This is a genomic window from Pseudomonas farris (genome assembly GCF_019145235.1).
In the GTDB taxonomy this organism is placed as follows: domain Bacteria; phylum Pseudomonadota; class Gammaproteobacteria; order Pseudomonadales; family Pseudomonadaceae; genus Aquipseudomonas; species Aquipseudomonas farris.
Map to the genome: position 1 here is coordinate 403701 of NZ_JAHSTV010000001.1, position 57340 is coordinate 461040.

Sequence of the window (57340 nt, forward strand, 5' to 3'; positions counted from 1 at the left end):
ACTCGATCCATAAAAATCATTCACCGGCCTTGGTCGCGTGGAGCTTGCGAGTCATAAAAACAATGAAAACACTGAAAACCCAAGTCGCAATCATCGGTGCCGGCCCCTCTGGTTTGCTACTCGGCCAATTGCTGCATAATGCCGGCATCGACACCCTGATCCTCGAGCGCCAGCCCCCGGATTATGTGCTCGGGCGCATCCGCGCCGGTGTCCTCGAACAAGGCATGGTAGAGCTGTTGCGTCAGGCCGGGGTGGGTCAGCGCATGGACGCCGAAGGGCTGGTCCATACAGGCTTCGAACTGGCCCTCGACGGGCGCCGGGTACACATCGATTTGCAGGCGCTGACGGGCGGCAAAACCGTAACGATCTATGGCCAGACCGAGGTCACCCGCGATCTGATGGCCGCTCGTCGGGACGCTGGTGCGCAGACGATCTACGAAGCCAGCAATGTCGTCCCCCACGGCATGAAAACCGCCGAACCCTTTGTCACCTTCGACAAGGACGGCGAAACATATCGACTCGATTGTGACTACATCGCCGGCTGCGATGGTTTCCATGGCGTGGCGCGGCAGTCGATTCCTGCGGACTGCCTGAAAGTGTTCGAGCGGGTTTATCCGTTCGGCTGGCTGGGGATTCTCGCCGACACGCCGCCGGTGCATGAAGAGTTGGTCTACGCGCGGCATGAACGGGGTTTTGCGCTGTGCAGCATGCGTTCGCCGACACGCACCCGTTATTACCTCCAGGTACCGGCCCAGGACAAAGTCGAGGACTGGTCCGATCAGCGCTTCTGGGATGAGCTCAAATCCCGTCTGCCGACCGCCCTCGCCGACGCGCTGGTGACCGGCCCGTCAATCGAAAAAAGTATCGCGCCGCTGCGCAGTTTCGTGGTCGAGCCGATGCAGTACGGGCGGATGTTCCTGGTCGGCGACGCCGCGCACATTGTCCCGCCCACCGGCGCCAAGGGCCTGAACCTGGCGGCCAGCGACGTCAGTACGTTGTTCAACATTCTGCTGAAGGTTTACCGTGAAGGCCGTGTGGATTTGCTGGAGAAGTATTCCGAAGTCTGCTTGCGGCGGGTGTGGAAAGCCGAGCGGTTTTCCTGGTGGATGACCTCGATGTTGCATCGCTTCGACGAGCACGACGCGTTCAGCCAGCGCATCAGCGAATCGGAGCTGGCCTATTTCGTGGACTCCGAGGCGGGTCGAAAAACCATTGCCGAAAATTACGTCGGGCTTCCATATGAGGCTATCGAATAGCCTCCTATCGACTTACACTGGCGAGCATCCCGCTCGCCTTGCCTGCTGCGGGTCCATCACTGCCCGCAGGTTTTACCCGTGACCAATCTCAACCAGCCTGAAACGCCCAAACCGGCCATTCGCAGCGTGTTGATCGCCCTGATGCTGGCGATCTTTCTGGGCGCGCTGGACCAGACCATCGTCGCCGTGTCGATGCCGGCCATTTCCGCGCAGTTCAAGGATGTCAGCCTGCTGGCCTGGGTGATTTCCGGGTACATGGTGGCGATGACCGTGGCGGTGCCGATCTACGGCAAACTCGGCGATCTCTATGGCCGCCGCAAGTTGATGCTGTTCGGCATGGGCTTGTTCACCCTCGCGTCGTTGTTCTGCGGCATGGCGCAAAGCATGGAGCAACTGGTGCTGGCGCGGATCCTTCAGGGCATCGGTGCCGGCGGGATGATTTCGGTGAGCCAGGCGATCATTGGCGACATCGTTCCGCCCCGCGAGCGCGGTCGCTATCAGGGTTACTTCAGCAGCATGTACGCGGTGGCCAGCGTGGCCGGCCCGGTTCTCGGTGGCTACATGACCGAATACCTGTCTTGGCGCTGGGTGTTCCTGATCAATCTTCCATTGGGCCTAGGTGCCTGGCTCGTGGCCCACCGCACGCTGGTGGGGTTGCCAGTGCCGCAGCGCAAGCCGATCATCGACTACTTCGGCACCGTGCTGATGATCATCGGCCTGACGGCGTTGTTGCTGGGCATCACTCAGGTCGGCCAAGGCCATTCGTGGCGCAGCACCGAAGTGTCGGGTTTGCTCGGTTGTGCGGTGGTGGTGCTGGCCGTGTTCGTCTGGCATGAACGGCGGGCGCGGGAACCGTTGCTGCCGATGCACTTGTTCACCAACCGCAGCGCGATTCTTTGCTGGTGCACGATTTTCTTCACCAGTTTCCAGGCGATTTCCTTGATCGTGCTGATGCCGCTGCGCTTCCAGAGCGTCACCGGCGCCGGGGCCGATAGCGCCGCGTTGCATCTGTTGCCGCTGGCCATGGGCTTGCCGATAGGCGCGTATTTCGCCGGACGCCAGACCTCGGTGACCGGTCGTTACAAACCGATGATCCTGACCGGCGCCTTGCTGATGCCGTTCTCAATACTAGGCATGGCGTTCAGTGCGCCTCAGGCGTTTGTGCTAAGCAGCCTGTTCATGTTGCTCAGCGGCATCGCCAGCGGTATGCAGTTTCCGACGTCGTTGGTGGGTACGCAAAACTCGGTGGAACAACGGGACATCGGCGTCGCCACCAGCACCACCAATCTGTTCCGTTCTCTGGGCGGTGCGGTGGGTGTGGCGTTAATGTCGGCGCTGCTGCTGGCGTTATTGCAGGATTCGAGTTTCGCTCACTTGGCCGGCTCATCGCTGATTGCCGAGGGTCATTCGGGGAATGTCTTGCTCGATGGTTTGAACGCCGCACCGGGGGATGCACAAAATGCCCTGCGCGCTGAGCTGCTGCTGACCTTCCGGCATTTGCTGATGGTCAGCGCGGCGGTGTCGCTGCTGGGGCTGGCGGCGGCGATTGCCATGCCGAACAGGGTGTTGCGGGGGCGGGAGGACAAGGTTCGATAGGCCAATCGAGTCGCCTGCATTCGCGAGCAAGCCCGCTCCCACATTCGACCGCATTTCATTTGGAAGAACTCGGTCCACTGTGGGAGCGGGCTTGCTCGCGAAAGCGGTCTGTCACTCACCGCCATTCAAGGGCTGTAATACCCCACCGCCACCAGAAAATGCCCGACCTTTTTCAGGTAGGCATGCTTGTCTTCCACTTTGCCAGTCACAGGGTTTTTCCAGCGGTATTCGTATTCGCCGTCATCCTGTTTGGCCATCAGCGCCAGAATCGGCTCGCCCACCGGTTTGCCTTCCGGGTCCTTGATCTTGCCGAAGTCGGTATTGATCAGTCGCAAATTGGTGCCGTGGGCGACATAACGCTGGGTATCCACGTCGACGACAAACACGTACAGGTCATCCTGCAAGTAACCGCCCTTGAGGGAGTTGATCGCTGTGAGCGTGCCCTTTTCGTTTTTGGCCAGATCGACCGCTGCTTTATCGAGCAACGCTTGCGCCTGTTGCGGCGAGGCCCGTGGCAGATAGTAACCGACCGCCAGAATCCGCTGGCCGATGCGCTGATAGAATACATGCTTACGTTCAACCTTACCGTCGGCCCAGTTCTGCCAGCGGTATTCGGCTTGCTGAATGCCGTTGCCCTCCGGCACTTTCAAGGCGTCCTTGAAGGCTTTTTGCACCTCCGGTCCGAGTACCTCGGACACATCACGACCGATCAACGCCGAAGATGGTCCGCCGCTGGCGAGCATCACGCCCTTGGTGTCGACCACGAAGACATAGCGATCCTTGTCGACAAACTCGCCCTGACGGCTGAACGCCGCGAAAGCCTTGTCACCCTGCTCGTGGTAATAGGCCAGGGCTTTTTCCAGCAAGGCTTTGGCGGCCTGGCTGTCATCCTTTTCCGTCGTGGCGGCGTGAATCGGCCCCAGGCACAGTAAAAGCAACCCGCCCAGCCAGGCAAACTTGTGAAGAACCCCCATCGCGTATTCCCCGTTCTTGTTAGTGTTTCAAGAGCGTAGACGGCTTGGGGCTATGTATGAATATTCAGGAAACGGTGGGGAGGTCTGTGCTTTGAAGAGGCTTTGTGTGGCCAGGGGACTCTCTTTAGGGAGGGGCTTTTTGTGGCGAGGGGGCTTGCCCCCGTTCGGCTGCGCAGCAGTCGTAAAACCTGAGCATGCGGTGCAGCTGGAAGAATGTAGGGGAGCGCTTCGCACTCCAACGGGGCGATGCGGCGTTCCGACAAGCCCCCTCGCCACAAAAAGCCCCTAGCCACAGCAAGCCCCTAACCACAAAACCCATTCTACAAAAGCTCCACTCCACAGGCCCCATCACTGCATCGGGCTATTGAGACCGGGTGCGCAGTTGTTGCTGCAGATTCTGAATCTGCGCCTGCAGGGTGTTGATGTTGCGGGTGACTTGGCCACGGAAGGCGTCGAACTCGGCGGTGTTGGTGCCACCTGCTGCGGCGGCCGGGCGATTGTCTTGTTGGCTTTTGAGCACGATCATGTCTTGCTCCAGGCGCTCGATGGCGGCGCTTGGATTGCCTTGTTTCTTCAACGCGACGATGTCAGCGCCCAGGCTTTTGAATTGGGCGTCGAACTTATCGTCCGACGCGTTCTTCAACGCGGCCAGTTCACCGCTCAAGGCTTTGACCTGAGCCTGCAACTGAGCATTGGCGGTTTGTTGTTCGGTGGCTTGCGCGGTCATTTGCGCCAGGCGCTTGTCCAGATCGGAGGTCTGGCCGAGTACGCCTTGCTGCTGCTTGCTCTGATCCTGAAGCTTGCTTTCCAGCTGTTTGCTCTGGTCCTGTAGTTTGCTTTCGAGCTGTTTGATTTGCAGCTTCAACGCTTCACTGCCAGTGCTGACGTTGGACTGGCTGGCCACGACCTTGCCGGAAATGTCCTGCAAGCGCCCCGCCGCTTCCTCACTGATGCGCGCAAAACTTTCCTGGGTCGCCACCAGTTGCTGTTCCATCAGCGAGATCTGCTGAAAACTCCACCAGGCAAGGCCGGCGAAGGCAAAGAACAACGCGCCGACCAATGCCCACAGAGGGCCGGTGCTCGGGCCTTTGACCTTGACCACCGGTGTGGTGCGCGAATGCACGGCAGTGCGAGCGGTGGTCGGAAAATCATCGTCATCGAGGCTGTCGGCGCGCAGGCTCGGGACATCGTCGAAGTCGTCGTTGGCATCGTTACGCATGGGCATTAGGGTCAACCTTTGTGGAACGCGGTGATGGCTTGATGCGGCGAAGTATAACCCCCGCTGCCGCACCGGTTGACCCTGAACCCCGAACTCGGTTCAGTAAGGGGTCACCCTTGTGTGTCAGCGAATGTCCTGAGCCTTCCACCAGCCGCAGAATTCATCGAGGGCGGTCCAGAGGCTGACTTTCGGATCGTAGTCCAGATAATGCCGTGCGCGACTGATGTCCAGGGTGAAGTTTTTGTTCATGACCTGCATGCCCAGCCGCGATAGCGTCGGCTCGGGACGACCTGGCCACAGCTTGCACACACCCTCGTTGAGCGCGGCAAGGCTGTAGGCCAAACCGTAGGAACGGTAGCGGGTAACCTGTGGGACATCCATTTGGCGCATCACGTAATTGACCACATCCCACAATGGAACCGGTGCTCCGTTGCTGATGTTGTAGGCCTTGCCCAGAGCCGAACCGCTGGCCTGCAAGCTGCTGAGCAACGCTTCATTGAGGTTTTGCACGCTGGTGAAATCGACCTTGTTCAGGCCGTTGCCGATAATTGCCAAGCGCCCTTTGCGCTGCATCTTCAGCAGTCTGGGGAAAATGCTCATGTCGCCGGCACCCGTCACGAAGCGCGGGCGCAGGGCCAGGGTTTCGAGGCCGAATTCCTGCGCACCGAAAACTTTTTGCTCAGCCAGGTATTTGGTCGCGGCATAGGGATGTTTGAAGCGCTTGGGCACCTGCTCTTCAGTCAACCCCAGATGATCGCGGCCATCGAAGTAGATCGACGGCGACGACAAGTGCACCAGACGCCGGACCCGCTGTTTCAGACAGGCCTCGACCACGTTCTCGGTGACTTCGACGTTGCCTTGATGAAAGTCCTGATACCGCCCCCACAAACCGACAGCGCCGGCGCAATGCACCACGGCTTCAACGTCTGAACACAGGTCGCGTGCCAGTTGCGGGTCGCTCAAGTCGCCCTGAATGAACTCGGCGCCACGGCGCACCAGATGCTCGACGCTTTCGGCCCGGCGACCGTTGACCCGCACGTCCAGGCCCTGCTCCAGGGCGAAACGCGCAAAGCGTCCGCCAATGAAGCCGCTTGCGCCGGTGACCAGAATCTTCATGAATTGCTCCGAATATTTCGTTTTGCGTTTTGCGCTTTGCATATTGCGTAGGGCGTAGGGCGTGAGGTCTTGACGCTGCCCGTCAGTCCAACGGCACCAGCCATTGCTTCGACGAGCGCACCAATTGATCGGTGAGTAACCCCAAAAGCTGACCGCCATTGCGCCAATGATGCCAGTACAGCGGCACATCGATCGGCTTATCTGGCAAAAGCTCCTGCAATTGGCCGCGTTCCAGTTGCTCGCGCACCTGCAATTCAGGCACCAGGCCCCAGCCAAGCCCTGCTTCGGTGAGACGAAGAAAGCCTTCGGACGATGGGCATAAATGGTGTTCGAAACCGCCATCCACACCGAGGGATGCGAGGTAGCGATGCTGTAGGAAATCATCCGGGCCAAACACCAGGGCCGGGGTTTTGGCTAACTGATCGGCGCGCACACCATCGGGAAAATGCCGGGCAATGAACGCCGGGCTCGCCATCGCACGGTAGCGCATCGCCCCCAACAGAACGCTGCGCGCACCGGCCACTGGCCGTTCACTGGCGCAGACACACCCCGCCACTTCGCCTGCGCGCATGCGTTTGAGGCCGACGGTCTGGTCTTCTACCACCAAGTCGAGCAACAGATGTTGTTCCGCGCAAAAGTCCCCCACCGCCTCGGCCCACCAAGTGGCAAGGCTGTCGGCATTCAGAGCGATACGCAGGCGTTCTGGCAGGCCTTCTTCGTCCAGCGCCGGGACCAACGTTTGTAGATCGCGCTCAAGTAATCGCACCTGCTGCACATGGTTAAGCAATCGCCGGCCAATCTCCGTCGGCGCCGGGGGTGTGACCCGCACCAGCACCGGTTGGCCGACCCGTGCCTCCAGCAGTTTGATCCGTTGGGAGATGGCCGATTGGGACAAACCCAACACCTGCGCGGCGCGTTCGAATCCGGCCTGTTCGATCACGGCGGCGAGCGCGGAAAGTAATTTGTAGTCGAACATCAGTTTTCCTAATGGGCGATCAGGACTATTGGTTTTTCTTATACAGCCTTCAACCGGAGAATGGCCAGCAAGAACTCTTGAACAAGGATCACCGACATGGCTGGCGAAACGTCATTGGCAACCCTGCTGCGCAGCATGAGCCCGCAACTCAATGACGGCGAATACGTGTTCTGCACGTTGCGCAACGGCAAGTTGCCCACCGGCCTTGAGATTGTCGGCAGTTTTCGTGAACGGGAAGGCCTGACGGTGATTCTGGAACGTTCCCACGCTGAGAAGGCCGGTTTCAGCTTCGATTACGTCGCCGCCTGGATCACCTTGAACGTGCACTCAGCCCTCGAAGCCGTCGGCCTGACCGCCGCGTTCGCCACGGCACTGGGCAAGGCCGGCATCAGTTGCAACGTGATCGCCGGGTATTACCACGACCATTTGTTCGTCGGCCAGGCCGATGCCGAACGCGCCCTGCAGGTACTGCGGGATCTGGCGTCCAACGCGGAGTAATACATATGTGGCAAAGCTATGTGAACGGCCTGTTGGTGGCCGCGGGGCTGATTATGGCAATCGGCACCCAGAATGCATTTGTGTTGGCGCAGAGCCTTCGGCGTGAACATCACCTGCCGGTGGCGGCGCTTTGCGTGACCTGCGATGCGTTGCTGGTGGCCGCCGGAGTGTTCGGGCTGGCGACAGTGCTGGCGCAAAACCCGACCCTGCTGGCCATCGCCCGTTGGGGTGGCGCGGCATTTTTGCTGTGGTACGGCAGCCTGGCGCTGCGTCGGGCCTGCTCGAAACAAAGCCTGCAACAGGGTGAAAATCAGACAGTACGATCGCTGCGGGCGGTGCTGCTCAGTGCTTTGGCAGTGACACTGCTCAACCCGCATGTGTATCTGGACACCGTGTTGCTGATCGGCTCCCTCGGCGCTCAACAAACCGAGCCCGGCGCTTATGTGGTGGGCGCGGCCAGTGCGTCATTGCTGTGGTTTTTCACTTTAGCCCTTGGCGCGGCATGGCTGGCGCCGTGGCTGGCACGGCCGAGCACCTGGCGAATTCTCGACCTGTTGGTCGCCGTGATGATGTTCACCGTAGCGTTCCAGTTAATCAGCGCCGGGTGATTTATTCCAAAAGGCTCTGGAACCTCTATTCCACACAGTTGTTGCGTGGTTATGCCGCACCCCCGGTGCTATGATCCGATCCCTGCGCCGCAAAGAGTACAAACTCCCCGGCGCATGTCTGGCCGCCCGTGATCGGCCTTGCGCTCACCGCAACTGACCTGATTAGGAGAATCATCATGGCTTTCGAATTGCCGCCGCTGCCTTACGCACACGATGCCCTGCAGCCGCACATTTCAGAGGAAACTCTGCAATACCACCACGACAAGCACCACAACACCTATGTCGTGAACCTGAACAACCTGGTGCCAGGCACCGAGTTCGAAGGCAAGACCCTGGAAGAAATCGTCAAGACTTCCTCGGGCGGTATCTTCAACAACGCCGCTCAGGTCTGGAACCACACTTTCTACTGGAACTGCCTGGCCCCAAACGCCGGCGGTCAACCAACCGGCGCGCTGGCTGATGCCATCAACGCAGCGTTCGGTTCGTTCGACAAGTTCAAGGAAGAGTTCAGCAAAACCTCCATCGGTACCTTCGGTTCCGGTTGGGGCTGGCTGGTGAAAAAGGCTGACGGTTCCCTGGCCCTGGCCAGCACCATCGGCGCCGGCAACCCGCTGACCAGCGGCGACACCCCGCTGCTGACCTGCGACGTCTGGGAACACGCTTACTACATCGACTACCGCAACCTTCGTCCGAAGTACGTCGAAGCGTTCTGGAACCTGGTCAACTGGAAATTCGTCGCTGAGCAGTTCGAAGGCAAAACCTTCACCGCTTAAGCTTCGCGCCAGTCAAAAAACCCGGCTTTTGCCGGGTTTTTTTATGGGCTGGGGAAATGGGTACATTCCTATAGCCGCCTTCGCGGTCAAGTCTCGCGCCTACAGTTGGAGGGAACATTCCCACAACGCGAGTGGCATTTGCCCTCTTGCCCCCACATCACAGCCGTCTAACATCAACCACAAGGAAAAATTGTCCCGTTCCCCTCAAGTTGAGGGCCCCAACAACCGACACAGTGCTAATAGGGCAAATACTCCAAACAACAGCATATCCGCCAAGCTACCGGCAAAATCCCCTGGGTTGGATTGTCCCTTTGACTGACATCACGGGATTGCCAATACTCATGGCAACTTGACGCTACCCGCACGGAACAAGGAATAACCCTTTGAAGCTGGAACTCAAGAACAGCTTGTCGGTGAAGTTGCTCCGGGTCGTGCTCCTGTCGGCATTGATCGTCGGCGTGGTCTTGAGCTGCGCGCAGATCGTTTTCGATGCCTATAAAACACGCCAGGCCGTGGCCAACGATGCTCAGCGCATCCTCGATATGTTCCGTGACCCCTCGACCCAGGCCGTCTACAGCCTGGACCGGGAAATGGGTATGCAGGTGATCGAAGGCCTGTTTCAGGACGACGCTGTGCGCATGGCCTCCATCGGCCACCCTAACGAAGCCATGCTTGCGCAAAAAACCCGTGAACTGCAGCACTCCAACAGCCGCTGGCTGACTGACCTGATCCTCGGCAACGAACGCACCTTCACCACCCAACTGGTGGGCCGCGGGCCCTACAGCGAGTACTACGGCGACCTGAGCATTACCCTCGACACGGCCACCTACGGCAAGGGCTTCATTGTCAGCTCGGTGATCATCTTCATCTCTGGCGTATTGCGCGCCCTGGCCATGGCTCTGGTGCTGTATCTGGTCTATCACTGGCTGCTGACCAAACCGCTGTCGCGGATTATCGAACACCTGACCGAAATCAACCCGGACCGACCCAGCGCCCACAAGATTCCGCAGCTCAAGGGGCATGAGAGAAACGAGTTGGGTGTCTGGATCAATACCGCCAACCAGTTGCTCGAATCCATCGAGCGCAATACTCACCTGCGCCACGAAGCAGAAAACAGCCTGCTGCGCATGGCCCAGTACGACTTCCTCACCGGTTTGCCGAACCGCCAGCAATTGCAGCAACAACTGGACAAAATCCTCGTCGACGCCGGAAAATTGCAGCGCCGGGTAGCGGTGCTGTGTGTCGGGCTCGATGATTTCAAAGGCATCAACGAACAGTTCAGCTATCAGACTGGCGACCAATTGCTGCTGGCCCTGGCCGATCGCCTGCGGGCTCACAGCGGTCGCCTCGGCGCCCTCGCCCGTTTGGGTGGCGACCAGTTCGCACTGGTCCAGGCCGACATCGAACAACCCTATGAAGCGGCCGAACTGGCCCAAAGCATTCTTGATGACCTGGAAGCGGCATTCGCCCTCGATCATCAGGAAATTCGCCTGCGCGCCACCATCGGCATCACCTTGTTCCCCGAGGACGGTGACAGCACCGAGAAGTTGCTGCAAAAAGCCGAGCAGACCATGACCCTGGCCAAGACTCGCTCGCGCAACCGCTATCAGTTCTATATCGCCAGCGTCGACACGGAAATGCGTCGGCGCCGCGAGCTGGAAAAAGACCTGCGCGATGCCTTGATCCGCGACCAGTTCTACCTCGTCTATCAACCGCAGATCAGTTACCGCGATCATCGCGTGGTGGGCGTCGAGGCGTTGATTCGCTGGCAGCATCCCGAACACGGGCTGGTGCCGCCGGACCTGTTTATCCCGCTGGCCGAGCAGAACGGCACCATCATCGCCATCGGCGAATGGGTGCTGGATCAGGCCTGCAAACAATTGCGCGAATGGCACGATCAGGGTTTCGACCTGCGCATGGCGGTGAACCTGTCCACCGTGCAATTGCACCACGCCGAATTGCCGCGGGTGGTCAATAACCTGCTGCAGATGTATCGCCTGCCCCCGCGCAGCCTGGAGCTGGAAGTCACCGAAACCGGCCTTATGGAAGACATCAGCACCGCCGCCCAGCATCTGCTGAGCCTGCGTCGCTCCGGCGCGCTGATCGCCATCGACGACTTCGGCACCGGTTATTCATCACTGAGCTATTTGAAAAGCCTGCCGCTGGACAAGATCAAGATCGACAAGAGCTTCGTTCAGGACCTGCTCGATGACGACGACGATGCGACCATCGTTCGCGCCATCATCCAGCTGGGCAAGAGCCTGGGCATGCAGGTGATTGCCGAAGGCGTGGAAACCGCCGAGCAAGAGGCCTACATCATCTCCGAAGGCTGCCACGAAGGTCAGGGTTATCACTACAGCAAACCACTGCCGGCGCGGGAATTGAGCGCCTACCTCAAGCAAGCCCAACGCAGTAACGCGGCTATTTTGTAGAAGATCAAAAGATCGCAGCCTCGTTTCACTCGACAGCGCCTACATGAACCGCGTGCTTGTGTAGGAGCTACGAGGTTGCGATCTCTTGATCTACGACACAACTCCCGCGCGAATAAGAAATATTTACAAGCACAACCCTTTACACATAATGCGAAAGATTTGCATTATGTCGCAGTTTTACGCGCCCCCCGCGCGTCCATCAATCACCGAAGCAGGATGTTCGCCATGATTCGTATGCCTCTGGCCACCGCCAGTCTGCTGGCCATCGCTATTTCCCTCGCCGGTTGCGGCGAAGGCAAAGACAAGGCTGCCGCCCCACAAGCGCCGACCCCGGCCGCCAGCACCGCTGCCCCGGCTGCGCCTGCTGCTACCGGTAAAGTCGATGAGGCCACCGCCAAGGCTGTGGTTGCGCACTACGCCGACATCGTCTTCGCCGTTTACAGCGATGCCGAATCCACCGCGAAAACCCTGCAAACCGCCGTCGACGCATTCCTCGCCAAGCCGAACGCCGACACCCTGAAAGCCGCCAAGGCTGCCTGGGTCGCGGCCCGCGTGCCTTACCTGCAGAGCGAAGTGTTCCGCTTCGGCAACACCATCATCGACGACTGGGAAGGTCAGGTGAACGCCTGGCCACTGGACGAAGGCCTGATCGACTACGTCGACAAATCCTACGAACACGCATTGGGTAACCCGGGTGCCACCGCCAACATCATCGCCAACACTCAGGTTCAGGTCGGCGAAGACAAGGTCGACGTGAAAGACATCACCCCGGAAAAACTCGCCAGCCTGAACGAGCTGGGCGGTTCCGAGGCCAACGTCGCCACCGGCTACCACGCCATCGAATTCCTGCTCTGGGGCCAGGACCTGAACGGCACCGGCCCTGGCGCCGGCAACCGTCCTGCTTCCGACTTCCTGGAAGGCAAAGGCGCCACCGGCGGTCACAACGATCGTCGTCGCGCTTACCTGAAATCCGTGACCCAATTGCTGGTCAACGATCTGCAAGAAATGGTCGGTAACTGGAAGCCGAACGTGGCCGACAACTACCGCGCCACCCTGGAAGCGGAACCGGCTGAAACCGGCCTGCGCAAAATGCTGTTCGGCATGGGCAGCCTGTCCTTGGGCGAACTGGCGGGCGAGCGCATGAAGGTTTCCCTGGAAGCCAACTCCCCGGAAGACGAACAGGATTGCTTCAGCGACAACACCCACAACTCGCACTTCTACGATGCCAAAGGCGTGCGTAACGTGTACCTGGGCGAATACACCCGCGTCGATGGCACCAAAATGACCGGCGCCAGCCTGTCGTCGCTGGTCGCCAAAGCCGACCCGGCAGCCGACACCGCGCTGAAAGCCGACCTGGCTACCACCGAAGCCAAGCTTCAGGTCATGGTCGATCACGCCAACAAGGGTGAGCACTACGACCAACTGATCGCTGCGGGCAACACTGCTGGCAACCAGATCGTGCGCGACGCCATCGCCTCGCTGGTCAAGCAGACCGGTTCGATCGAAGCTGCCGCCGGCAAACTGGGCATCAGCGACCTGAACCCGGACAACGCTGATCACGAGTTCTGATCAACGCTGGCTGAATGAACAGAAAGGCGACCTTCGGGTCGCCTTTCTGTTAGCCCGAACGCAGATCAAAATGTGGGAGCGGGCTTGCTCGCGAAGGCGGACTGTCAGCCAACATCGATGTTGAATGTAAATCCGCTTTCGCGAGCAAGCCCGCTCCCACAGGGTCTTGCACTGAACCTGTGGGAGCGTGGCTTGCCCGCGATGGCCGCGACTCGGTCTCAAGTCAAATCCTGCCTCAGATCAACCAAACGATAATTCCTCTTATTCAAACTCCCCTGCCCTGTTAGACTTTGCGCCCTTGTTTTGCTCGTCTTGCAGGATGTCTGATGCCCTCGCTGCCTCTTCGCTTGTCTGCACTGTTGCTGGCCCTGGGTCTGAGTGCCTGCGATGACGCCCCCCGCTTTACCCAGGCCGAACCCGGTGAAGCCCGCTCCGGCGGCAGCGCAACGGTGCGCAAGACCGATCAGAACTCATTCTCCCTGCCCTCCGCCAATCTGCCGCCGTCACGGCGCGTTGATTTCAGCGTCGGCAACAGTTTCTTTCGCAGCCCTTGGGTGATTGCCCCATCGACCACCACCGCCCGCGATGGCCTCGGCCCGTTGTTCAATACCAACGCCTGCCAGAACTGCCACATCAAGGACGGGCGCGGTCACCCGCCCGCGCCCGATGCACCGAATGCGGTGTCGATGCTGGTGCGCCTGTCGATCCCTGATGCGCCGGCCTACGCCGAAGTCATCGAACAACTGGGTGTGGTTCCGGAGCCGGTCTACGGCGGGCAGTTCCAGGACATGTCGGTACCCGGCGTCGTCCCGGAAGGCAAGGTGCGCGTCGATTACACCCCGGTCCCGGTGCGTTTCAAGGATGGCAGCGAAATCGAGTTGCGTAAGCCGACCCTGCAGATCACCCAACTCGGCTACGGCCCGATGCACCCCGACACGCGTTTCTCGGCGCGCATCGCACCACCGATGATTGGCCTGGGCTTGCTTGAAGCGATCCCCGACGAGGCCATTCTGGCCAACGCTGAGGCTCAGGCGCGAGAGAAGAACGGCATCGCCGGACGACCGAACCGGGTCTGGGACGACGCACAACAGAAAACCGTCCTCGGGCGATTTGGCTGGAAGGCCGGGCAACCGAACCTCAATCAACAAAACGTTCACGCGTTCTCTGGTGATATGGGCCTCACGACCAGCCTGAGAACCGTTGATGACTGCACCGACGCGCAAACCGCTTGCAAGCATGCACCCAACGGCAATGGCCCGGATGGTGAGCCGGAAGTCAGCGATAACATCCTGCGTCTGGTGCTGTTCTACAGCCGTAACCTCGCGGTACCGGCCCGGCGCGATGTCGGCACGCCGCAAGTGCTGGCCGGCAAGAATCTGTTTTTCCAGGCGGGATGCCAGTCCTGCCACACCCCGAAATACACCACCGCCGCCAACGCCGCGGAACCTGAATTGGCCAATCAAGTGATTCGCCCTTACAGCGACCTGCTGCTGCATGACATGGGCGACGGACTGGCCGACAACCGCACCGAGTTCCAGGCCGGCGGCCGCGACTGGCGTACGCCGCCGTTGTGGGGCATCGGCTTGACGCAGGCAGTCAGCGGCCACACCCAGTTTTTGCATGACGGCCGCGCCCGTAACCTGCTCGAGGCCGTGCTCTGGCATGGCGGCGAGGCAAAGGCGGCGCAGCAACAGGTTTTGTCTTTCAATGCCGAGCAGCGCGCGGCATTGCTGGCGTTTTTGAATTCCCTTTAATACGTTTTCCTTCAGCGGGAGCCCGACATGTTCCGTCCCAAATTGTTGTTCACCAGCCTTGCCGCCCTCGCCCTGGGCGCCTGTTCGCCTCAGGATCCGCAAGCGGTCACGTCGGCGGCCATCGCCAAGCAAGTAATCCTGCCGACCTACAGCCGCTGGGTCGAGGCCGACCGTCAATTGGCGGTCAGCGCCCTGGCGTTCTGCCAAGGCAAGGAAACCCTGGACACCGCCCGCGCCGACTTCCTGCACGCGCAGAAAGCCTGGGCCGAGTTGCAACCGCTGCTGATCGGGCCATTGGCCGAGGGCAACCGTTCGTGGCAGGTGCAGTTCTGGCCGGACAAGAAAAACCTCGTGGGCCGTCAGGTCGAGCAATTGGTGACCGCGCAACCGCAGATCGATGCCGCCGCCCTGACCAAGTCCAGCGTTGTGGTTCAGGGGCTCTCGGCCTATGAATACATCCTGTTCGACAGCAAGATCGACATGGCCGACAGCGCGCAGAAAGCCAAATACTGCCCACTGCTGACCGCCATTGGCGAACGCCAGAAGCAACTGGCCGAAGAGATCCTGTCAGGCTGGAATACCAACGATGGCATGCTCGCGCAGATGAGCAAGTTCCCCAACCAGCGCTACGCCGACTCCCACGAAGCGATCGCCGATCTGCTGCGCGTGCAAGTGACGGCGCTGGACACCCTGAAGAAAAAACTCGGCACGCCGATGGGCCGTCAGAGCAAGGGTACTCCACAGCCGTTCCAGGCCGATGCGTGGCGCAGCCAATCGTCGCTGCAAGGCCTGCAAGCGAGCCTGAGCGCGGCGCAAACCGTTTGGGTCGGTGTCGACAACAAAGGCTTGCGCGGTCTCTTGCCGAGCGAGCAGAAACCCTTGGCCGACAAGATCGACGCGGCCTATGCAACGTCCCTGAAATTGTTCGCCAGCAACCAGCGCTCGCTGACCGACATGCTCACCGACGATGCCGGGCGCCAGCAGCTCAACGCGATCTACGACAGCCTCAACGTTGTCCATCGCCTGCACGAAGGCGAACTGGCCAAGGCGCTGGGCATCCAACTGGGCTTCAACGCCAACGACGGTGACTGATGAGGGCAAGTGCCATGCTGCGACGCCAGGCTCTGACGTTAGGGAGTTTGCTGCTGGGTGCGGTGACACTGGGCGGCTGGACGCTGTTCAAGCAAAAGGACAAAAGCCCGCTGCTGCTCTCGGCGCGGGACGATGGTGACGGCAAGCATTACGCCGTCGGTTATCGGCTGGACGGTACCCGGGTGTTTGCCACCCAGGTCGGCCAGCGTTGCCACGACATCATCAACCACCCGACGCTGCCGATAGCGCTGTTCGTCGCTCGACGTCCCGGCACCGAGAGTTACCTGATCGATCTGCGCGACGGCACGTTGCTGCAAACCGTGGTGTCGCAGCCGAACCGGCACTTCTACGGTCACGCGGTGATTCATCAGAGCGGCGACTGGTTGTACGCCACCGAAAACGACACCTCCGATCCGGGCCGTGGCCTGCTCGGTGTGTATAAGTTCGAAGGTGAGCGACTGGTGCACAGCGGCGAGCTTTCCACCCACGGTGTCGGCCCGCATCAGGTGTCGTGGATGCCCGATGGCGAGACGCTGATTGTGGCCAACGGTGGCATTCGCACCGAGGCCGAAAGCCGGGTCGAGATGAACCTCAACGCGATGGAGCCGAGCCTGGTGTTGATGCAGCGCGATGGCACATTGTTGAGCAAGGAAACACTGGCCCAGCAGATGAACAGCGTGCGGCACTTGGGCGTCGCCAGCGATGGCACCATCGTCGCCGGCCAGCAGTTCATGGGCGCTGCCCACGAGTCATCGGAGCTGCTGGCGATCAAGCGGCCCGGCCAACCGTTCGTGGCGTTCCCGGTGCCCGAGCATCAGTTGCAGGCCATGGGGCATTACACCGCCAGCGTCGCCATACACAGTGAACTGCGTCTGGTCGCCCTGACCGCGCCGCGGGGCAACCGCTTTTTTATCTGGGACCTGGATAGCGGTGAAGTACGCCTGGATGCGCCACTTCCCGATTGCGCAGGTGTCGGGGCCGTGGCCGATGGTTTTGTCGTGACCTCCGGTCAAGGACGATGCCGGTACTACGATTGCCGCCAGACAACTCTTGTCGCAAAACCTCTGGAGTTGCCTGCCGGGCTCTGGGACAACCATCTTCATCTGATGGTTTAAAAGATCGCCGCCTGTGGCAGCTCCTACAGGGGAATGCGTACCTGCAGGAGCTGCCGCAGGCGGCGATCTTTTTCGTAAGATCACGCAAAAAACATCCATTGGAATCCCCCTCACACTCGGAGTAATGTTCCCGCCTGTCTCACCTGATTTTCTCCAAGGAACTGGAAATATGCTGCGTCGCCGCATGCTGATCATGTTGGGTGTTGTTCTGCTAATCGTGCTGGTCCTGGCCGGTTACAAAGCCTTCTCCATCTATACGATGATGCAGGGCTTCTCCGCGCCGAAACCGCCGATAAGCGTCGCCGTGGCCACCGCCACCGAACGTCCGTGGCAAAGCCGTTTGCCAACGGTCGGCACCCTCACGGCGCTGCAAGGGGTCGACCTGAGCCTGGAGATCGCCGGTACCGTCAAGGAGGTACAGTTCGAGTCGGGGCAGAAGGTCAAGGCCGGTCAGCCAATCCTGCAACTCGATACCGCCGTTGAAACTGCCCTGCTGGCAACCGCTCAAGCCGACCTGGGACTGGCGCAATTGGATTACGGACGCGGCAGCCAATTGGTGGGCAGCCAGGCTATTTCCAAAGGCGAGTTCGACCGACTCTCGGCGGTGTTGCAAAAGAGCCGGGCCACGGTCAATCAACTCAAGGCGGCACTGGAAAGAAAACGCATCCTCGCTCCGTTCAGCGGGACCATCGGCATTCGTCAGGTAGACGTCGGCGACTACGTGGCCAGCGGCACGATGATCGCCACCCTGCAAGACCTCAGCAGCCTCTACGTCGACTTCTTTGTACCCGAACAGGCCGTGCCGAAAATCGCCCTTGGCCAACCGGTACAGGTCATTGTCTCAGCCTACCCGACAGAGCACTTCCCCGGCACCATCAGCGCGATCAACCCGAAAGTCGAGAACAGCACCCGCAACGTGATGGTACGCGCCACCCTGGCCAACCCCGATGGCAAGTTGCTGCCGGGAATGTTCGCCAGCCTGCAGGTGCTGTTGCCCGATCCGCAACCACGCATCGTCGTGCCGGAAAGCGCGATCACCTACACCCTTTATGGCAACTCGCTGTACGTCGTTGCGCAGAAAAAGGCCGAAGACGGCAGCCTCGAAAAAGACGACAAGGGTGAGCCGATTCTGATCGCCGAGCGGCGCTTCATCGAAACCGGTGAGCGCCGCGACGCAATGGTCATGATCACCAAAGGCGTGCAGAACGGCGAAAAAGTGGTCACGGGGGGCCAGATCAAACTGGACCACGGCGCGCACATTGCCATCAGCGACGACAAGACCCTAGCCGAGAAGAGCAGTCAGCCGCGCGCTGACTGATCAAGGAATCCCCATGGCTTTTACCGACCCGTTCATCCGCCGCCCGGTGCTCGCCACCGTGGTCAGCCTGTTGATTGTGCTGCTGGGCTTCCAGGCCTGGAGCAAATTGCCGCTGCGCCAATACCCGCAAATGGAAAACGCCCTGATCACGGTGACCACCGCTTACCCCGGGGCCAACGCCGAAACCATCCAGGGTTACATCACCCAACCGATGCAGCAGAGCCTGGCCAGTGCCGAAGGCATCGACTACATGACCTCGGTCAGTCGCCAGAACTTCTCGGTGATCTCGATCTACGCGCGCATCGGCTCCAACAGCGACCGCTTGTTCACCGAACTGCTGGCCAAGGCCAACGAGGTCAAGAACCAGCTGCCCCAAGACGCCGAAGACCCGGTGCTGAGCAAGGAAGCTGCCGACGCTTCAGCGCTGATGTACATCAGTTTCTTCAGCGACGAGCTGAGCAATCCGCAGATCACCGATTACCTGTCACGGGTCATCCAGCCGAAACTGGCGACCCTGCCGGGCATGGCCGAAGCCGAGATTCTCGGCAACCAGGTGTTCGCCATGCGCCTGTGGCTGGACCCGGTGAAACTCGCCGGTTTCGGCCTGAGCGCCAGCGACGTGACCAATGCCGTGCGCCAGTACAACTTCCTCTCCGCCGCCGGCGAAGTGAAAGGCGAGTATGTGGTCACCAGTATCAACGCCAACACCGAACTCAAATCCGCCGAGGCCTTTGGCGCGATCCCGCTCAAGGTAGAGGGCGACAGTCGCGTACTGCTGCGGGACGTGGCGCGGGTCGAGATGGGCGCGGAGAACTACAACACCATCAGTTCCTTCGGCGGCACGCCCTCGGTGTACATCGGCATCAAGGCTACCCCAGGCGCCAACCCGCTGGACGTGATCAGGGAAGTGCGCAAGATCATGCCAGAGCTGGAAGCCCAGCTGCCGCCGAACCTGAAAGGTGAAATCGCCTACGACGCCACGCTGTTTATCCAGGCCTCCATCGACGAAGTGGTGAAAACCCTGTTCGAAGCGGTGCTGATCGTGATCGTGGTGGTGTTCCTGTTCCTCGGCGCCCTGCGCTCGGTGGTGATCCCGGTGGTCACCATTCCGCTGTCGATGATCGGCGTGATGTTCTTCATGCAGATGATGGGCTACTCGATCAATCTGCTGACCTTGCTGGCGATGGTATTGGCCATCGGGCTGGTGGTGGACGACGCCATCGTGGTGGTGGAAAACATCCATCGGCACATTGAAGAAGGCAAGACACCGCTGGATGCCGCGCTTGAAGGCGCTGCCGAAATCGCCATGCCGGTGGTGTCGATGACCATTACCCTGGCGGCGGTCTATGCGCCGATCGGCTTCCTGACCGGCCTGACGGGGGCGCTATTCAAGGAGTTCGCCCTGACCCTGGCCGGGGCGGTGGTGATTTCCGGCGTCGTAGCCCTGACGCTGTCGCCGATGATGTGCGCCCTGCTGTTGCGCCACGATGAAAACCCTACCGGCCTTGCCCATCGCCTGGACGTGATCTTCGAAGGCCTCAAGCGCCGTTACCAGAGTGTGCTTCATGGCACCCTCAACACCCGGCCGGTGGTGCTGGTGTTCGCGGTGATCGTGCTCTGCCTGATTCCGGTGCTGCTCAAATTCACCCAGTCGGAACTGGCGCCGGACGAGGACCAGGGCGTCATCTTCATGATGGCCAGTGCCCCGCAACCGGCCAACCTCGACTACCTGAACACCTACACCGACGAGTTCCTCGCGATTTTCAAGGAGTTCCCCGAGTATTACTCCTCGTTCCAGATCAATGGTTTCAACGGCGTGCAATCGGGGATCGGCGGCTTCCTGCTCAAACCCTGGAACGAACGCGACCGGACACAGATGCAGATCCTGCCCGAGGTCCAAAGCAAGCTGGAGAACATTCCCGGATTGCAAATCTTCGGCTTCAATCTGCCTTCCCTGCCGGGCACCGGCGAAGGTTTGCCATTTCAATTCGTGATCAACTCGGCCAACACTTATGAGTCATTGTTGGAAGTGATGGATCGGGTGAAAAAAAGAGCGATGGAATCCGGCAAGTTTGCCTTTGTCGACGTCGACCTGGCCTTCGACAAGCCTGAAGTCGTGGTGGATATCGATCGCGCCAAGGCTGCACAGATGGGTGTATCAATGCAGGACCTGGGCGGCACCCTCGCAACGTTGCTGGGTGAAGCGGAGATCAACCGTTTCACCATCGAAGGCCGCAGCTACAAAGTCATTGCGCAGGTGGAACGGCCCTTCCGGGATAACCCCGACTGGCTGAACCATTACTACGTCAAGAACACCAAGGGCGAATTGCTGCCCCTATCGACCCTGATCACCGTGACCGACCGGGCGCGACCGCGTCAGTTGAACCAGTTCCAGCAACTCAACGCGGCAATTCTTTCGGGGGTCCCGCTGGTCAGCATGGGTGAAGCCATCGACACCGTGCGCCAGATCGCCCGGGAAGAAGCGCCAGCGGGTTATGCCGTCGACTATGCCGGTGCATCACGGCAGTACGTTCAGGAAGGCAGCGCGCTGTGGGTCACCTTTGCCCTGGCGCTGGCGATCATCTTCCTGGTGCTGGCGGCCCAGTTCGAAAGCTTCCGCGACCCACTGGTGATTCTGGTGACCGTGCCGCTGTCGATCTGCGGCGCATTGATCCCGCTGTTCCTTGGCTGGTCGAGCATGAACATCTATACCCAGGTGGGATTGGTGACGTTGATCGGGCTGATCAGCAAGCACGGGATTCTGATCGTTCAGTTCGCCAACCAGTTACGCAACGAGAAGGGGCTGTCGCCTCGCGAAGCGGTGGAGGAAGCGGCGGCCATTCGCCTGCGTCCGGTGTTGATGACCACGGCGGCGATGGTGTTCGGCATGGTGCCGTTGATCATCGCCACGGGCGCGGGGGCGGTCAGCCGGTTCGACATCGGCACGGTGATCGCGACGGGGATGTCGATCGGGACGCTGTTCACTTTGTTCGTGTTGCCGTGCATCTACACGTTGCTGGCCAAGCCTGATAAGCCCTGAAGAACACAACATATCCCTGTGGGAGCGCAAGACTTGAGCCATCGGACACAAAAAAGGCCTCGCATCTGCGAGGCCTTTTATTTGGGCTTTAATCTGTTCAACTCTGTGGCCTCAGTCCCTGAGAAAGTCCGAACATGAACAGCAACAAGTCATGATCGGGTTGAGTCCCCACGGGTGCTTTGGCAACCCGGGGCAATGGACAATGCGCGTCACCGTGCACGGAGCTCAGGACTTGAGTGCGGGGCTGCTCCCAGGCCGCCACCGCCAATGAAGCAACTGCCAAGGCTCCGGCTAAAAACAAACCTCGTGCAATTTCGAGTTTCATTGTTATAAGCCTTTGATAGCGCTGCCAAACGCCGTCTCATAAAAATAGACGAGTTTTTTCCAGTCTGTATCGCTGAACGACGAGTGGCGACGCAGTTGTTTAAGGTCATGGGCCGCCGCTTGACGAGCGGTCAAACGCTGCCGACATTTCTCCAGATCAATCAAGGCAGTTTCGACCTTGGCTGACTCGCCCTCGCTGGCGACCCGCACGAATACGTGCTTGATGTAGAGGCAGCTGTGCTGCCAACGGCCTTTGTGCATGCGGGCCAGGTTGTCGGCCAGATCCTTCAATACGCGATCATGCACCGCCTCACCGTAACGCTCGCGACCGCCAGCCGCGTACCAGTGTTCGATTTCCTCGAAGCCATCCAGGGACTTGGTCACCAGCAATGCGCGCCATTTATGCACGGGATCGCGCTGTGCCCCGCAAAAAACGATTTCCGGAACACGAACGTCGAGCAGGCGCAGGCCAATGAGCGCATCGCGCTCGCGCAACACTGTCGGCCGGCCGAACGGGTGTAACGCGCTGCGATAGATATGCCCGGTTTGACGCTTGGTGTAGAGCAGCTGTCCATCACTGCCCATGACGCGCTGCACGCCACTTTCGCCACCACGACGGACGTTGGGTTCTTCTACCCATTCACCGCGCAGGTTCCAGAAGTAGTCGAAGCGGTCCTGAGAAGCAACTTCCGTTTGTGCTGCATACTGCACTGCCATCTTGTTACCTCTTGCGTAATACGTAGACCCGCCACATGGCGTAGAGCGGTAAAAAATCCAGTTGTTCCTGGATCCGAAAACCCGCCTGATCGAATTCTTTTTCAACCGTGGCAGCCGGTAACACAAATCGATTTTGGTAACCCTTATGCCCACGCTTTTTCTCGGTGCGCTTGCGTTTCCAGGCCTTGAAATTTCCGTCTACCCACAACGAAATAATCACGCTGTCACGGGTGACGCGCTCGAATTCGCGCAGGATGGCCAGTCGATGCTCGGCTTCACCGATGTGATGGAGCAAACGCATACAGAAAATGCTATCGACGGCATTATCGGGCAAGGCAATGTCGAATGCAGAAGTGTGCAAGGGTTGTACCCGTTTTACCACGTCGGCGGGTTGCGCCTGCATGGCAGTCTTCAACATGGACTCCGAGTTGTCGGCCCCGATGATGACACGGTTGTGTTTTTCCGCCAGCAGCGGCCAGAAACGCCCCGCGCCGCACGGCAAATCGAGGACCAATCCTGGCTCACCGGCCAGCGTCAGCGCTTTTCGTGCCAATTGTTCGTCACGCCAGTGGGACAGTCGGCGGCCGAGTCCCTCCTGATGCTTGCGCAAATATTTCTGGGCGTGTTGATCGTCGTACTTTTCGGAAAAATCGAGTTTGATCGGACCAGCCATCACTGCAGTCTCCTGAACCTCTGATGACCACCACCTTAGGTAGCGCAGTGTCAGCGTCAGGTCATGCGTTTGTGAAAAAACTGTCATGTAAAACCCGGAATTATTACGAGGTTTTACAAGGCCGAATGCGGTCTTTTCGGCCCCCGATCAGATTCGGGACGGACTCAGCTCCACCTGAAAACGGCAGCCATTGGGTTCCATGTTGGTCAAGCTGACGTTCCAGCCCTGGTTCTCGCAAATCCGCTGCACCAGCGACAGTCCCAGCCCCAGGCCCTCGCCGCGTTTTTCGTTGCCGCGCACGAAAGGCTCGAACATCGCCTCGCGTTTTTCCTCGGGAATGCCGACACCACTGTCCTCGACCACGAACCCTGTATCCGTCAGGGCGAGGCGAATGTAACCGTGCTCGGTGTAATGCAGCGCATTACGCAACAGGTTGCCCATCACCGCATGCAAAAGGGTCGCGTTATAGCGGGTGTCCGGCGGATTGCCCGGCTCAAAGTTCAGCGTCAGACCCTTGGCTTCGATCGGCTCGCGCCATTGAGAGAGCAGCCCGTCAGCTACCTGGCTCAGGGTCTGCTGGGGGGCCATGCTGGCGTCTTCATGTTGAGCACGAGCCAGCATGAGGAAGGTTTGCACCAGCTCGCGCATCTCAGCGCACGCACGAGCGATTCGCTCGACCTGAGCACGGCCGCGCTGATCGATACCGGGGTTTTCCAGCAACAGCTCACAGGAACTGGCCAACACCATCAACGGTGTGCGCAGTTCGTGGCTGACATCACTGGTGAACAATCGCTCACGGGTCAACGCCTGACGCAAGCGCCCCAGGGTAGCGTCGAAGGCCACGGCCAGTTCGCCCACTTCATCGGCGGCATAATCCGGCGCCAGCGGCGGCGCCAGGCCCAGCAACTGATCGCGATGACGCACCTGACGGGCCAGTCGCACCACCGGCGCCATGACCTTGCGCGCCAACACCCAGCCAAGAAATACCGCCAATGCCAGGCTCAGGACGAAACCCACCAGCACCACGGCAAACAGCACCCGCTCGCGCTCTTCGAAATCGCTCTGGTCCTGCAACAGCACGTAACGCCGACCGTCGACGATTTCGACCATTGCGTGATACGACAGCTGCTCGCGAAAGACCTCATGAAAGCCTGAGTCCAGGTGTCGCAAATCCTTGGGCAATTCAAAGTCGCCCGGCCCACCGCTGAAATAGAACAGCTGGTCCGGCTCGGGACGGTGGCTCCAGTCCGACACGCTGTCCATCAGCAACAGGCGTTGCAAATCGCCGCCCAGACCTGCCGAAATAAGCTTTTCTTCCACCAGGTGCACGGTCGCCACAATACCCATGGCGAAGGCTCCCGCCACCAGTGCACTCATCAACGCAAAGGCGATGATGATCCGTTGAGCAAGGCTCTGTTTAAACTCCATCACGGCCCTCGGCCAAGCGATAACCGACGCCATGCACCGTGTGCAACAAGGGCTTGTCGAAAGGCTTGTCGATCACCTGACGCAGTTGATGGACGTGGCTACGCAGGCTGTCGCTGTCCGGGCAATCATCGCCCCACAGGGCCTCTTCGAGAACCTCGCGGCGTAACACATGAGGGCTTTTCTGCATCAACACGGCCAGCAACTTCAGGCCCACCGGATTGAGTTTCAGCAGACGGCCTTCGCGCGTCACTTCCAGGGTATCGAGGTCGTAGCTCAGATCACCGACTTGCAAGGCTCGGCGACCGCCCCCTTGGGCACGGCGCATGACCGCCTCTATCCGCGCGGCCAGTTCAGACAGGGCAAAGGGTTTGATCAGGTAATCGTCGGCACCAGACTTGAAGCCTTGCAAACGGTCATCCAGTTGATCGCGCGCAGTAAGCATGATCACTGGCGTGTCACGGCGAGCGTCTTCGCGCAGGCGTTTGCACAGGGTGTAGCCGTCGATGCCGGGCAGCATGATGTCGAGCACGATCAAATCGTAATGCTCGGTGGCGGCCAGGTGCAGGCCCGACAAACCGTCCTGCGCACAATCCACGGTGTAACCCTTGAGCCCAAGATAATCGGCCAGATTGGCCAGGATATCGCGGTTGTCTTCAACCAATAGAATTCGCATCGGCACCTCCTCCGTACACAGTAACGGCTGTCTTGGCGCGCAGCTTAAGGCCAAGTGTGGCTCAGGGATAGGGTGGCGTGCAGGGGTAAATCCGACAAAAAAAACCTGAAACGGCCTTAACAACTTTTTCACCATCGATTCACAGGCTGACGACAGAGGCGTGTTCAGACTCCCGCGGTTGTGCTCTTCAGAACATTTCACTCACCAAGGATTTGCCATGGCTTCGACCGCTGCCCGCCCCGATTCCAGGCCACTGAATGCCTGGCTATGCCTGGGAGTGCCCGCCATTGCGGCGATCACCCTGCTGTTGCTCGAACTGACCTCCCTGGACATGGACCTTGCCAAGCGGTTCTATGACCCGGTGGCAGGCGAGTTCATCGGACGGCACAGTTACTTCCTGGAAAACATCCTGCATGACCGGGCCAAGCAAGTGGTCATCGCCTTTTCGGTATTCGCCATCCTGGGCTTCATCGGCTCCTTTTTCATGGAAAGGCTCAAACCGTTCAAGCGTGAACTGGGTTGCCTGGTGTTGTCTCTGGCACTGGCAACCTCGTTTGTCACCCCAGTCAAAGCGGTGACGGCGGTGCAATGTCCATGGAGCCTGGAGCAATTCGGCGGGCACGAAACCTACAGCGAACTGCTCAGCCCTCGCCCGCACACCGACAAGCCGGGCCGCTGCTGGCCGGGTGGTCATGCGGCGACTGGCTTCACGTTATTTGCGCTGTTTTTCGTATTACGCGACCGTCGTCCGCGACTGGCACGCAAGGCGTTTGTCCTGGCCTTCACGTTGGGCTCAGTGTTTTCCCTCAGCCGGATGATGCAGGGGGCGCACTTCTTTTCGCACAACGTATGGACGGCGATTTTCTGCTGGCTGATTTGTCTGGGGGCGTATTACTGCATCCTTTATCGACCGGCTTCCAAAGCTGAGCTAGTCACCAAGGCACAACCAGTCAGTACCTGAAACACAAATCCAATGTGGGAGCGGGCTTGCTCGCGAAGGCGGCTTAACATTCACCGAAGATGTTGAATGTCGGACCGCTTTCGCGAGCAAGCCCGCTCCCACAGGAGACCGATGAAGATCCCACGATTGGGACAAACTCCGGGCAATAAAAAACCCCGCCGGCTCAACGCAGGCGGGGTTTTTATGTACGGGGTAAGGCTGGCTTACATCATGCCGCCCATGCCGCCCATACCGCCCATGTCTGGCATGCCGCCGCCAGCTGGACCGTCTTCCTTGATCTCGGCGATCATGGCTTCGGTGGTGATCATCAGGCTGGCAATCGACGAAGCCGCTTGCAGAGCCGAACGAGTCACTTTAGCCGGGTCCAGGATACCCATTTCGATCATGTCGCCGTATTCGCCGGTAGCAGCGTTGTAACCGTAGTTACCCGAACCCTGCTTGACCTTGTCGACTACTACGCTTGGCTCGTCGCCGGAGTTGGCAACGATCTGACGCAGTGGCGCTTCAACGGCGCGACGCAGTAACTGGATGCCAACGTTCTGGTCATCGTTGTCGCCTTTCAGCTCGGAGATAGCCTGCAGAGCGCGAACCAGTGCCACGCCGCCGCCAGGTACCACGCCTTCTTCAACGGCTGCACGGGTAGCGTGCAGGGCGTCTTCAACGCGGGCTTTCTTCTCTTTCATTTCAACTTCGGAACCAGCGCCAACCTTGATCACTGCAACGCCGCCGGACAGTTTGGCCAGACGCTCTTGCAGTTTTTCACGGTCGTAGTCGGACGAAGTATCAGCCACTTGCTGACGGATCTGCAGAACGCGAGCCTGGATGTCAGCCTCAACGCCGGCACCGTCGATCACGGTGGTGTTTTCTTTGGACAGGATCACGCGCTTGGCATTACCCAGGTGTTCCAGGGTAGTGCTTTCCAGGCTCAGACCGATCTCTTCGGAGATAACGGTACCGCCAGTCAGAACAGCGATGTCCTGCAGCATGGCCTTGCGACGGTCGCCGAAGCCTGGAGCCTTGACGGCTGCGACTTTAACGATGCCACGCATGTTGTTCACAACCAGAGTCGCCAGGGCTTCGCCTTCAACGTCTTCGGCAACGATCAGCAGTGGACGGCCGGCTTTGGCAACGGCTTCCAGTACTGGCAGCATTTCGCGGATGTTCGAGATCTTTTTGTCGACCAGCAGGATCAGCGGACCGTCCAGCTCGGCAGTCATGGTCTCTGGCTTGTTGACGAAGTACGGGGACAGGTAGCCACGGTCGAACTGCATGCCTTCAACAACCGACAGTTCGTTTTCCAGGCCCGAGCCTTCTTCAACGGTGATCACGCCTTCTTTACCGACTTTTTCCATGGCTTCGGCAATGATGTCGCCGATGGAGCTGTCGGAGTTGGCCGAGATGGTGCCGACCTGAGCGATGGCCTTGGTGTCAGCGCAAGGCTTGGACAGGGCTTTCAGCTCTTTGACGATCGCGATGGTCGCTTTGTCGATACCGCGCTTCAGGTCCATCGGGTTCATGCCGGCAGCGACGGCTTTCAGGCCTTCGTTGACGATCGATTGAGCCAGAACGGTAGCGGTGGTGGTGCCGTCGCCTGCGTCATCGTTGGCACGGGAGGCAACGTCTTTGACCAGCTGCGCGCCCATGTTTTCGAAGCGATCTTTCAGCTCGATTTCTTTGGCAACGGAAACGCCGTCCTTGGTGATGGTCGGAGCGCCGAAGCTCTTCTCGATGATCACGTTACGGCCTTTAGGGCCCAGGGTCGCTTTTACTGCGTCAGCCAGGACGTTGACACCGGCGAGCATTTTCTTGCGGGCGGAATCGCCGAATTTAACTTCTTTAGCAGCCATGATCGATATTCCTTAAATACTTTGTAGTAACGGGAAAATGAGCGGGGAATCAGCCTTCGACAACAGCGAGGATTTCGCTCTCGCCGATGACCAGCAGGTCTTCGCCGTCAACTTTCACAGTGTTGCTGCCGGAGTAAGGGCCGAACACAACCTTGTCACCCACTTTCACGGCCAGCGCACGCACTTCGCCGTTGTCCAGCACTTTGCCTGGGCCTACAGCGAGGACTTCACCCTGGTTTGGCTTTTCAGCAGCCGAACCTGGCAGGACGATACCGCCAGCGGTTTTCTTTTCTTCTTCGCTGCGACGGACGACGACGCGGTCATGCAGAGGACGAAGCTTCATTGTCGATCTCTCCTAATTGTGGTTTTCATCGGCCGGTGTAGTCCCGGCGGGTTTAACAAATCCGGCGGAGCCGGGTGCGGTTCGTCAAGCGAACCGCGGAAGTCTGTCTGGCGCAATTGCCAGAAACCTTGCGGTGACCGTTACATAAGGGCGCACAAGCTTATTTCAAGGGCGTGGAGCGAAAAATTTTTACCTCAATGCCCTGAAAACGAACACGGCACCCGAGGGTGCCGTGTCGATGGAAGTGTTACTTGGAATCGCGGTGTTCGAACTCGCCTTCAATCACATTGGGCTCACGGCCCAATGGCTGCTGCGGAGCAGGACCGCCCCGTGGCTGAAGGTCATCGGCGAACGCACGCTGACGTATCGCTTGTTCCTCGGCGCGCAGACGCATTTTGTTGGCCAGCAGTCGACGAGAGATCGGCAGCAACATGATCAGACCCAGCACGTCGGTGACGAAGCCCGGCAGAATCAACAGACCGCCAGCCAGAGCCAGCATCAGGCCTTCGAGCATGGTCTGAGCCGGCAGTTCGCCGCGATTCAGGCTTTCACGGGCGCGCAGCGCAGTAGCCAGACCGGCGATACGCAGCACGAACACGCCGAGCATCGAGCCGAGAATGATCAGCAGCAGGGCCGGGAAAAACCCGATCGCCCCGCTAACCTTGACGAATACGAACAGCTCCAACACCGGGAACAGTACAAAGAGCAATAAAAAAGGGCGCATCAAATGGTTCCTCAACGCAAGAATACCTTGCCAGTTTTCCTTAGATGACGTCGCCGTTTCGTGAATTCAAGCGTCGGCCACTTCATTTTTCGGCCAATGCTCGGCGTGAGCCAGGGAAACCAAGGCTTCCCGGACTTGTGTCGGCGTATTACAGGGCGTTTGAAACGGCAGCCAGTAGAGTCCCTGACCGATGCGCAAGTGCATGCCTTCGGTGTCGATGCCGGCCAATTGCGCCGGAGCGGTTTTCGGCAGCCCCGCCAGCTCGACGTAGTGCGCAATGGCTTTAGCGTGATCGGCATTCATGTGCTCGACCATGCTCACTTCGGCCTTGCCGGAGAACGGGTTGGCGAGGGTCAACTGATCGATCCAGTGGATCGCGCCGAAGCCACCGATGTAGCGGTGACGTACCTCGTTGAGCACCCAGAAATCGAAATCATGGGCCTTGTGATAGTTCTGCGAATCGGGGAAATAGCGGTAGTAACGCTCGGCGGCCGCTTCGATAGCAGCGGGGTCTTGAAGCTTTTCTGCCTCGGCGAGGTAAGTCAGGCGACCAACGGCTTGTACGTCTTCGGCTTCACGCTCACCCACCAGCAGCGAACATTTCGGATCTTTCTGCAGGTTGTGAGTGTGCTGAGCGATGCGGCTGATAAGGATCAGCGGTCGGCCCTGCTCGTCCAGACAGTAAGGAACCACGGAGCCAAACGGAAAACCGGGCATCGATTTGGAGTGCGTCGAGAGCACTCCTCGGTATTCCTTGAGAAGCAATTCTCGGGCATGCTTAGCCACTACAACGCTCAATTTATGACTCCTTATATAGAATCCGTCAAAAAAACGGACAGGCATCTGGGTAAAGTTCCAGCACGCCACAGGGGCAGTTCTCATGTGCAGCCAAGCCACATCAGGCTCAGATCGAGAGGCCCTCTAGGAAGGAAAACCACTCCGATCTGCTACGGGGCTATGCGAATGCAACTCACTGACAAAGTAATCATTATCACCGGCGGTTGCCAGGGTTTAGGTCGCTCCATGGCCGAGTATCTCGCAGGCAAAGGCGCGAAGCTGGCGCTGGTGGACCTGAATCAGGAAAAACTCGACGCCACCGTCGCGGCGTGCAAAGCCAAGGGTGTCGAGGCCCGCGCCTACCTGTGCAACGTCGCTGATGAAGAGCAAGTGACTCACATGGCCGCTCAGGTGTCCGACGATTTCGGTGCGATCCATGGCCTGATCAACAACGCCGGCATTCTGCGCGACGGTCTGTTGCTGAAGGTCAAGGATGGCGAAATGACCAAGATGAGCCTGGCCCAATGGCAGGCAGTGATCGACGTCAATCTGACCGGCGTGTTCCTGTGCACCCGTGAAGTTGCGGCGAAAATGGTCGAGCTGAACAACAGCGGCGCGATCATCAATATCTCGTCGATTTCGCGCGCCGGCAACGTTGGCCAGACCAACTACTCCGCCGCCAAGGCCGGTGTCGCTGCGGCGACCGTGACCTGGGCCAAGGAACTGGCACGTTACGGCATTCGCGTGGCGGGCATTGCGCCGGGTTTCATCGAGACAGAGATGACCCTGAGCATGAAGCCGGAAGCGCTGGAGAAAATGACCTCCGGGATTCCGCTCAAGCGCATGGGTAAACCTGAAGAAATCGCCCAGTCGGCGGCCTACATTTTCGAGAACGACTACTACACCGGTCGGATTCTGGAATTGGATGGCGGGTTGCGGATCTAGGGTCAACACAAACCAAATGTGGGAGTGGGCTTGCTCGCGAAGGCGGTAGATCAGTCAACTTATCTGTTGAATGACACACCGCATTCGCGAGCAAGCCCGCTCCCACATTGGATCGCATTTCTTCAGCGAATCAGTCGTCGCTGACAGTGATGTTCGGCATCGCCGGCGTTACCGCTTCCTGCAACACAATCCGCGCGCCGACATGGCGGGCCAGTTCCTGGTAAACCATCGCAATCTGACTGTCCGGCTCGGCGATCACCGTTGGCTTGCCGCCATCGGCCTGTTCGCGGATCAGCATCGATAGTGGCAACGAAGCCAACAGTTCGACACCGTACTGGTTGGCCAGCTTCACACCGCCCCCCTCACCGAACAGATGCTCGGCATGCCCGCAGTTGGAGCAGATGTGCACGGCCATGTTTTCCACCACGCCCAGCACAGGAATGTTGACCTTGCGGAACATCTCCACGCCCTTGCGCGCGTCCAGCAATGCCAGATCCTGTGGGGTGGTCACGATTACCGCACCGGCCACCGGGACTTTCTGCGCCAGGGTCAACTGGATATCGCCGGTGCCCGGCGGCATGTCGATAACCAGATAATCCAGGTCGCCCCAGGCCGTTTGCGTGACCAGTTGCAACAGGGCGCCGGAAACCATCGGCCCACGCCAGACCATCGGCGTGTTGTCGTCGGTCAGGAAGGCCATGGACATCACTTCAACGCCATGGGATTCAATCGGAATGAACCACTTCTGATCCTTGACCTTTGGTCGGGTGCCTTCAGGGATGCCAAACATGATGCCCTGGCTCGGGCCGTAGATATCCGCGTCGAGAATCCCGACTTTGGCGCCTTCACGGGCCAGCGCGAGGGCCAGGTTGGCAGCGGTGGTGGATTTGCCCACGCCCCCCTTGCCGGACGCCACGGCCACGACGTTCTTGACGTTGGCCAGCCCCGGAATCTGTGCCTGGGCCTTGTGCGCGGCGATCACACTGGTGATCTCGACGCGCGCGGTGACGACGCCGTCCAGGCCTTCGATGGCCAGTTGCAGCAACTGCGCCCAGCCGCTCTTGAACAGACCGGCGGCGTAACCCAGCTCCAGTTGGACGCTGACGCAATCACCCTGGATGTCGATGCTGCGCACGCACCCGGCGCTGACCGGGTCCTGGTTCAGGTAAGGGTCGGTGTATTGGCGAAGGACGGCTTCCACCGCTGCGCGATTGACGGCGCTCATGGGCAACTCCGATAGCAAGACTGGAAAATCAGGCGGGTATCCTAACCGTTCTACATCATAGACGGCATGCCCACGATGATTTGTGGCAAACACATCCCTGTGCCTAGAGAGCATCCCTGTGGCGAGGGGGCTTGCCCCCGTTGGGTCGCGCAGCGGCCCCCTGCAATCTGTCAGACCGAGCGAGTTGTCTGGATTCACGACTGCTTCGCAGCCGAACGGGGCGATGCGGCGTTCCGACAAGCCCCCTCGCCACAGGGGTGAAAAATATGCGCCGGCGCTTTATAGTGGCCGACCTCCGTTTCATCAAGTAGCCGAGCCCCATGTCCGAGCCACGCAAGATCCTCGTCACCAGCGCCCTGCCCTATGCCAATGGTTCGATCCACCTCGGCCATATGCTGGAGTACATCCAGACCGATATGTGGGTGCGCTTCCAGAAGCATCGCGGTAATCAATGCATTTATGTCTGCGCCGACGACGCCCACGGTTCGGCCATCATGCTGCGCGCGGAAAAGGAAGGCATCACCCCGGAACAACTGATCGCCAATGTCCAGGCTGAACACAGCGCCGACTTTGCCGAGTTCCTGGTGGACTTCGACAACTTTCACTCCACTCACTCTGAAGAAAACCGTGAGCTGTCGAGCCAGATCTACCTGAAGCTGCGCGACGCAGGGCACATCGCCACGCGCTCGATCACTCAGTACTTCGACCCGGAAAAGAAAATGTTCCTGGCCGACCGCTTCATCAAGGGCACCTGCCCGAAATGCGGCACCGAAGACCAGTACGGCGACAACTGCGAAAAATGCGGTGCGACCTACGCGCCGACCGACCTCAAAGATCCGAAGTCGGCAATCTCCGGCGCCACGCCGGTGCTCAAGGATTCCCAGCACTTCTTCTTCAAGCTGCCGGACTTCCAGGAAATGCTGCAAGCCTGGACCCGCAGCGGCACGTTGCAAGAAGCCGTGGCCAACAAGATCGCCGAATGGCTGGATGCCGGCCTGCAACAGTGGGACATTTCCCGCGATGCGCCGTACTTCGGCTTCGAGATTCCCGACGAGCCGGGCAAGTATTTCTACGTGTGGCTGGATGCGCCGATCGGCTACATGGCCAGCTTCAAGAACCTCTGCGCCCGCCGTCCGGACCTGGACTTCGACGCGTTCTGGGGCAAGGATTCCACTGCCGAGCTGTACCATTTCATCGGCAAGGACATCGTCAACTTCCACGCCCTGTTCTGGCCAGCCATGCTCGAAGGCGCCGGGTTCCGTAAACCGACCGGCATCAACGTACACGGCTACCTGACCGTCAACGGCCAGAAGATGTCCAAGTCCCGCGGCACGTTCGTCAAGGCGCGGACTTACCTGGATCACCTGTCGCCGGAATACCTGCGCTACTACTACGCCGCCAAGCTGAGCCGTGGCGTCGACGACCTGGACCTGAACCTCGAAGACTTCGTGCAGAAGGTCAACTCCGACCTGGTCGGCAAAGTCGTCAACATCGCCAGCCGTTGCGCCGGTTTCATCCATAAAGGCAATGCCGGTGTACTGGTGGCCGGAAACGCCGCGCCAGAACTGACCGATGCCTTCCTGGCCGCAGCGCCAAGCATTGCCGAAGCCTATGAAGCTCGCGACTTCGCACGTGCCATGCGCGAAATCATGGGCCTGGCCGACCGCGCCAACGCCTGGATCGCCGACAAGGCGCCGTGGTCGCTGAACAAACAGGAAGGCAAGCAGGATGAAGTCCAGGCCATTTGCGCCTTGGGCATCAACCTGTTCCGCCAGCTGGTGATTTTCCTCAAACCGGTACTGCCGCTGCTGGCCGCCGATGCCGAGGCGTTCCTGAATGTCGCCCCGCTGACCTGGAACGACCACGCCACCTTGCTCAGCAACCATCAGCTGAACGAGTTCAAACCGTTGATGACTCGCATCGACCCGGTAAAAGTACAAGCCATGACCGACGCCTCGAAAGAAGACCTGACCGCCAGCGCAACCGACACCGGCGAAGCTGCACCCGCCGGCAACGGTGAACTGGCCAAGGATCCGCTGTCGCCAGAGATCGAGTTCGACGCCTTTGCCGCTGTAGACCTGCGCGTTGCACTGATCGTCAAGGCCGAAGCCGTGGAAGGCGCCGACAAGCTGCTGCGCCTGACCCTGGACATCGGTGACGAGCAACGCAACGTGTTCTCCGGCATCAAGAGCGCTTACCCGGACCCGTCCAAGCTCAATGGTCGCCTGACCATGATGATCGCCAACCTCAAGCCCCGCAAAATGAAATTCGGGATCTCCGAAGGCATGGTGATGGCGGCCGGCCCTGGCGGTGAAGAAATCTACCTGCTGAGCCCCGACAGCGGCGCCAAGCCGGGTCAGCGCATCAAGTAAAGCCCTGCGGTAAACCGATCCCACAGTCGTGCCCGGCGCGACTGTGGGATTTTCATGTCTGGCCCACCCTCCTTCCTTGCCGGATAATGCCTAACCTTGTTAGACAGGCCTCCTTTTGCCGGCACGATCATGACCGAACTGCTTCTTACGCTTATCAGCGCTGCCCTGATCAACAACCTCGTGTTGCACTGGCCGCTGGGCGTCGATTCGGTGCTGGGCAGCGAGCGGCCGCAGGTCCACGCGCTGGGCATCGCGACAACGTGTCTGATGCTGATTGTCGGCATACTCGGCTATGCGCTCTATCACTGGCTACTGGTGCCGTTGGGGCTGACGTCGCTGCGTCTGTTCGTGTTCCTGCCGTTGAGCGTTCTGCTGATCGGCCCTCTGCTGAAACTGCTTTCCCGGTTATTGGCGAAGCTTTCATTCGATGGCCTCTGGCCCCTGCTGCTGGGGAATGCCGGGGTGCTTGGGCTGACGTTGCTCAATGCTCAAGACGACAAGGGCATTTTCCACGCCATAGCCCTGAGCCTTGGTGCCGGGCTGGGTTTCTGGCTGGTGCTGAGTCTGTTCAGCGACTTGCGCCAGCGCACACTCGATAACGATATCCCCCTGCCCTTTCGCGGCCTGCCGATCGAGTTGATCGGCGCCGGATTGATCGCGGTGGTTTTTCTCGGATTCAGCGGGCTGATCAAAACATGAGTCTGATTCAACGCATCGACGCCCTCTTGCCGCAGACCCAATGCGGCAAGTGTGGCCACCCCGGATGCAAACCCTACGCCGAAGGCATCGCCAGCGGCGAGCCGATCAACAAGTGCCCACCGGGCGGCAGCGAAACCATCACGGCCCTGGCCGACCTGTTGAAAGTGCCGGTGCTGGAACTGGACGTCAGTCACGGTTCGGCACCCGCGCAGATCGCTTACATCCGCGAAGCCGAATGCATCGGCTGCACCAAGTGCATCCAGGCCTGCCCGGTCGACGCCATTGTCGGCGCGGCGAAATTCATGCACACGGTCATCGTCGACGAATGCACCGGTTGCGACCTCTGCGTGGCGCCCTGCCCAGTGGACTGCATCGAGATGCATCCGTTACCGCTGGCCACGGTGCTGCCGATTGTTGGCGGGCTGGCGCTCAGTCTGGAGGAACAACAGGCTCGGGCCGCCAAGCGCAATCATGCGCGACGCCGTTTCGAACAGCGCAATGCCCGTTTGCATCGCGAAGAAGAACAGAAGCTCGCCGAACGCCAGGCCCGTGCTCAACGCGCCGTGCAGCACAGCGAAGTGACGCTCGACCCGGTTCAGGCTGCACTCGAGCGTGTCCGCGCACAGAAAGCCGACAATGCCGATGCGGCACTGAAAAAGGCCAAGGTCGATCTGGCGATGAGTCGGGCGCAGCTGAACAAATCGCTCAAGGCTTTCGGGCATCCGCCAACCTTCGAACAGCAATCGCAACTGATCGTGCTGCAACAGCAGTTCGAAGCCGCCGAACAGGCACTGGCGCAACTGGAAAGCAGCGCACCGCCAGTCTCTGCGCCACCTGCCCCGGCAAAAGATGCCGAGTTGAAACGAGCGAAGATCCAGCTGGCCATGCGCCGGGCCGAACTCAAGAAAGCTCAAACAAGCGAGGCGCCGGCCGAACAGATCGAAGCGTTGCAACATGCGCTCAGCGAAGCCGAGCGTCAGGTGGATGCCTATGTCACCCCTTGAATCAGTGGACGAACGCCTTCAGCAAGCCATGAAGCTGGTATTGCTGGCCACCGTGCCGGGGATGCTGATGTTGTTCTGGCTGTACGGTTGGGGGGTGTTGATCAACCTGATTCTGGCGGCTGCCACCGCGTTGGCCGTTGAGGCGGCGGTGTTGCAGCTGCGCAAGCAACCGGTAAAACCGACATTGAGCGATGGCAGTGCGCTGGTCAGTGCGACGCTGTTGGCGCTGGCCTTGCCGCCTTATTGCCCGTGGTGGCTGACAGTCAGTGCTGCGGCGTTCGGACTGTTTTTCGGCAAGCACTTGTATGGCGGTGTCGGCAAGAATCCGTTCAATCCGGCGATGCTCGGTTTCGCGCTGGTCCTGGTGATGTTTCCCCAGCAAATGACCCATTGGCCGGCGTCCCACGGCATGGATTTGTTCGGTGGGTTGCAACAGGTGTTCGGCTTCAGCTCCGGTCAGGCGCCCGATGCGTGGGCCCAGGCCACGGCGCTGGACAGTCTGCGAATCAACAAAAGCCTGACCATGGAAGAACTGTTCGCCGACAATCCGGCGTTCGGCCGTTTTGGCGGCCGCGGCGTGGAATGGGTCAACCTGGCGTTTCTGGCCGGCGGTGTGTTTCTGCTGCAACGGCGGGTATTCAGCTGGCATGCGCCGGTCGGCATGCTCGCCAGCCTGTTCATCATCAGCCTGTTGTGCTGGAACGGTACGGGCTCCGACTCAAATGGCTCGCCACTGTTTCATCTGCTCACCGGCGCGAGCATGCTCGGTGCCTTCTTCATCGTGACGGAACCAATATCCGGCGCAAAAAGCCCCACTGCCCGATTACTGTTCGGCGCAGGCGTGGGGTTACTGACTTACCTGATTCGGACGTGGGGCGGTTATCCGGACGGCGTGGCCTTTGCGGTTTTGCTAATGAACCTCTGTGTACCGGCGTTGGAACGGTTTGCCGCGTCCAGACAGGAACAGGTTGCCCCATGAACCGAGCGACGAGCGTTGTGAGCCTGGTAGTGCTGGCAAGCCTGGGGATGGGCGCGACTTACCTCGTGCAGCACACCAGCGCCGCGCGCATTGCCGCCGAACAACGCCTGATCGACAGCCGCCAGTTACTGGATCTGCTACCGCCCGACAGCTACGACAATCAGCCGCTGGAACACCCCCTCAGCCTCGAAAGCACTCGCCTGGCCAACAGCACACTGTTGGGGGGCTACCTGGCGTCCAAGGCCGGCCAACCGAGCGCTGTGTTGCTGCGCATTCAGACTCTGGGCTACGCCGGTGCCATCGACTTGCTGATCGCCATCGACCCCCAAGGCAAGTTAGTGGGGGTCAAAACCCTCAAGCAATCGGAAACTCCGGGGCTGGGTGGCAAGCTTGCCGAATGGCCCAATACCTGGCTTCAGGTGTTTACCGGCAAGTCGCTAACCGAACCCGGTGACAATGGCTGGGCCTTGAAAAAGGACCAAGGGCAATTTGATCAGATCGCGGGCGCGACCATCACCTCAAGAGCGGTGATCAATGCCACCCATGACGCGCTGCGCTACTTCGATGAACACCGGCAACCGCTGATCGGGAGCAGCGCTCATGAATAAGTCATCGACCCTGCAGAACTCGCTGATGCTTACGCCGTTGATCGGCGTCACTGATTCATTGGTAACGGCCCTGGGCCTGTGGCTGATGTTTGCGCTGGTACTCAGTGCTTACGGTGTGAGCATGGGCGTCTTGCGCTCGCGACTGATTCCGGCAACACATTTGCTTGCCTGCCTGTTGCTGGCCGCCACGCTGACCAGTTGCGCAGAACTCGCCACGCAAGCCTGGTCGCTCCAATGGCACCAGCATCTGGGTTTCTATGCAGGATTGATCGCCCTGCAATGCGTTGTGCTGGAACATAACGGTTTTTTCCAGAGCCCACGGCGTGATCGACTGCGTCTGTGTGGCCTGTTCGGCGCCTTGATGGTGGGCCTGGGGCTGCTGCGGGAGCTCATCGGCAACGGGACACTCGCTAGCCATTTGTCCTGGATGGCCGGCGCCACGCAACCGGACTGGCAAGGCTGGACGCTGATCGCCGACGGTGGCCTGCATCTGGCCACGCTGGCCCCTGGCGGGTTTATTCTGCTGGGACTGTTGATCGCCGCACATCAAGCCTGGACCCGCCGCCCGGCGGCCCCACATTGACCGCCTTCGAGGAAACGCATCGCCCATGAATGCCGCAAAACGTCTTGAAATTTTCCGCAGGTTTCACGAAGACAATCCTGAACCGAAGACCGAACTGGCCTACTCCTCACCGTTCGAATTGCTGATCGCCGTGATTCTCTCCGCGCAGTCGACCGATGTCGGCGTGAACAAGGCCACCGCCAAACTGTTCCCGGTGGCCAACACGCCAGCGGCGATCCATGCCTTGGGCGTCGAAGGGCTGTCGGAGTACATCAAGACCATCGGCCTGTTCAACAGCAAAGCGAAAAACGTGATCGAAACCTGTCGCATGCTGGTGGAGCTCCATGGCGGTGAAGTACCGCAGACCCGCGAGGCACTGGAAGCATTACCCGGCGTCGGTCGCAAGACCGCCAACGTGGTGCTCAATACCGCCTTTCGTCAGCTGACCATGGCCGTGGACACTCACATTTTCCGGGTCAGTAACCGTACCGGCATTGCTCCGGGCAAGAACGTGGTCGAGGTGGAGCAAAAACTGATGAAATTCGTGCCGAAGGAATATCTGCTCGACGCTCATCACTGGCTGATTCTTCATGGGCGCTACGTTTGCCTGGCCCGCAAGCCCCGTTGTGGCAGTTGCCGGATCGAGGATTTGTGCGAATACAAGCAAAAGACCTCGGACGATTGAGGCGCTATTAGTTTTTTTGATTGATCGATTGAAAAAATCTTTTTTACCCGCCGGGAAATTGTCGATATAAGGAGCGCCAAAGGGCAGCCTTAGCCTGGAGTTAACCTTATGAGCACTGGCAAAGAGCAATTGGACGTAGAGGACGACTTCACCCCCGTTGAGGCCGATGACGCAGAGCCGGTAGTGGAGGTGGCAAAGACCAACCTGAGCAAACGCCGCACCATCGACAATCTGCTGGAGGAGCGCCGACTGCAGAAGCAATTGGCCGATTACGATTTTGACTTATGACACTTAAAAGCCTCCCGAAACGGAGGCTTTTTACTAAGTGCCGCCCCCTGATAAACGCCCGTTCATCGCACCTCGTCAAACGCTGACAGCTTCATACCAGGCCATTGCGCTGAGCCAATTCGATCAGGTCAACCAGTGAGCGAGCATTAAGCTTTAACAGCAAACGGGTTTTGTAAGTACTGACAGTTTTATTGCTGAGGAACATTCCATCGGCGATCTCCTTGTTTGTCTTGCCTCGGGCCAACTGTTGCAGGACCATCATTTCCCGCCCGGACAAACGATCCACCATATCGGCCTCACTGGCGTTCCCAAGACTGGAACGCACGGTATGCAGAGCCTGATTAGGAAAGTAGCTGTAGCCTGATAACACGGCTTTTATTGCACTGAGCAATTCAGTGAGATCCTGTTGTTTGCAGACATATCCGGCGGCACCCGATTGCATGCAACGCATGGAAAAGTGCCCTGGCGCCTGGGACGTCAATATCAGTACTTTAAGAGGCATCGCCGTCGACGTCAGGCGCGCGATAACTTCTAACCCATCCAGCTTCGGTATCCCAATATCCAATATGACAATATCCGGCATAAGATCACGGGCAAGTTGCAATGCGTCCACACCATTATCTGTTTCTGCAATGACTTCGTAGCCATGACGCTCCATTAGCATACGCACCGCAAGACGAATGACGGGGTGATCATCCACGATCAGCACTTTATTCATGGGCAAGTCCAATTTTCGCTGTTCGAATTTTTAGAGCCCGCACCATAGCCTAGTCGTTTCACCCATGGCATGCCGTCCCCCCCGGCCACTCGCAGCGAGAGACATGGCCTACAAACAACACGGATTATTCCTACAAAAAATCATTGCACATCATGAGTCATGAGATTGCTACTAGCCGAACGCTGCTCAGTACTTCGACAATCTTTTTGTATCGACTTACAACCAGAAAAACACAAAAACAGGGTTTGATACTAGTAATCCGACAGACTTCGACTATTGAGCTACCCTTAAAAGTAACGAGCATTTGCCAGCCCCTGCAAGTCGACTTGAACGACTTACGAACCTTCACATACAGCAACATTTAACCAGCGAAATAAACCCATATAACTTTAAAACAAACAAACAGCCACACCTAAACCAAGAACAATACAGCTACTATAACAACCAATATCACTCAACAAGAAAGGAGCACAACATAACAACAAAGAAAACCTCATTCACTCATTATCACCCCGAGATCCATACCCATAAACAAATCGAGAAGAAATAATATCTCATGAGCAGAAGACATGATAAAACTCAAAAAAAGAATCACCAACCCCATGACAATCATTGCAATATTTGCAGTACTGTCTGAAACATCGGCTGCTGTATCCCTCCCCTTCCTCGATAACAAGGAGAGAGAACTCTATGTCTGGTTTCTGATTAGTTTCCCCTTTTATTTGCTTTTCCTTTTTTTCGTCACACTAAACTTCAACTATCGATCCCTTTACGCGCCCTCTGATTTCAATAAAGGGAAGCACTTCATGAAAGTCATGGACAACGCTAACCGGTCAGGAGACGAGCCTTCCTGGGTACCGCCAGAAAGCTCGACCCAACACCACATACGCTTGCCCGAGCACTTAAAAGACCTGCATATCATTGATGCACGCTGGATGAACAACAAAATGGCATTCAGCGCCTTGGTGCAGAGAATTCAGCAATCACAGGACAATCCTGCGCAGGTGGTCGTATTTCTCACCTGTGCCAAGTCAGAGACGCTGCTGAAGGAAAGTGCGCTCCGGCTTTCAAAGCACACCAGGAAACGCAACGGCGCAACGTTCTGCATTGCTTACAATTTGAATTCACACGGCCTGACGATGATTGGTCAAACTCTTTACAGGCACACAGCAGCCAGCTCTTGAAGAGCCATAGGGGAAGGAAGCGAAGAAAGGAATTAACAGAGACAAGAAGAAAAGCTGAACACGCAATGTACGACAGGGTATCCCTCTTTCAGATATGTGGCCTCAACGAGGCCACATATCCATTACCGACTCAAAGGTCTCAGAAAAGCTTCCGGCCTTTGTTCGCCGCGATACGCATGCGCAAGGCGTTGAGCTTGATGAAGCCCGCCGCATCGGCCTGGTTGTAGGCGCCGCCATCTTCCTCGAAGGTCGCGATGTTGGCGTCGAACAACGACTCGTCGGACTTGCGGCCGGTGACGATCACGTTGCCCTTGTACAGCTTCAGGCGCACTACGCCGTTCACGTGGGCCTGGGAAGCGTCGATCATCTGTTGCAGCATCAGACGCTCAGGGCTCCACCAGTAACCGGTGTAGATCAAGCTGGCGTATTTAGGCATCAGCTCGTCTTTGAGGTGAGCCACTTCGCGGTCCAGGGTGATCGATTCGATCGCACGGTGAGCGCGCAGCATGATGGTGCCGCCAGGGGTTTCGTAGCAGCCACGGGACTTCATGCCCACGTAACGGTTCTCGACAATGTCGAGACGGCCGATACCGTGTTCGCCACCGATACGGTTCAAGGTCGCCAGCACGGTGGCCGGGGTCATTTCGACGCCGTCCAGCGCGACGATGTCGCCGTTGCGGTAGGTCAGTTCCAGGTATTGCGGCTTGTCTGGAGCCTTCTCCGGGGAGACGGTCCATTTCCACATGTCTTCTTCGTGCTCGGTCCAGGTGTCTTCCAGCACGCCGCCTTCATAGGAGATGTGCAGCAGGTTGGCATCCATCGAGTACGGGGATTTCTTCTTGCCGTGACGCTCGATCGGGATGTTGTGCTTTTCAGCATAATCCATCAGCTTTTCACGGGAGAGCAGGTCCCATTCGCGCCACGGAGCGATCACTTTCACGCCTGGCTTCAAGGCGTAGGCGCCCAGTTCGAAACGAACCTGGTCGTTGCCCTTGCCGGTCGCGCCGTGGGAAATGGCGTCAGCGCCGGTTTCGTTGGCGATTTCGATCAAGCGCTTGGCGATCAACGGACGAGCGATGGAAGTACCCAGCAGGTACTCACCTTCGTAAACGGTGTTGGCGCGGAACATCGGGAACACGAAATCGCGCACGAATTCTTCGCGCAGATCGTCGATGTAGATTTCTTTTACACCCATGGCCTGAGCCTTGGCGCGGGCCGGTTCGACCTCTTCGCCCTGACCCAGGTCAGCGGTGAAGGTCACTACTTCACAGTTATAAGTATCCTGCAGCCACTTGAGGATCACCGAAGTGTCCAGGCCGCCGGAATACGCCAGAACGACCTTGTTTACGTCCGCCATGCCATCACTCCACGGGGTTCTACGGAAAGCCGTCAAGTCTAACGCTCATGCAGAATAATTTACAGAGGCGCGACAGCTTATGACGACGAAGCGACAGATTATGTCGAGCGAGCGACGATTTCAGCAGATTCAGGAGGCCTTCGCGCTGCCCGCGGAAGCGGTGGCTTGCGGCGCCGGTTGCTCGGTCGGTGCTACCCGCTCAAGGCGTACGGCAACCCGACGGTTTTTCGCCCGATTGGCGGCGTTGTTGTTCGGTGCCAGAGGATAGCGCTCACCGTGAAAACGCAGGGTGATCTGCGATTCCTGAATACCATTGGCTTTGAAGAAATCCATCACGGCCAGCGCCCTGCGTCGCGACAGTTCGCGGTTGGTCAGGCGGTTGCCGCTGTTGTCGGAATGGCCGTCGAGTTCAATGTGATTGACCGTCGGATCGGCTTTCATGAATTCCAGCATGACCTGCAAATGGGCCTTGGCTTGGGCATCGAGATCGATGCCCTCCCCCGGAAAGCCGACTTCGGATTGCTTCACCTGCTCGAAATTCTGCGGCAGCAACTTGGCCACGCAACCCTGATAGTCACTGTAGGCCTTGCTGAATTTGACCGGCAGCAGACGGACTTCAGATACCCGACCGTCGCCTGAGGAGTGTCGAACGACCGGGCTGCGACCGTCCATCAACCCACTGATCAGGCGCCCGGCCTGAACTTGCGAGCTGTTGAACAGCACGTTGCCATTGCCGATGCGCACCGAGCCCAGGTTGATGTCGCCACGCCCCGGCTGCCATGGCGCAGCGGCCGCCAGCAAGGTCGCGGAACCGCCACCGATCATCGAGTTGTAGGCCTTCAAGCGAAATGTCGCCTGCTCGCCGGCACGACGCACGAACTCACCCGAACCGAAATCAGTGATCGGTTGAGTCAGGCGGCATTCGAACTTGTCACCTTCGACCGTCCACTCGATGCTCTCCAGACGGGTCTGGAAAGTGAGCGCCATCGCAGGAAGGCTGGCAAACACACTGAGCAAGGCTAAATAACGCTGGCGCACGGGAGGCTCCACTGGCTTCTGCAACAAAAAGACCGACACACATATTTACGGCGTACCTGTTGGATATCGGAAGCTTGTCGCAAAACTTGATAGCGAGTGCCTGGAAGAGTCTTTTCCGGTAGCATTCCCATGAGTTTGACCCGCCTGGAATCCCCTCATGTCCGACCGCCTGACCCTGCTGCGTCCCGACGACTGGCATATTCATCTTCGCGATGGTGCTGTATTGACCAATACCGTCGCGGATGTCGCGCGCACCTTTGGTCGCGCCATCATCATGCCCAACCTGGTACCGCCGGTGCGCAACGCGGCTGAAGCCAATGGCTATCGCCAGCGGATTCTCGCCGCACGCCCTGCCGGCAGCCGTTTCGAACCGCTGATGGTTCTGTACCTGACCGACCGCACTCAACCCGAAGAAATTCGTGAAGCCAAGGCCAGCGGTTTCGTCTACGCCGCCAAGCTGTACCCGGCCGGCGCGACCACCAACTCGGACTCTGGCGTCACCAGCATCGACAAGATTTTCCCCGCACTCGAGGCCATGGCCGAAATCGGGATGCCCTTGTTGGTTCACGGTGAAGTCACCCGTGGCGATGTCGACGTTTTCGATCGCGAAAAAATCTTCATCGACGAACACATGCGCCGGGTGGTCGAGCGTTTCCCGACCCTCAAAGTGGTGTTCGAACACATCACCACCGCTGACGCCGTGCAGTTCGTCAACGAGGCTTCGGCCAACGTTGGCGCAACCATCACCGCGCATCACCTGCTGTACAACCGCAACCACATGCTGGTGGGCGGGATTCGGCCGCACTTCTATTGCCTGCCGATCCTCAAGCGCAATACCCATCAGGAAGCCCTGCTCGACGCCGCCACCAGTGGCAGCGACAAGTTCTTCCTCGGCACCGACTCGGCGCCCCATGCCCAGCACGCCAAAGAAGCGGCTTGCGGCTGTGCCGGTTGCTACACCGCTTATGCCGCGATCGAGATGTATGCCGAAGCCTTCGAACAGCGCAACGCGCTGGACAAGCTCGAAGCTTTCGCCAGCCTCAACGGCCCGCGCTTCTACGGCCTGCCGGTGAACACCGATCGCATCACCCTGGTCCGCGACGAGTGGACCGCCCCAACCAGCCTGCCGTTTGGCGAGCTGACCGTAATCCCGCTGCGCGCCGGTGAAAAACTGCGCTGGCGCCTGCTGGAGGAACACGCGTGAGTGAAGACCATTTCGACGACGAACAGGACGGTAATGGCGGCGGAGGTGGTTCCCGCCATCCAATGGCAGCCAGGTTCCGTGGTTACCTGCCGGTCGTTGTCGACGTAGAAACCGGTGGCTTCAACTCGGCCACCGATGCCCTGCTGGAAATCGCCGCCACCGTGATCGGCATGGATGAAAAAGGCTTTGTGTACCCTGAGCACACCTATTTCTTCCGGGTCGAGCCTTTCGAAGGCGCGAACATCGAAGCGGCAGCCCTGGAATTTACCGGGATCAAGCTCGATCACCCGTTGCGCATGGCGGTGAGTGAAGAAGCGGCCCTGACCGATATCTTCCGCGGTGTGCGCAAGGCTCTGAAGGCCAACGGCTGCAAACGGGCAATTCTGGTCGGGCACAACAGCAGCTTTGACCTAGGCTTTCTCAACGCCGCGGTTGCGCGCCTGGACATGAAACGCAACCCGTTTCACCCGTTCTCCAGCTTCGACACGGCGACCCTCGCCGGTCTGGCTTACGGTCAAACCGTATTGGCCAAGGCCTGCCAGGCAGCGGATATCGACTTCGACGGTCGCGAGGCCCACTCGGCCCGCTACGACACCGAGAAGACGGCTGATCTGTTCTGCGGCATCGTCAATCGCTGGAAACAAATGGGCGGCTGGGAAGACTACAACGACTGATCCGTCACTGATCTGTGGCAGGGAGCTTGCTCCCTCACCACAAGTGAACAGCATGGGTTTATCCCGCCCATAAAAAAACCGGCCTTATCAGCCGGTTTTTTTATGCCTCGAACGTGCCTTACAGCGCAGCAGCGTTCTCGGTCAGGTAAGCCGCAACACCTTCGGTGGAAGCGGTCATGCCTTTGTCGCCTTTTTTCCAGTTGGCAGGGCAAACTTCGCCGTGCTCTTCGTGGAATTGCAGAGCGTCGACCAGACGGATCAGCTCTTCGATGTTACGGCCCAGCGGCAGGTCGTTGATGATCTGCGAGCGGACAACACCTTTGTCGTCGATCAGGAACGCGCCACGGAAAGCCACGCCGCCTTCGGACTCAACGTCGTAGGCCTTGGCGATTTCGTGCTTCAGGTCGGCCGCCATGGTGTAGCGAACTTCGCCGATGCCACCATTGTTGACCGGGGTGTTGCGCCAGGCGTTGTGGGTGAAGTGCGAGTCGATCGAAACGGCTACCACTTCCACGTTGCGTGCCTTGAAGTCAGACATGCGGTTGTCCAGAGCGATCAGCTCGGACGGGCAAACGAAGGTGAAGTCCAGTGGGTAGAAGAACACCAGGCCGTATTTGCCTTTGATGGCCGAGGACAGGGTGAAGCTGTCTACGATTTCGCCATTGCCGAGTACGGCCGGTACGGTGAAGTCAGGGGCTTGTTTGCCTACGAGTACGCTCATTGGATATCTCCTGGTGTAATAACGGTGAAGTACAGGGTTCGTATCAGCCTGCCACCCTCAGGCGACAGCCCTGTGACACGATCCCCCTTCGCAAAGGCCGACCATCATACACCGCGTTTTTGACCTGTCCTCAACGGTTTTTTCTGCCAGGTGAAAGGCCGCTGCTATATTTTCCTTATGGAAGGTGTGAGAAGAAGCCGTTCGTCAGTCACACGCCCTTATGACGAAAACCTTCAGAAACCACTTTGACAATCATTCTCGTTAACATTAAGATCCATCGCAATTGAGTCACAACCAGCGACGGTTCTCACTTATGTATGTCTGCCTCTGCACTGGCGTCACCGACGGTCAAATCCGCGATGCAATCTATGAAGGTTGCTGCAGCTATCGGGAAGTACGTCAGGCCACCGGCGTTGCCAGCCAATGCGGCAAATGCGCCTGCCTTGCCAAGGAAGTGGTCCGTGACACCTTGGGGAAAGTGCAATCAGCCCAGGCGGCGATCCCCTACCCCACAGAATTTACCGCCGCATAACTACCGTATTTCAAAGAACCGGACTTGATGTCCGGTTTTTTTATGTCTGCAAATCAATCGCTTAGATGCCAGACGCGGAACAAAAACATTCTTATTCCGATTAATTTTCATTTAAGTTTCAATAACTTAGGTTTGACACTCTTAATTACGCGGCTCAAACTCTGCCTTATAGACAGCTACTCAGGGCAGGACCCCATCATGAAAGGCGACGTTACAGTCATCCAGCATCTCAACAAGATCCTTGCCAATGAGCTGGTCGCGATCAATCAATACTTTTTGCATGCACGCATGTATGAAGATTGGGGCTTGAACAAGCTCGGCAAGCACGAGTACCACGAATCCATCGACGAGATGAAGCACGCGGACAAGCTGATCAAGCGCATCCTGTTCCTTGAAGGCCTGCCGAACGTCCAGGACCTGGGCAAACTGCACATCGGCGAACACACCAAGGAAATGCTTGAGTGTGACCTGAAGATCGAACGCGACGGCCATGCCGATCTGAAAGTCGCTATCGCTCATTGCGAAACCGTCGGCGACTTCGGTAGCCGTGAACTGCTCGAAGACATTCTGGAATCCGAAGAAGAACATATCGACTGGCTGGAAACCCAACTGGGCCTGATCGATAAAGTCGGTCTTGAGAACTATCTGCAATCGCAGATGGGCGAAGAGTAAATGCTACGCAGCTAATCGCGATGCAATAAAAAGCCCCGCTCTCTTTTAAAGAGGCGGGGCTTTTTTATGACCGAATTTCAGGTTCACCCTAGAACAAATGTGGGAGCGGGCTTGCTCGCGAAAACGGTAGATCAGTCAACTTATCTGTTGAATGTTATACCGCCTTCGCGAGCAAGCCCGCTCCCACACACAGTGAATCAGGCGTCGGTCTTGTTGGCAGCAGCAGCTTCAACAGCGGCTTTGATCGTCGCTTGCAACGAACCGTCGGCAGCCATTTCAGTCATGATGTCGCTACCGCCGACCAGTTCGCCGCCGACCCACAGTTGCGGGAAGGTTGGCCAGTTGGCGTACTTTGGCAGGTTGGCGCGGATTTCCGGGTTCTGCAGGATGTCCACATAGGCAAACTTTTCGCCACAGGCCATAACAGCCTGAGCGGCTTTCGCGGAGAACCCACACTGTGGGGCATTCGGCGAGCCTTTCATGTAAAGCAGAATGGTGTTGTTGGCAATCTGCTCTTTAATCGTTTCGATGATATCCATGGAGCACCTCGGCTGAACTTTCCGACTCAGTGGTCGGCACGGTGGCGCATTGTAACGGAAACCCGAGCGCCATGCTCGGCCTCCCCGACAGTCATGTTCACGCCGCCGCCACGGTCACCGGTACGCCGTTCAACGCCGCGTTGCCCGACAACTCATCGAGCTGACATTCGTCAGTCAGGTCATTGGCGCTGGAGCCGGGTTGACCGCTGGCAATCGTCATCTGCACACCCGGTCGCGCATGCCCCCAACCGTGAGGAAGGCTGACCACACCTTTCATCATATCCAGGCTGGCAACCACTTCAACCTCGATCACGCCGACCCGCGAACTGACGCGCACCCGCTGCCCATCGCTGAGCCCCCGGCTGGCCAAATCGTCCGGGTTCATCAGCAGTTGATGGCGCGGTTTGCCCTTCACCAGACGGTGATAATTGTGCATCCATGAGTTGTTACTACGCACATGACGGCGGCCGATCATCAGCAGCTCATCGGCGGCCGGTGCTTGCAGTGCCGCGAAGCGCGCCAGGTCGGCGAGGATCTCGACAGGTGCTGCCTGGACTCGCTGATTGGCGGTTTTCAGGCGTGGCGTCAGGTTGGGTTTAAGCGCGCCCAGATCGATACCGTGAGGATGATCGAACAAGGTCGCCAGCGACAACTTGTGTTCCGAAGCGTCGCCATACAGGCCCATCCGCAGCCCTCGGTCGATCATCTGCGCCGGCGCGATGGTCGGTTTCAGTTCCTTGCCGGTCTTCGCCGCCAAGGCTTTGGCCAGCCCCACGAAGATTTCCCAGTCATGCAGCGCGCCTTCCGGCTTGGCGAGGATCGCCCGGTTGAAGCGGGTGACGTTGCGCACCGCGAACATGTTGAACGTGGTGTCGTAATGATCGTTTTCCAGCGCAGAAGTCGACGGCAGGATCAGGTCGGCATAACGCGTGGTTTCATTGATGTACAGGTCGACACTGACCATGAACTCCAATCCATCCAGCGCCTGCTCCAGTTGTCGGCCATTGGGCGTGGACAGCACCGGATTACCCGCCACGGTGATCAGGGCGCGGACCTGCCCTTCCCCTTCGGTGAGCATCTCTTCGGCCAGTGTCGATACCGGCAGTTCTCCCGCGTATTCCGGACGTCCGGACACGCGACTCTGCCACCGGTTGAAATGCCCGCCCGAGGTCGATGCCACCAGATCCACCGCAGGCTCGGTGCACAGCGCACCGCCCACCCGATCGAGGTTGCCGGTGACCAGATTGATCAATTGCACCAGCCAATGGCACAGGGTGCCGAAAGCCTGAGTCGAAACGCCCATGCGGCCGTAGCAGACCGCTGTCGGCGCTGCCGCGAAGTCCCGTGCCAGTTGGCGAATCTGCTCGGCGGGCACTGCGCATAGCGGGCTCATGGCCTCGGCGGTGAAACCTGCGATCGCCTCACGCACCTCATCCAGACCATCGACGGGCAAATGGCTGTCGCGGGTCAAGCCTTCGGCAAACAAGGTATTGAGCAGCCCGAACAACAGCGCCGCATCGCCACCGGGGCGCACGAACAGATGCTGATCGGCAATCGCCGCCGTTTCGCTGCGACGCGGATCGACCACCACCACTTTGCCGCCCCGGGCCTGAATCGCCTTGAGGCGCTTTTCCACATCCGGCACGGTCATGATGCTGCCGTTGGAGGCCAGTGGATTGCCGCCCAGGATCAGCATGAAATCGGTGTGATCGATGTCCGGGATCGGCAACAGCAAGCCGTGGCCGTACATCAAGTGACTCGTCAGGTGATGGGGCAACTGATCGACCGATGTCGCTGAAAACCGGTTACGGGTTTTCAGCAGGCCGAGAAAATAATTGCTGTGGGTCATCAACCCGTAGTTGTGCACGCTGGGGTTGCCCTGATAAACCGCCACCGCGTTCTGCCCGTGACGCTCCTGAATCGCCGCCAGGCGTTCGGCCACAAGACTGAAGGCATCTTCCCACTCGATAGGCTGCCATTCGCTGCCTACTCGCTGCATCGGCTGACGCAGGCGATCCGGATCGTTCTGGATGTCTTGCAGGGCAACCGCTTTGGGGCAGATGTGCCCGCGGCTGAAGGTGTCTTGGGGGTCACCCTTGATTGAGGTAATCTGTACGCCGCTGCCTTCGACCTCAGTGGTTTCGATGGTCAGGCCGCAGATGGCTTCACACAGGTGGCACGCACGGTGATGGAGAGTCTTGGTCATGGCCAGTCTCTGTTTTGTTCTGGGCGGGCAATATCGGCCGCGGGAACAAAACTATGGCGCGCGACTCGCCCCTTTGCCAGCGACGTTCGTCTTGTGAATCGGCGACCATCAGGCCAGCCGATGACAGCAAGGGATCAGTTGGACGGCAGACTCGGCGGCGCCTGCAACTGGATCTCCTCGATGGTTTCGATCTGCTCGTGGGCAACATGCACGCCGGTGAGCTCGCCGATCAGTCGCCAATGCTCGTCGAGCCCGGCGCTGATGGTGGCCATGCGGTCGATCATGCGCCGGCCGGCCACCTTCGTGACTTCGTCTTCACTACGCATCAGCTCGAAAGACATCGAGGTCATGGAAGCGGTGAGGTGAGTCAGGGAGCGGGCCGTAAGGCCGAGTAGCTCCATCAACAGTTGTTCTTTCGATTCCATTCCTGAGGCTTCCTGCGTCGCTCGTGCTCTAGTTATAACCCAGCACTTTGCTTTAGCAAATGTTTCGGACAAGACACATTGCCCGCCAAAGGCCCGAATGACAGGTCAAAAACCGACCGCCAGCGTGTCGCCCGCGCCCTGTTTGATTGCCAAGCCCGGCGAGCCCGGTGTACAAATGGTTAGCTGCTGTCAGGAAACAGGCTTCAAAAGCGCTACTGCGGTCACCCCGTAGCCCCTCTGAAATCCTCTAAACACCGTAGCCCATTGGAAAAACGCGACATTTAATGTCAATATCGCGCCTTCCCCTATTTCGTCGCCCCGTGCGGCTTACGCCGCAGGTCTCGCCCGTTTTTCAGTTAAACAAGGCTTTGAGTATCTGCGGTCTGTTGCAAAAAGGTAGTCAATGATGAGCGCAAGGCACTTTCTCTCCCTGATGGATTGCACGCCCGAAGAGCTGGTCAGCGTGATCCGTCGAGGCGTTGAGCTCAAAGACCTGCGTAACCGCGGCGTACTGTTCGAGCCTCTGAAAAACCGCGTGCTCGGGATGATTTTCGAGAAATCGTCGACTCGCACCCGTATTTCGTTCGAAGCCGGCATGATCCAGCTTGGTGGGCAGGCGATCTTCCTGTCGCCACGCGATACCCAACTGGGTCGCGGCGAGCCGATCGGCGACGGCGCCATCGTCATGTCGAGCATGCTCGATGCGGTGATGATCCGTACCTTTGCCCACAGCACCCTGACCGAATTCGCCGCCAACTCCCGCGTACCGGTGATCAACGGCCTGTCCGATGACCTGCACCCCTGCCAGTTGCTGGCCGACATGCAAACCTTCCTCGAACACCGCGGTTCGATTCAAGGCAAGTCCGTGGCCTGGATCGGCGATGGCAACAACATGTGCAACAGCTATATAGAAGCGGCGATCCAGTTCGACTTCCAGTTGCGCATCGCCTGCCCGGAAGGTTACGAACCCAACCCTGAATTCCTGGCTAAAGCCGGCGATCGAGTGACCATCGTCCGCGATCCGCAGGAAGCTGTGCGCGGCGCGCACCTGGTGAGCACCGACGTCTGGACCTCCATGGGTCAGGAAGAGGAAACCGCCAAACGCCTGAAGTTGTTCGCGCCGTTCCAGGTCAACCGTGCCCTGCTCGACCTCGCCGCGCCGGATGTGCTGTTCATGCATTGCCTGCCGGCCCACCGTGGCGAGGAAATCAGCCTCGACCTGCTCGACGATTCGCGTTCGGTGGCCTGGGATCAAGCCGAAAACCGTCTTCACGCACAAAAGGCCTTGCTCGAATTCCTCGTCCCGCCTTCGTACCACCACGCATGAGCCAGCCATTACTGCTGAACCTGCGCAACCTGGCCTGCGGTTATCAAAACCAGCGGGTTGTGCAGAACCTCAACCTGCATTTGAATGCCGGCGATATCGGTTGCCTGCTGGGGTCTTCGGGCTGCGGCAAAACCACCACCCTGCGGGCGATTGCCGGTTTTGAACCGGTGCACGAAGGTGAAATACAGTTGGCGGGCGAGACCATTTCCAGCGCCGGCTTCACCCTCGCCCCGGAGAAACGCCGGATCGGCATGGTGTTCCAGGATTACGCACTGTTTCCGCATTTGAGCGTGGCCGAGAACATCGCCTTCGGGATCCGCAAGCACCCGCAAAAGGATCGCATCACCGAAGAACTGCTCGAACTGGTCAACCTGAAAAACCTTGGCAAGCGCTTCCCCCATGAGTTGTCCGGCGGCCAGCAACAACGCGTGGCATTGGCCCGTGCCCTGGCGCCGGAACCGCAACTGCTGTTGCTCGACGAACCGTTCTCCAACCTCGACGGCGAATTGCGACGCAAGCTCAGCCATGAAGTACGCGGCATTCTCAAGGCTCGCGGCACCAGTGCGATTCTGGTGACCCACGATCAGGAAGAAGCCTTCGCGGTCAGCGACCACGTGGGTGTTTTCAAGGAAGGTCGCCTGGAACAGTGGGATACGCCCTATAACCTCTATCACGAACCCCTGACGCCATTCGTGGCCAGTTTCATTGGCCAGGGTTATTTCATTCGCGGTCAGTTGAGCAGCCCGGAGTCGGTACAGACCGAGTTGGGTGAATTGCGCGGCAACCGTGCCTACACCTGGCCAATCGGTTGTGCCGTGGATGTGTTGTTGCGTCCGGACGATATCGTCTATGCGCCAGACAGCCCACTGAGGACGCGGATTGTTGGCAAGAGCTTCCAGGGGGCATCAACCCTGTACCGCTTGCAGTTGCCTACGGGCGCGCAGTTGGAGTCGATTTTCCCAAGTCATGCCGATCATCTGGTCGGTGCTGAAGTAGGCATTCGGGTGGCGGCTGAACACCTGGTGTTGTTCCAGGCGAACGGCAGCACGGCGGCGCAGATTCCGGTGATCGAATCCGGTGTTCGGCGGTACAGCACCGCCAGTTGAACAACGCGGATACATGTGGGAGCGGCGGTGCCGCTCCCACATTGGATTTTGGTTAACCCAACATTAGTGTTCCGCTAGCGACCAGCGTTGCATTCCCACCAATACTCACCCGATCCCCTTCCAGCTGGCAAAACAACTCCCCGCCCCGTGCCGAACACTGATAAGCCGTCAGACTCGACTTGCCCAAGCGTTCCGACCAATACGGAATCAGGCTGCAATGGGTCGACCCGGTCACCGGGTCTTCGTTGATGCCGATTGCCGGGGCAAAGTATCGCGACACAAAATCATGCTTGCTGCCCTTGGCCGTCACAATGGCGCCCAGCCACGGCAGTTTTGCCAGCGCAACCATGTCCGGCTGACAATCGAGCACCGCTTGCTCGGACTCCAGCACCACGAACAGTTCTTTCGAACCCAACACATCGACTGTTTTCACACCCAAGGCGCGCTCGACATCCAGGGTCACGCCCACTTCTGTCGGCACGATGGTCGGGAAATCCAGCCACAAGCGCTTGCCTTCACGGCTGACACTCAGCGGGCCGGACTTGCAGATGAAATCCAGCCGTTCGACCGGTTCCTTATAGATTTCAAACAGAACATAAGCGCTGGCCAAGGTCGCATGGCCGCATAACGGGACTTCGGTGGTCGGGGTAAACCAGCGGATGTGCCAGACAGCACCCTCACGCACCAGAAATGCAGTTTCGGCGAGGTTGTGTTCGGCGGCGATTTTTTGCATCAACTCATCGTCGAGCCAAGTATCGAGCCGGTACACCATTGCCGGATTGCCACTGAACGGCCGATCACTGAACGCGTCGACCTGATGAAACTCTAGCTGCATGCCAATTCTCCCTTTTTTAGGTCGACGAGCATGAAGCCACGAAGAGCCCTTCACCAGTGACAGAACCAATCAATTTCCACCATACAGGGCCGGGCTGAACGCCCGAGCCCCTCTACTCAGGTGCGACCGATATCGGCGAACTTCGCTTGGGTGTGTTCGGCCAACACGGCAGGCGCCAGTTCAACTTCCAGACCGCGCCGTCCGGCGCTGACGAAGATGCTAGAAAAAGGCTGAGCTGAACTGTCAATAAAGGTACGCAGGCGCTTCTTCTGCCCGAGCGGGCTGATGCCGCCCAACAGATACCCCGTCGAACGCTGTGCAGCCGCGGGGTCGGCCATTTCGACTTTTTTCACCCCAGCGGCCTGCGCCAGCGCCTTCAAATCCAGACTTCCGACGACCGGCACCACCGCCACCAACAATTCTCCCTTCTCGCTGGCCGCCAGCAATGTCTTGAACACCTGCGCCGGGTCCAACCCCAGTTTTTCCGCGGCCTCCAGACCATAGGACGCTGCCTTCGGATCATGTTCGTAACTGTGCACGCGATGTTCGGCACGAACTTTTTTCAACAAATCCAATGCGGGGGTCATGGCAGCTCCAAGCTTGGCGGCAGAAGAAAAATACTGCGCAGGATTCTAGGTCATTGATCGATAAAAGGCTCTATTACAACGCCATTTCAATAGCTTGGCCGGGCTTCTGTGCCGTTCGTCCACGGTCGGCCTGCCTGATGAACGATGTGGTCATTCACGTGACTAATAGTTGAAATGTGACCGACAGTTCACTTTCGACCTTTGACAGCAGCGTTTCTTGTCTATATTTTTTCGAATCTGAATACTGTACGAATGTCTCACCGCAGCACCCAGCAGTAAGCCGAGCACAGGATGGGGATCCTGCCTTGGTGAAAATCGCGCTTTTGACCTTGATGAAAAAGCGCCAGACAACAACAAAAACGAGGTTTTCAATGACAACTGCTTTACAACAACCGTCGCTCTCGAGCCAATGCATGGCCGAGTTTCTGGGTACTGCACTGCTAATCTTTTTCGGTACCGGCTGCGTTGCTGCGCTCAAGGTGGCGGGTGCCAGCTTCGGACTGTGGGAAATCAGCATCATCTGGGGGGTTGGCGTCAGCATGGCGATCTACCTCACCGCCGGCGTTTCCGGCGCGCACCTCAATCCTGCCGTGAGTATCGCGCTGAGCATTTTCGCTGACTTCGAAAAGCGCAAACTGCCGTTCTATATCCTCTCCCAGGTGGCCGGCGCCTTCTGCGGGGCCTTGTTGGTTTACACGCTGTACAGCAACCTTTTCTTCGATTTCGAACAAACTCACCAAATGGTTCGTGGCACCCAGGCCAGCCTTGAATTGGCTTCGGTGTTCTCCACTTTCCCGAACCCTGCCCTGTCCACAGCCCAGGCCTTTCTGGTTGAAGTGATCATCACCGCCATCCTGATGGGCGTGATCATGTCGCTGACCGACGACAACAATGGCCTGCCCAAAGGGCCGCTGGCGCCGTTGCTGATCGGCCTGCTGATTGCCGTGATCGGTAGCTCGATGGGCCCGCTGACCGGTTTCGCGATGAACCCGGCCCGCGACTTCGGTCCTAAACTAATGACTTTCTTCGCCGGCTGGGGTGAAATTTCCTTCACTGGCGGACGCGATATCCCGTACTTCCTGATCCCGATTTTTGCACCGATTGTCGGTGCCTGCCTTGGTGCTGCAGCTTATCGCGGGCTGATTGCCCGTCATCTGCCCAGCGCCATACCTGCTACAAAGGATGCAGCACCGGCCATTGACGGCAAACCAAGAACGTCTTGAAACCGTTGGCGCGTGATCCTGCCCATGTGGTCCCGCGCCTGACCTCACTTCCTAATTTTCGTCCAAGGCAATCGACATGACCGACATACAGAATAAGAACTACATCATTGCCCTCGATCAGGGTACGACCAGCTCCCGCGCGATCATTTTCGACCGTGACGCGAACGTGGTCTGCACCGCCCAGCGCGAATTCGCGCAGCATTACCCGCAAGCCGGCTGGGTCGAACATGACCCGATGGAAATCTTCGCCACCCAAAGCGCCGTGATGGTCGAGGCCCTGGCGCAAGCCGGCCTGCACCACGACCAAGTCGCGGCCATCGGCATCACCAACCAGCGCGAAACCACCGTGGTCTGGGACAAGACCACCGGCCGCCCGATCTACAACGCGATCGTCTGGCAGTGCCGCCGCAGCACCGAAATCTGCCAGCAGCTCAAGCGCGATGGCCACGAGCAATACATCAGCGACACCACTGGCCTGGTCACCGACCCGTACTTCTCCGGCACCAAACTCAAGTGGATCCTCGACAACGTCGAAGGCAGCCGTGAGCGTGCGCGCAAGGGTGAACTGCTGTTCGGCACCATCGATAGCTGGCTGATCTGGAAATTTACCGGCGGCAAAGTGCACGTCACCGACTACACCAACGCCTCGCGCACCATGCTCTTCAACATCCACACGCTGGAGTGGGACGCGAAGATGCTGGAAGTCCTCGACATCCCGCGCGAGATGCTCCCGGAAGTTAAGTCCTCGTCCGAAATCTACGGCCACACCAAAAGCGGCATTGCCATTGGTGGTATCGCTGGCGACCAACAGGCGGCCCTCTTCGGCCAGATGTGCGTCGAGCCAGGCCAGGCGAAAAACACCTACGGCACCGGTTGCTTCCTGCTGATGAACACCGGCGACAAAGCAGTGAAATCCAAGCACGGCATGCTCACCACCATCGCTTGCGGCCCGCGCGGCGAAGTGGCCTACGCCCTCGAAGGCGCGGTGTTCAACGGTGGCTCCACCGTGCAGTGGCTGCGTGACGAGTTGAAAATCATCAACGATGCCCACGACACCGAATACTTCGCCAACAAGGTCAAGGACAGCAACGGTGTGTACCTGGTGCCGGCCTTCACCGGCCTGGGCGCTCCGTATTGGGACCCGTATGCCCGCGGCGCGCTGTTCGGCCTGACTCGCGGCGTACGCGTGGATCACATCATTCGTGCCGCGCTGGAGTCGATTGCCTACCAGACCCGCGACGTTCTGGACGCCATGCAGCAGGACTCCGGCGAACGCCTCAAGTCACTGCGCGTGGACGGCGGTGCAGTCGCGAACAACTTCCTGATGCAATTCCAGGCCGACATCCTCGGCACTCAGGTCGAGCGCCCGCAAATGCGCGAAACCACCGCGTTGGGCGCGGCTTACCTGGCTGGCTTGGCTTGCGGCTTCTGGGGCAGCCTGGACGAGTTGCGTGGCAAGGCAGTGATCGAGCGCGAGTTCGAACCGACGCTGGACGAAACTGCGAAGGAAAAACTCTACGCTGGCTGGAAAAAAGCCGTCAGCCGCACTCGTGATTGGGAACCGCACGAAGGCGCTGAATAAGCCAAGGATGGGGTTCTAACTGGTAGGGAGCAGATTCCTGCGGCATCATGGGCAAATTTTGCACGGCAGCCCAAAGGAAGCCCCATGAATCTGCCTCCCCGTCAGCAGCAAATCCTCGAACTGGTCCGCGAACGCGGCTATGTCAGCATCGAGGAAATGGCTCAGCTGTTCGTCGTTACACCGCAAACCATCCGCCGCGATATCAATCAACTGGCGGAAGTCAATCTGCTGCGTCGCTAC

Annotated in this window: 55 protein-coding genes (1 of these 55 running past the window's edge); 32 read left to right on the plus strand and 23 right to left on the minus strand. The window is 58.8% G+C overall.

Annotated elements, in window-relative coordinates:
- The first annotated feature begins 71 nt into the window (after positions 1-71).
- Positions 72-1256 carry a 4-hydroxybenzoate 3-monooxygenase gene (pobA, locus tag KVG95_RS01855; protein ID WP_437180780.1) on the plus strand — a complete coding sequence of 395 codons (1185 nt, stop codon included), beginning with the start codon at positions 72-74 and terminating at the stop codon, positions 1254-1256.
- Positions 1257-1334: 78 nt separating this feature from the next.
- Positions 1335-2852: an MDR family MFS transporter gene (locus tag KVG95_RS01860; protein WP_217854307.1), complete on the plus strand. Its 1518-nt coding sequence runs from the start codon at positions 1335-1337 to the stop codon at positions 2850-2852.
- A 125-nt stretch (positions 2853-2977) separates the two neighbouring features.
- Here the strand turns inward: KVG95_RS01860 and KVG95_RS01865 are convergent, their stop codons facing one another.
- From KVG95_RS01865 to KVG95_RS01880, 4 genes are all read right to left on the minus strand, one after another.
- A complete protein-coding gene (locus tag KVG95_RS01865) occupies positions 2978-3826 on the minus strand; it encodes a cache domain-containing protein (RefSeq protein ID WP_217854308.1) in 849 nt (282 codons plus the stop codon).
- Positions 3827-4187: 361 nt separating this feature from the next.
- Positions 4188-5051, minus strand: a complete 864-nt coding sequence (locus KVG95_RS01870) for a coiled-coil domain-containing protein (RefSeq protein ID WP_217854309.1) — start codon at positions 5049-5051, stop codon at positions 4188-4190.
- Between the two features lie 117 nt (positions 5052-5168).
- The gene (locus tag KVG95_RS01875) at positions 5169-6161 is read right to left on the minus strand and encodes an NAD-dependent epimerase/dehydratase family protein (RefSeq protein ID WP_217854310.1); all 993 of its coding nucleotides are present in this window, start codon (positions 6159-6161) and stop codon (positions 5169-5171) included.
- An 82-nt stretch (positions 6162-6243) separates the two neighbouring features.
- A complete protein-coding gene (locus KVG95_RS01880; protein WP_048395587.1) occupies positions 6244-7137 on the minus strand; it encodes a LysR family transcriptional regulator ArgP in 894 nt (297 codons plus the stop codon).
- 96 nt (positions 7138-7233) lie between these two features.
- Between KVG95_RS01880 and KVG95_RS01885 the strand changes: the two genes are divergently transcribed.
- The 10 genes from KVG95_RS01885 to KVG95_RS01930 all read left to right on the plus strand — a co-directional run bounded on the left by KVG95_RS01885 (position 7234) and on the right by KVG95_RS01930 (position 21336).
- Complete coding sequence (locus KVG95_RS01885) at positions 7234-7635, plus strand: ACT domain-containing protein (protein WP_217854311.1); 402 nt, start codon at positions 7234-7236, stop codon at positions 7633-7635.
- Between the two features lie 5 nt (positions 7636-7640).
- Complete coding sequence (locus tag KVG95_RS01890; RefSeq protein WP_008069553.1) at positions 7641-8243, plus strand: LysE/ArgO family amino acid transporter; 603 nt, start codon at positions 7641-7643, stop codon at positions 8241-8243.
- Between the two features lie 176 nt (positions 8244-8419).
- Positions 8420-9016: a superoxide dismutase gene (locus tag KVG95_RS01895; RefSeq protein ID WP_007898423.1), complete on the plus strand. Its 597-nt coding sequence runs from the start codon at positions 8420-8422 to the stop codon at positions 9014-9016.
- 383 nt (positions 9017-9399) lie between these two features.
- The gene (locus KVG95_RS01900; RefSeq protein WP_123719333.1) at positions 9400-11448 is read left to right on the plus strand and encodes a putative bifunctional diguanylate cyclase/phosphodiesterase; all 2049 of its coding nucleotides are present in this window, start codon (positions 9400-9402) and stop codon (positions 11446-11448) included.
- 225 nt (positions 11449-11673) lie between these two features.
- Complete coding sequence (locus KVG95_RS01905; protein WP_217854312.1) at positions 11674-13017, plus strand: imelysin family protein; 1344 nt, start codon at positions 11674-11676, stop codon at positions 13015-13017.
- 326 nt (positions 13018-13343) lie between these two features.
- On the plus strand, positions 13344-14771 hold the full coding sequence (locus KVG95_RS01910) for a di-heme oxidoreductase family protein (protein ID WP_217854313.1): 1428 nt from the start codon (positions 13344-13346) through the stop codon (positions 14769-14771).
- Positions 14772-14798: 27 nt separating this feature from the next.
- Positions 14799-15863 (plus strand): imelysin family protein, encoded by a 1065-nt coding sequence (locus KVG95_RS01915; protein ID WP_217854314.1) that lies wholly within the window; start codon positions 14799-14801, stop codon positions 15861-15863.
- 14 nt (positions 15864-15877) lie between these two features.
- Positions 15878-16978, plus strand: coding sequence for a DUF1513 domain-containing protein (locus tag KVG95_RS01920; protein WP_217854315.1), 1101 nt, complete (start codon positions 15878-15880; stop codon positions 16976-16978).
- 169 nt (positions 16979-17147) lie between these two features.
- On the plus strand, positions 17148-18296 hold the full coding sequence (locus tag KVG95_RS01925) for an efflux RND transporter periplasmic adaptor subunit (RefSeq protein WP_217854316.1): 1149 nt from the start codon (positions 17148-17150) through the stop codon (positions 18294-18296).
- Between the two features lie 13 nt (positions 18297-18309).
- The gene (locus tag KVG95_RS01930) at positions 18310-21336 is read left to right on the plus strand and encodes a multidrug efflux RND transporter permease subunit (protein WP_217854317.1); all 3027 of its coding nucleotides are present in this window, start codon (positions 18310-18312) and stop codon (positions 21334-21336) included.
- A 97-nt stretch (positions 21337-21433) separates the two neighbouring features.
- Here KVG95_RS01930 and KVG95_RS01935 read toward each other — a convergent pair whose 3' ends face one another.
- The 5 genes from KVG95_RS01935 to colR form a co-directional block, all read right to left on the minus strand.
- Complete coding sequence (locus tag KVG95_RS01935) at positions 21434-21661, minus strand: hypothetical protein (RefSeq protein ID WP_217854318.1); 228 nt, start codon at positions 21659-21661, stop codon at positions 21434-21436.
- Between the two features lie 2 nt (positions 21662-21663).
- Positions 21664-22377 carry a lipopolysaccharide kinase InaA family protein gene (locus tag KVG95_RS01940; protein ID WP_217854319.1) on the minus strand — a complete coding sequence of 238 codons (714 nt, stop codon included), beginning with the start codon at positions 22375-22377 and terminating at the stop codon, positions 21664-21666.
- A 4-nt stretch (positions 22378-22381) separates the two neighbouring features.
- Entirely contained in the window at positions 22382-23050 is a 669-nt protein-coding gene (locus tag KVG95_RS01945; protein ID WP_217854320.1) for a class I SAM-dependent methyltransferase, read from the minus strand.
- Positions 23051-23197: 147 nt separating this feature from the next.
- Positions 23198-24478, minus strand: a complete 1281-nt coding sequence (locus tag KVG95_RS01950) for a sensor histidine kinase (protein WP_217854321.1) — start codon at positions 24476-24478, stop codon at positions 23198-23200.
- Positions 24468-25151, minus strand: coding sequence for a two-component system response regulator ColR (gene colR / locus KVG95_RS01955; protein WP_008069526.1), 684 nt, complete (start codon positions 25149-25151; stop codon positions 24468-24470). Before colR ends, KVG95_RS01950 begins: the two co-directional genes overlap by 11 nt.
- 217 nt (positions 25152-25368) lie before the next feature.
- On the opposite strand from colR, the gene KVG95_RS01960 reads away from it, so the two are divergent.
- A complete protein-coding gene (locus tag KVG95_RS01960; protein WP_217854322.1) occupies positions 25369-26112 on the plus strand; it encodes a phosphatase PAP2 family protein in 744 nt (247 codons plus the stop codon).
- A gap of 203 nt (positions 26113-26315) precedes the next feature.
- Here the strand turns inward: KVG95_RS01960 and groL are convergent, their stop codons facing one another.
- The 4 genes from groL to KVG95_RS01980 all read right to left on the minus strand — a co-directional run bounded on the left by groL (position 26316) and on the right by KVG95_RS01980 (position 29824).
- A complete protein-coding gene (gene groL, locus KVG95_RS01965) occupies positions 26316-27959 on the minus strand; it encodes a chaperonin GroEL (RefSeq protein ID WP_008155543.1) in 1644 nt (547 codons plus the stop codon).
- Positions 27960-28008: 49 nt separating this feature from the next.
- Complete coding sequence (locus KVG95_RS01970) at positions 28009-28302, minus strand: co-chaperone GroES (RefSeq protein WP_052966135.1); 294 nt, start codon at positions 28300-28302, stop codon at positions 28009-28011.
- Positions 28303-28549: 247 nt separating this feature from the next.
- Positions 28550-29026: an FxsA family protein gene (locus tag KVG95_RS01975; RefSeq protein ID WP_052966136.1), complete on the minus strand. Its 477-nt coding sequence runs from the start codon at positions 29024-29026 to the stop codon at positions 28550-28552.
- 66 nt (positions 29027-29092) lie between these two features.
- A complete protein-coding gene (locus KVG95_RS01980; protein ID WP_217854323.1) occupies positions 29093-29824 on the minus strand; it encodes a HugZ family pyridoxamine 5'-phosphate oxidase in 732 nt (243 codons plus the stop codon).
- A gap of 165 nt (positions 29825-29989) precedes the next feature.
- On the opposite strand from KVG95_RS01980, the gene KVG95_RS01985 reads away from it, so the two are divergent.
- Positions 29990-30748 (plus strand): SDR family oxidoreductase, encoded by a 759-nt coding sequence (locus KVG95_RS01985; RefSeq protein ID WP_217854324.1) that lies wholly within the window; start codon positions 29990-29992, stop codon positions 30746-30748.
- Between the two features lie 130 nt (positions 30749-30878).
- Here KVG95_RS01985 and apbC read toward each other — a convergent pair whose 3' ends face one another.
- Positions 30879-31973, minus strand: coding sequence for an iron-sulfur cluster carrier protein ApbC (apbC, locus tag KVG95_RS01990; RefSeq protein ID WP_217854325.1), 1095 nt, complete (start codon positions 31971-31973; stop codon positions 30879-30881).
- 320 nt (positions 31974-32293) lie between these two features.
- Here apbC and metG point away from each other — a divergent pair, with 320 nt between their 5' ends.
- From metG to KVG95_RS02030, 8 genes are all read left to right on the plus strand, one after another.
- Positions 32294-34345, plus strand: a complete 2052-nt coding sequence (metG, locus tag KVG95_RS01995; protein ID WP_217854326.1) for a methionine--tRNA ligase — start codon at positions 32294-32296, stop codon at positions 34343-34345.
- A 129-nt stretch (positions 34346-34474) separates the two neighbouring features.
- Entirely contained in the window at positions 34475-35044 is a 570-nt protein-coding gene (locus KVG95_RS02000) for an Rnf-Nqr domain containing protein (RefSeq protein WP_217854327.1), read from the plus strand.
- The gene (rsxB, locus tag KVG95_RS02005) at positions 35041-36048 is read left to right on the plus strand and encodes an electron transport complex subunit RsxB (RefSeq protein WP_217854328.1); all 1008 of its coding nucleotides are present in this window, start codon (positions 35041-35043) and stop codon (positions 36046-36048) included. Before KVG95_RS02000 ends, rsxB begins: the two co-directional genes overlap by 4 nt.
- On the plus strand, positions 36035-37027 hold the full coding sequence (locus KVG95_RS02010; protein ID WP_217854329.1) for an RnfABCDGE type electron transport complex subunit D: 993 nt from the start codon (positions 36035-36037) through the stop codon (positions 37025-37027). Before rsxB ends, KVG95_RS02010 begins: the two co-directional genes overlap by 14 nt.
- Positions 37024-37635, plus strand: coding sequence for an RnfABCDGE type electron transport complex subunit G (locus tag KVG95_RS02015; protein ID WP_217854330.1), 612 nt, complete (start codon positions 37024-37026; stop codon positions 37633-37635). The genes KVG95_RS02010 and KVG95_RS02015 overlap by 4 nt, the downstream gene beginning before the upstream one ends.
- Positions 37628-38218 carry an Rnf-Nqr domain containing protein gene (locus KVG95_RS02020; protein WP_217854331.1) on the plus strand — a complete coding sequence of 197 codons (591 nt, stop codon included), beginning with the start codon at positions 37628-37630 and terminating at the stop codon, positions 38216-38218. Before KVG95_RS02015 ends, KVG95_RS02020 begins: the two co-directional genes overlap by 8 nt.
- Positions 38219-38243: 25 nt before the next feature.
- Positions 38244-38882 carry an endonuclease III gene (nth, locus tag KVG95_RS02025; protein WP_052966146.1) on the plus strand — a complete coding sequence of 213 codons (639 nt, stop codon included), beginning with the start codon at positions 38244-38246 and terminating at the stop codon, positions 38880-38882.
- Between the two features lie 108 nt (positions 38883-38990).
- Complete coding sequence (locus tag KVG95_RS02030; RefSeq protein ID WP_007898493.1) at positions 38991-39170, plus strand: PA3496 family putative envelope integrity protein; 180 nt, start codon at positions 38991-38993, stop codon at positions 39168-39170.
- Between the two features lie 91 nt (positions 39171-39261).
- On the opposite strand, the gene KVG95_RS02035 is transcribed toward KVG95_RS02030, so the two are convergent.
- The gene (locus KVG95_RS02035; protein WP_008069501.1) at positions 39262-39888 is read right to left on the minus strand and encodes a response regulator transcription factor; all 627 of its coding nucleotides are present in this window, start codon (positions 39886-39888) and stop codon (positions 39262-39264) included.
- A 569-nt stretch (positions 39889-40457) separates the two neighbouring features.
- On the opposite strand from KVG95_RS02035, the gene KVG95_RS02040 reads away from it, so the two are divergent.
- Complete coding sequence (locus KVG95_RS02040) at positions 40458-41072, plus strand: hypothetical protein (RefSeq protein ID WP_217854332.1); 615 nt, start codon at positions 40458-40460, stop codon at positions 41070-41072.
- Between the two features lie 139 nt (positions 41073-41211).
- Here the strand turns inward: KVG95_RS02040 and KVG95_RS02045 are convergent, their stop codons facing one another.
- Both KVG95_RS02045 and KVG95_RS02050 read right to left on the minus strand, forming a co-directional pair.
- Complete coding sequence (locus KVG95_RS02045; protein WP_052966148.1) at positions 41212-42429, minus strand: argininosuccinate synthase; 1218 nt, start codon at positions 42427-42429, stop codon at positions 41212-41214.
- Between the two features lie 129 nt (positions 42430-42558).
- Complete coding sequence (locus KVG95_RS02050; protein WP_217854333.1) at positions 42559-43467, minus strand: flagellar protein MotY; 909 nt, start codon at positions 43465-43467, stop codon at positions 42559-42561.
- Positions 43468-43624: 157 nt separating this feature from the next.
- Between KVG95_RS02050 and pyrC the strand changes: the two genes are divergently transcribed.
- Positions 43625-44671 (plus strand): dihydroorotase, encoded by a 1047-nt coding sequence (pyrC, locus tag KVG95_RS02055; protein WP_217854334.1) that lies wholly within the window; start codon positions 43625-43627, stop codon positions 44669-44671.
- Positions 44668-45345: a ribonuclease T gene (rnt, locus tag KVG95_RS02060; protein WP_007898509.1), complete on the plus strand. Its 678-nt coding sequence runs from the start codon at positions 44668-44670 to the stop codon at positions 45343-45345. Before pyrC ends, rnt begins: the two co-directional genes overlap by 4 nt.
- Before the next feature lie 118 nt (positions 45346-45463).
- Here the strand turns inward: rnt and KVG95_RS02065 are convergent, their stop codons facing one another.
- On the minus strand, positions 45464-46066 hold the full coding sequence (locus KVG95_RS02065) for a peroxiredoxin (protein WP_007898510.1): 603 nt from the start codon (positions 46064-46066) through the stop codon (positions 45464-45466).
- Between the two features lie 313 nt (positions 46067-46379).
- On the opposite strand from KVG95_RS02065, the gene KVG95_RS02070 reads away from it, so the two are divergent.
- Positions 46380-46598 (plus strand): bacterioferritin-associated ferredoxin, encoded by a 219-nt coding sequence (locus tag KVG95_RS02070; protein ID WP_217854335.1) that lies wholly within the window; start codon positions 46380-46382, stop codon positions 46596-46598.
- A gap of 198 nt (positions 46599-46796) precedes the next feature.
- Positions 46797-47270, plus strand: a complete 474-nt coding sequence (gene bfr, locus KVG95_RS02075; RefSeq protein WP_007898512.1) for a bacterioferritin — start codon at positions 46797-46799, stop codon at positions 47268-47270.
- Between the two features lie 197 nt (positions 47271-47467).
- Here bfr and grxD read toward each other — a convergent pair whose 3' ends face one another.
- The 3 genes from grxD to plzR all read right to left on the minus strand — a co-directional run bounded on the left by grxD (position 47468) and on the right by plzR (position 50440).
- Positions 47468-47809, minus strand: a complete 342-nt coding sequence (gene grxD / locus KVG95_RS02080) for a Grx4 family monothiol glutaredoxin (RefSeq protein ID WP_007898513.1) — start codon at positions 47807-47809, stop codon at positions 47468-47470.
- Positions 47810-47906: 97 nt separating this feature from the next.
- The gene (locus KVG95_RS02085; protein WP_217854336.1) at positions 47907-50015 is read right to left on the minus strand and encodes a molybdopterin oxidoreductase family protein; all 2109 of its coding nucleotides are present in this window, start codon (positions 50013-50015) and stop codon (positions 47907-47909) included.
- A gap of 134 nt (positions 50016-50149) precedes the next feature.
- Complete coding sequence (gene plzR / locus KVG95_RS02090; RefSeq protein WP_052966158.1) at positions 50150-50440, minus strand: PlzR type 4 pili assembly inhibitor; 291 nt, start codon at positions 50438-50440, stop codon at positions 50150-50152.
- A 406-nt stretch (positions 50441-50846) separates the two neighbouring features.
- On the opposite strand from plzR, the gene argF reads away from it, so the two are divergent.
- Both argF and KVG95_RS02100 read left to right on the plus strand, forming a co-directional pair.
- Positions 50847-51767, plus strand: coding sequence for an ornithine carbamoyltransferase (argF, locus tag KVG95_RS02095; RefSeq protein WP_217854337.1), 921 nt, complete (start codon positions 50847-50849; stop codon positions 51765-51767).
- Positions 51764-52873 (plus strand): ABC transporter ATP-binding protein, encoded by a 1110-nt coding sequence (locus KVG95_RS02100; RefSeq protein WP_217854338.1) that lies wholly within the window; start codon positions 51764-51766, stop codon positions 52871-52873. The genes argF and KVG95_RS02100 overlap by 4 nt, the downstream gene beginning before the upstream one ends.
- 52 nt (positions 52874-52925) lie before the next feature.
- Here the strand turns inward: KVG95_RS02100 and KVG95_RS02105 are convergent, their stop codons facing one another.
- Both KVG95_RS02105 and ybaK read right to left on the minus strand, forming a co-directional pair.
- Positions 52926-53708 carry a PhzF family phenazine biosynthesis protein gene (locus KVG95_RS02105; protein WP_217854339.1) on the minus strand — a complete coding sequence of 261 codons (783 nt, stop codon included), beginning with the start codon at positions 53706-53708 and terminating at the stop codon, positions 52926-52928.
- Positions 53709-53824: 116 nt separating this feature from the next.
- Positions 53825-54295 (minus strand): Cys-tRNA(Pro) deacylase, encoded by a 471-nt coding sequence (gene ybaK, locus KVG95_RS02110; protein ID WP_217854340.1) that lies wholly within the window; start codon positions 54293-54295, stop codon positions 53825-53827.
- 371 nt (positions 54296-54666) lie between these two features.
- Here ybaK and KVG95_RS02115 point away from each other — a divergent pair, with 371 nt between their 5' ends.
- The 3 genes from KVG95_RS02115 to KVG95_RS02125 form a co-directional block, all read left to right on the plus strand.
- On the plus strand, positions 54667-55518 hold the full coding sequence (locus KVG95_RS02115; protein WP_217854472.1) for an MIP/aquaporin family protein: 852 nt from the start codon (positions 54667-54669) through the stop codon (positions 55516-55518).
- Positions 55519-55594: 76 nt separating this feature from the next.
- Complete coding sequence (gene glpK / locus KVG95_RS02120) at positions 55595-57100, plus strand: glycerol kinase GlpK (protein ID WP_007898522.1); 1506 nt, start codon at positions 55595-55597, stop codon at positions 57098-57100.
- Between the two features lie 84 nt (positions 57101-57184).
- Positions 57185-57340: the 5' end (the start) of a DeoR/GlpR family transcriptional regulator gene (locus KVG95_RS02125; protein ID WP_007898523.1), read on the plus strand. It continues 600 nt past the right edge of the window; only the first 156 of its 756 coding nucleotides appear in the window; its start codon is at positions 57185-57187; the stop codon falls past the right edge of the window.

Bases quoted from the DNA above. Each gene is read 5' to 3' on its own strand.
- KVG95_RS01865 (WP_217854308.1), bottom strand. From the start codon at position 3,826: ATGGGGGTTCTTCACAAGTTTGCCTGGCTGGGCGGGTTGCTTTTACTG.
- KVG95_RS01870 (WP_217854309.1), bottom strand. From the start codon at position 5,051: ATGCCCATGCGTAACGATGCCAACGACGACTTCGACGATGTCCCGAGC.
- KVG95_RS01875 (WP_217854310.1), bottom strand. From the start codon at position 6,161: ATGAAGATTCTGGTCACCGGCGCAAGCGGCTTCATTGGCGGACGCTTT.
- KVG95_RS01880 (WP_048395587.1), bottom strand. From the start codon at position 7,137: ATGTTCGACTACAAATTACTTTCCGCGCTCGCCGCCGTGATCGAACAG.
- KVG95_RS01885 (WP_217854311.1), top strand. From the start codon at position 7,234: ATGGCTGGCGAAACGTCATTGGCAACCCTGCTGCGCAGCATGAGCCCG.
- KVG95_RS01890 (WP_008069553.1), top strand. From the start codon at position 7,641: ATGTGGCAAAGCTATGTGAACGGCCTGTTGGTGGCCGCGGGGCTGATT.
- KVG95_RS01895 (WP_007898423.1), top strand. From the start codon at position 8,420: ATGGCTTTCGAATTGCCGCCGCTGCCTTACGCACACGATGCCCTGCAG.
- KVG95_RS01905 (WP_217854312.1), top strand. From the start codon at position 11,674: ATGATTCGTATGCCTCTGGCCACCGCCAGTCTGCTGGCCATCGCTATT.
- KVG95_RS01910 (WP_217854313.1), top strand. From the start codon at position 13,344: ATGCCCTCGCTGCCTCTTCGCTTGTCTGCACTGTTGCTGGCCCTGGGT.
- KVG95_RS01915 (WP_217854314.1), top strand. From the start codon at position 14,799: ATGTTCCGTCCCAAATTGTTGTTCACCAGCCTTGCCGCCCTCGCCCTG.
- KVG95_RS01920 (WP_217854315.1), top strand. From the start codon at position 15,878: ATGCTGCGACGCCAGGCTCTGACGTTAGGGAGTTTGCTGCTGGGTGCG.
- KVG95_RS01925 (WP_217854316.1), top strand. From the start codon at position 17,148: ATGCTGCGTCGCCGCATGCTGATCATGTTGGGTGTTGTTCTGCTAATC.
- KVG95_RS01930 (WP_217854317.1), top strand. From the start codon at position 18,310: ATGGCTTTTACCGACCCGTTCATCCGCCGCCCGGTGCTCGCCACCGTG.
- KVG95_RS01935 (WP_217854318.1), bottom strand. From the start codon at position 21,661: ATGAAACTCGAAATTGCACGAGGTTTGTTTTTAGCCGGAGCCTTGGCA.
- KVG95_RS01940 (WP_217854319.1), bottom strand. From the start codon at position 22,377: ATGGCAGTGCAGTATGCAGCACAAACGGAAGTTGCTTCTCAGGACCGC.
- KVG95_RS01945 (WP_217854320.1), bottom strand. From the start codon at position 23,050: ATGGCTGGTCCGATCAAACTCGATTTTTCCGAAAAGTACGACGATCAA.
- KVG95_RS01950 (WP_217854321.1), bottom strand. From the start codon at position 24,478: ATGGAGTTTAAACAGAGCCTTGCTCAACGGATCATCATCGCCTTTGCG.
- colR (WP_008069526.1), bottom strand. From the start codon at position 25,151: ATGCGAATTCTATTGGTTGAAGACAACCGCGATATCCTGGCCAATCTG.
- KVG95_RS01960 (WP_217854322.1), top strand. From the start codon at position 25,369: ATGGCTTCGACCGCTGCCCGCCCCGATTCCAGGCCACTGAATGCCTGG.
- groL (WP_008155543.1), bottom strand. From the start codon at position 27,959: ATGGCTGCTAAAGAAGTTAAATTCGGCGATTCCGCCCGCAAGAAAATG.
- KVG95_RS01970 (WP_052966135.1), bottom strand. From the start codon at position 28,302: ATGAAGCTTCGTCCTCTGCATGACCGCGTCGTCGTCCGTCGCAGCGAA.
- KVG95_RS01975 (WP_052966136.1), bottom strand. From the start codon at position 29,026: ATGCGCCCTTTTTTATTGCTCTTTGTACTGTTCCCGGTGTTGGAGCTG.
- KVG95_RS01985 (WP_217854324.1), top strand. From the start codon at position 29,990: ATGCAACTCACTGACAAAGTAATCATTATCACCGGCGGTTGCCAGGGT.
- apbC (WP_217854325.1), bottom strand. From the start codon at position 31,973: ATGAGCGCCGTCAATCGCGCAGCGGTGGAAGCCGTCCTTCGCCAATAC.
- metG (WP_217854326.1), top strand. From the start codon at position 32,294: ATGTCCGAGCCACGCAAGATCCTCGTCACCAGCGCCCTGCCCTATGCC.
- KVG95_RS02000 (WP_217854327.1), top strand. From the start codon at position 34,475: ATGACCGAACTGCTTCTTACGCTTATCAGCGCTGCCCTGATCAACAAC.
- rsxB (WP_217854328.1), top strand. From the start codon at position 35,041: ATGAGTCTGATTCAACGCATCGACGCCCTCTTGCCGCAGACCCAATGC.
- KVG95_RS02010 (WP_217854329.1), top strand. From the start codon at position 36,035: ATGTCACCCCTTGAATCAGTGGACGAACGCCTTCAGCAAGCCATGAAG.
- KVG95_RS02015 (WP_217854330.1), top strand. From the start codon at position 37,024: ATGAACCGAGCGACGAGCGTTGTGAGCCTGGTAGTGCTGGCAAGCCTG.
- KVG95_RS02020 (WP_217854331.1), top strand. From the start codon at position 37,628: ATGAATAAGTCATCGACCCTGCAGAACTCGCTGATGCTTACGCCGTTG.
- nth (WP_052966146.1), top strand. From the start codon at position 38,244: ATGAATGCCGCAAAACGTCTTGAAATTTTCCGCAGGTTTCACGAAGAC.
- KVG95_RS02030 (WP_007898493.1), top strand. From the start codon at position 38,991: ATGAGCACTGGCAAAGAGCAATTGGACGTAGAGGACGACTTCACCCCC.
- KVG95_RS02035 (WP_008069501.1), bottom strand. From the start codon at position 39,888: ATGAATAAAGTGCTGATCGTGGATGATCACCCCGTCATTCGTCTTGCG.
- KVG95_RS02040 (WP_217854332.1), top strand. From the start codon at position 40,458: ATGATAAAACTCAAAAAAAGAATCACCAACCCCATGACAATCATTGCA.
- KVG95_RS02045 (WP_052966148.1), bottom strand. From the start codon at position 42,429: ATGGCGGACGTAAACAAGGTCGTTCTGGCGTATTCCGGCGGCCTGGAC.
- pyrC (WP_217854334.1), top strand. From the start codon at position 43,625: ATGTCCGACCGCCTGACCCTGCTGCGTCCCGACGACTGGCATATTCAT.
- KVG95_RS02065 (WP_007898510.1), bottom strand. From the start codon at position 46,066: ATGAGCGTACTCGTAGGCAAACAAGCCCCTGACTTCACCGTACCGGCC.
- KVG95_RS02070 (WP_217854335.1), top strand. From the start codon at position 46,380: ATGTATGTCTGCCTCTGCACTGGCGTCACCGACGGTCAAATCCGCGAT.
- bfr (WP_007898512.1), top strand. From the start codon at position 46,797: ATGAAAGGCGACGTTACAGTCATCCAGCATCTCAACAAGATCCTTGCC.
- grxD (WP_007898513.1), bottom strand. From the start codon at position 47,809: ATGGATATCATCGAAACGATTAAAGAGCAGATTGCCAACAACACCATT.
- KVG95_RS02085 (WP_217854336.1), bottom strand. From the start codon at position 50,015: ATGACCAAGACTCTCCATCACCGTGCGTGCCACCTGTGTGAAGCCATC.
- plzR (WP_052966158.1), bottom strand. From the start codon at position 50,440: ATGGAATCGAAAGAACAACTGTTGATGGAGCTACTCGGCCTTACGGCC.
- argF (WP_217854337.1), top strand. From the start codon at position 50,847: ATGAGCGCAAGGCACTTTCTCTCCCTGATGGATTGCACGCCCGAAGAG.
- KVG95_RS02100 (WP_217854338.1), top strand. From the start codon at position 51,764: ATGAGCCAGCCATTACTGCTGAACCTGCGCAACCTGGCCTGCGGTTAT.
- KVG95_RS02105 (WP_217854339.1), bottom strand. From the start codon at position 53,708: ATGCAGCTAGAGTTTCATCAGGTCGACGCGTTCAGTGATCGGCCGTTC.
- ybaK (WP_217854340.1), bottom strand. From the start codon at position 54,295: ATGACCCCCGCATTGGATTTGTTGAAAAAAGTTCGTGCCGAACATCGC.
- KVG95_RS02115 (WP_217854472.1), top strand. From the start codon at position 54,667: ATGACAACTGCTTTACAACAACCGTCGCTCTCGAGCCAATGCATGGCC.
- glpK (WP_007898522.1), top strand. From the start codon at position 55,595: ATGACCGACATACAGAATAAGAACTACATCATTGCCCTCGATCAGGGT.